The 56,789-nt window shown below is 66.5% G+C and carries 50 protein-coding genes (1 of these 50 only partly in view); 21 read left to right on the top strand and 29 right to left on the bottom strand.

Translation table 11 applies throughout. From position 1 onward, the window contains the following. Both ACKI1H_RS22015 and ACKI1H_RS22020 read left to right on the top strand, forming a co-directional pair. Positions 1-913: the 3' portion of an APC family permease gene (locus tag ACKI1H_RS22015; protein ID WP_440466313.1), read on the top strand. 593 nt of this gene lie to the left of the window's left edge; only the last 913 of its 1,506 coding nucleotides appear in the window; the start codon falls outside the window, past its left edge; its stop codon occupies positions 911-913. 99 nt (positions 914-1,012) lie between these two features. Further along, the gene (locus ACKI1H_RS22020) at positions 1,013-2,194 is read left to right on the top strand and encodes an iron-containing alcohol dehydrogenase (RefSeq protein ID WP_440466314.1); all 1,182 of its coding nucleotides are present in this window, start codon (positions 1,013-1,015) and stop codon (positions 2,192-2,194) included. A 4-nt stretch (positions 2,195-2,198) separates the two neighbouring features. On the opposite strand, the gene ACKI1H_RS22025 is transcribed toward ACKI1H_RS22020, so the two are convergent. Continuing rightward, positions 2,199-3,101 (bottom strand): LysR family transcriptional regulator, encoded by a 903-nt coding sequence (locus ACKI1H_RS22025; RefSeq protein WP_138520968.1) that lies wholly within the window; start codon positions 3,099-3,101, stop codon positions 2,199-2,201. Positions 3,102-3,231: 130 nt separating this feature from the next. On the opposite strand from ACKI1H_RS22025, the gene ACKI1H_RS22030 reads away from it, so the two are divergent. Then, entirely contained in the window at positions 3,232-3,717 is a 486-nt protein-coding gene (locus tag ACKI1H_RS22030) for a GFA family protein (protein WP_440466315.1), read from the top strand. Positions 3,718-3,720: 3 nt separating this feature from the next. Here the strand turns inward: ACKI1H_RS22030 and ACKI1H_RS22035 are convergent, their stop codons facing one another. Beyond that, positions 3,721-3,936 (bottom strand): DUF1127 domain-containing protein, encoded by a 216-nt coding sequence (locus tag ACKI1H_RS22035; protein WP_440466316.1) that lies wholly within the window; start codon positions 3,934-3,936, stop codon positions 3,721-3,723. 108 nt (positions 3,937-4,044) lie between these two features. On the opposite strand from ACKI1H_RS22035, the gene ACKI1H_RS22040 reads away from it, so the two are divergent. After that, a complete protein-coding gene (locus tag ACKI1H_RS22040) occupies positions 4,045-5,553 on the top strand; it encodes a winged helix-turn-helix domain-containing tetratricopeptide repeat protein (protein WP_440466317.1) in 1,509 nt (502 codons plus the stop codon). A 117-nt stretch (positions 5,554-5,670) separates the two neighbouring features. Continuing rightward, a complete protein-coding gene (locus ACKI1H_RS22045; protein WP_440466318.1) occupies positions 5,671-6,660 on the top strand; it encodes an AraC family transcriptional regulator in 990 nt (329 codons plus the stop codon). A gap of 228 nt (positions 6,661-6,888) precedes the next feature. Here ACKI1H_RS22045 and ACKI1H_RS22050 read toward each other — a convergent pair whose 3' ends face one another. From ACKI1H_RS22050 to ACKI1H_RS22060, 3 genes are all read right to left on the bottom strand, one after another. Continuing rightward, positions 6,889-8,826 carry a tyrosine-protein phosphatase gene (locus ACKI1H_RS22050; protein ID WP_440466319.1) on the bottom strand — a complete coding sequence of 646 codons (1,938 nt, stop codon included), beginning with the start codon at positions 8,824-8,826 and terminating at the stop codon, positions 6,889-6,891. Between the two features lie 129 nt (positions 8,827-8,955). Continuing rightward, positions 8,956-9,348, bottom strand: coding sequence for a GFA family protein (locus tag ACKI1H_RS22055; protein WP_138520973.1), 393 nt, complete (start codon positions 9,346-9,348; stop codon positions 8,956-8,958). Positions 9,349-9,405: 57 nt separating this feature from the next. After that, the gene (locus ACKI1H_RS22060) at positions 9,406-10,101 is read right to left on the bottom strand and encodes an alpha/beta fold hydrolase (protein ID WP_440466320.1); all 696 of its coding nucleotides are present in this window, start codon (positions 10,099-10,101) and stop codon (positions 9,406-9,408) included. Positions 10,102-10,300: 199 nt separating this feature from the next. Between ACKI1H_RS22060 and ACKI1H_RS22065 the strand changes: the two genes are divergently transcribed. After that, positions 10,301-11,515 (top strand): MFS transporter, encoded by a 1,215-nt coding sequence (locus tag ACKI1H_RS22065; RefSeq protein WP_138520975.1) that lies wholly within the window; start codon positions 10,301-10,303, stop codon positions 11,513-11,515. 193 nt (positions 11,516-11,708) lie between these two features. Next, positions 11,709-13,979 (top strand): TonB-dependent receptor, encoded by a 2,271-nt coding sequence (locus tag ACKI1H_RS22070; RefSeq protein WP_440466321.1) that lies wholly within the window; start codon positions 11,709-11,711, stop codon positions 13,977-13,979. A gap of 344 nt (positions 13,980-14,323) precedes the next feature. Here the strand turns inward: ACKI1H_RS22070 and ACKI1H_RS22075 are convergent, their stop codons facing one another. Both ACKI1H_RS22075 and ACKI1H_RS22080 read right to left on the bottom strand, forming a co-directional pair. Further along, entirely contained in the window at positions 14,324-15,700 is a 1,377-nt protein-coding gene (locus ACKI1H_RS22075; RefSeq protein ID WP_440466322.1) for an ATP-binding protein, read from the bottom strand. After that, the gene (locus ACKI1H_RS22080) at positions 15,700-16,422 is read right to left on the bottom strand and encodes a response regulator (RefSeq protein ID WP_440466323.1); all 723 of its coding nucleotides are present in this window, start codon (positions 16,420-16,422) and stop codon (positions 15,700-15,702) included. The genes ACKI1H_RS22075 and ACKI1H_RS22080 overlap by 1 nt, the downstream gene beginning before the upstream one ends. A 189-nt stretch (positions 16,423-16,611) precedes the next feature. Here ACKI1H_RS22080 and ACKI1H_RS22085 point away from each other — a divergent pair, with 189 nt between their 5' ends. From ACKI1H_RS22085 to ACKI1H_RS22095, 3 genes are read left to right on the top strand one after another with little or no spacing between them, the layout of a single operon-like run. Then, positions 16,612-17,757, top strand: coding sequence for an ABC transporter substrate-binding protein (locus ACKI1H_RS22085; RefSeq protein ID WP_440466324.1), 1,146 nt, complete (start codon positions 16,612-16,614; stop codon positions 17,755-17,757). After that, positions 17,754-18,818 (top strand): FecCD family ABC transporter permease, encoded by a 1,065-nt coding sequence (locus ACKI1H_RS22090; RefSeq protein ID WP_440466325.1) that lies wholly within the window; start codon positions 17,754-17,756, stop codon positions 18,816-18,818. Before ACKI1H_RS22085 ends, ACKI1H_RS22090 begins: the two co-directional genes overlap by 4 nt. Continuing rightward, entirely contained in the window at positions 18,815-19,594 is a 780-nt protein-coding gene (locus tag ACKI1H_RS22095; RefSeq protein ID WP_440466326.1) for an ABC transporter ATP-binding protein, read from the top strand. The genes ACKI1H_RS22090 and ACKI1H_RS22095 overlap by 4 nt, the downstream gene beginning before the upstream one ends. 4 nt (positions 19,595-19,598) lie before the next feature. Here ACKI1H_RS22095 and ACKI1H_RS22100 read toward each other — a convergent pair whose 3' ends face one another. Then, on the bottom strand, positions 19,599-20,090 hold the full coding sequence (locus ACKI1H_RS22100) for a DinB family protein (protein WP_138520982.1): 492 nt from the start codon (positions 20,088-20,090) through the stop codon (positions 19,599-19,601). Positions 20,091-20,207: 117 nt separating this feature from the next. On the opposite strand from ACKI1H_RS22100, the gene ACKI1H_RS22105 reads away from it, so the two are divergent. Then, positions 20,208-21,050 carry a LysR family transcriptional regulator gene (locus tag ACKI1H_RS22105; RefSeq protein WP_138520983.1) on the top strand — a complete coding sequence of 281 codons (843 nt, stop codon included), beginning with the start codon at positions 20,208-20,210 and terminating at the stop codon, positions 21,048-21,050. A gap of 3 nt (positions 21,051-21,053) precedes the next feature. Here the strand turns inward: ACKI1H_RS22105 and ACKI1H_RS22110 are convergent, their stop codons facing one another. The 3 genes from ACKI1H_RS22110 to ACKI1H_RS22120 form a co-directional block, all read right to left on the bottom strand. Beyond that, positions 21,054-21,179 (bottom strand): hypothetical protein, encoded by a 126-nt coding sequence (locus ACKI1H_RS22110; RefSeq protein WP_440466327.1) that lies wholly within the window; start codon positions 21,177-21,179, stop codon positions 21,054-21,056. A 100-nt stretch (positions 21,180-21,279) separates the two neighbouring features. Then, on the bottom strand, positions 21,280-22,203 hold the full coding sequence (locus ACKI1H_RS22115) for a 2-hydroxyacid dehydrogenase (RefSeq protein WP_440466328.1): 924 nt from the start codon (positions 22,201-22,203) through the stop codon (positions 21,280-21,282). Between the two features lie 109 nt (positions 22,204-22,312). Next, complete coding sequence (locus ACKI1H_RS22120) at positions 22,313-23,335, bottom strand: GlxA family transcriptional regulator (RefSeq protein WP_440466329.1); 1,023 nt, start codon at positions 23,333-23,335, stop codon at positions 22,313-22,315. Between the two features lie 340 nt (positions 23,336-23,675). On the opposite strand from ACKI1H_RS22120, the gene ACKI1H_RS22125 reads away from it, so the two are divergent. From ACKI1H_RS22125 to ACKI1H_RS22155, 7 genes are all read left to right on the top strand, one after another. Then, positions 23,676-24,536: an SDR family NAD(P)-dependent oxidoreductase gene (locus tag ACKI1H_RS22125; protein ID WP_440466330.1), complete on the top strand. Its 861-nt coding sequence runs from the start codon at positions 23,676-23,678 to the stop codon at positions 24,534-24,536. A 212-nt stretch (positions 24,537-24,748) separates the two neighbouring features. Further along, positions 24,749-25,657 carry an alpha/beta fold hydrolase gene (locus ACKI1H_RS22130; RefSeq protein ID WP_440466331.1) on the top strand — a complete coding sequence of 303 codons (909 nt, stop codon included), beginning with the start codon at positions 24,749-24,751 and terminating at the stop codon, positions 25,655-25,657. Between the two features lie 256 nt (positions 25,658-25,913). Further along, positions 25,914-26,501: a hypothetical protein gene (locus ACKI1H_RS22135; RefSeq protein ID WP_440466332.1), complete on the top strand. Its 588-nt coding sequence runs from the start codon at positions 25,914-25,916 to the stop codon at positions 26,499-26,501. After that, on the top strand, positions 26,498-26,893 hold the full coding sequence (locus ACKI1H_RS22140) for a hypothetical protein (RefSeq protein WP_138520988.1): 396 nt from the start codon (positions 26,498-26,500) through the stop codon (positions 26,891-26,893). Before ACKI1H_RS22135 ends, ACKI1H_RS22140 begins: the two co-directional genes overlap by 4 nt. A gap of 34 nt (positions 26,894-26,927) precedes the next feature. Next, on the top strand, positions 26,928-27,227 hold the full coding sequence (locus tag ACKI1H_RS22145; RefSeq protein WP_138520989.1) for a hypothetical protein: 300 nt from the start codon (positions 26,928-26,930) through the stop codon (positions 27,225-27,227). Between the two features lie 93 nt (positions 27,228-27,320). Further along, positions 27,321-27,839, top strand: coding sequence for a hypothetical protein (locus ACKI1H_RS22150; protein WP_440466333.1), 519 nt, complete (start codon positions 27,321-27,323; stop codon positions 27,837-27,839). 111 nt (positions 27,840-27,950) lie between these two features. Continuing rightward, entirely contained in the window at positions 27,951-28,427 is a 477-nt protein-coding gene (locus ACKI1H_RS22155; protein ID WP_440466334.1) for a hypothetical protein, read from the top strand. A 64-nt stretch (positions 28,428-28,491) separates the two neighbouring features. Here ACKI1H_RS22155 and ACKI1H_RS22160 read toward each other — a convergent pair whose 3' ends face one another. Further along, entirely contained in the window at positions 28,492-29,391 is a 900-nt protein-coding gene (locus ACKI1H_RS22160) for a LysR family transcriptional regulator (RefSeq protein ID WP_440466335.1), read from the bottom strand. Between the two features lie 105 nt (positions 29,392-29,496). Here ACKI1H_RS22160 and ACKI1H_RS22165 point away from each other — a divergent pair, with 105 nt between their 5' ends. After that, positions 29,497-30,459, top strand: a complete 963-nt coding sequence (locus ACKI1H_RS22165; protein WP_440466336.1) for a DMT family transporter — start codon at positions 29,497-29,499, stop codon at positions 30,457-30,459. Between the two features lie 90 nt (positions 30,460-30,549). Here the strand turns inward: ACKI1H_RS22165 and ACKI1H_RS22170 are convergent, their stop codons facing one another. From ACKI1H_RS22170 to ACKI1H_RS22215, 10 genes are all read right to left on the bottom strand, one after another. Next, the gene (locus tag ACKI1H_RS22170) at positions 30,550-32,037 is read right to left on the bottom strand and encodes a TolC family protein (RefSeq protein ID WP_440466337.1); all 1,488 of its coding nucleotides are present in this window, start codon (positions 32,035-32,037) and stop codon (positions 30,550-30,552) included. A 62-nt stretch (positions 32,038-32,099) separates the two neighbouring features. Then, the gene (locus ACKI1H_RS22175; RefSeq protein ID WP_440466338.1) at positions 32,100-39,323 is read right to left on the bottom strand and encodes a DUF4347 domain-containing protein; all 7,224 of its coding nucleotides are present in this window, start codon (positions 39,321-39,323) and stop codon (positions 32,100-32,102) included. A gap of 80 nt (positions 39,324-39,403) precedes the next feature. Then, positions 39,404-40,012 carry a phage tail protein gene (locus tag ACKI1H_RS22180; RefSeq protein WP_246084832.1) on the bottom strand — a complete coding sequence of 203 codons (609 nt, stop codon included), beginning with the start codon at positions 40,010-40,012 and terminating at the stop codon, positions 39,404-39,406. A 67-nt stretch (positions 40,013-40,079) separates the two neighbouring features. Next, entirely contained in the window at positions 40,080-40,388 is a 309-nt protein-coding gene (locus ACKI1H_RS22185; RefSeq protein ID WP_440466339.1) for a DUF6916 family protein, read from the bottom strand. Between the two features lie 11 nt (positions 40,389-40,399). Further along, the gene (locus ACKI1H_RS22190) at positions 40,400-40,912 is read right to left on the bottom strand and encodes an N-acetyltransferase family protein (protein WP_440466340.1); all 513 of its coding nucleotides are present in this window, start codon (positions 40,910-40,912) and stop codon (positions 40,400-40,402) included. A gap of 191 nt (positions 40,913-41,103) precedes the next feature. Further along, complete coding sequence (locus tag ACKI1H_RS22195; protein ID WP_440466341.1) at positions 41,104-42,057, bottom strand: sulfotransferase family protein; 954 nt, start codon at positions 42,055-42,057, stop codon at positions 41,104-41,106. After that, positions 42,057-42,866, bottom strand: coding sequence for an aspartyl/asparaginyl beta-hydroxylase domain-containing protein (locus tag ACKI1H_RS22200; protein ID WP_440466342.1), 810 nt, complete (start codon positions 42,864-42,866; stop codon positions 42,057-42,059). The genes ACKI1H_RS22195 and ACKI1H_RS22200 overlap by 1 nt, the downstream gene beginning before the upstream one ends. Further along, on the bottom strand, positions 42,856-44,949 hold the full coding sequence (locus ACKI1H_RS22205) for an HlyD family efflux transporter periplasmic adaptor subunit (RefSeq protein ID WP_440466343.1): 2,094 nt from the start codon (positions 44,947-44,949) through the stop codon (positions 42,856-42,858). The genes ACKI1H_RS22200 and ACKI1H_RS22205 overlap by 11 nt, the downstream gene beginning before the upstream one ends. Beyond that, on the bottom strand, positions 44,950-46,269 hold the full coding sequence (locus ACKI1H_RS22210; RefSeq protein WP_440466344.1) for an efflux RND transporter periplasmic adaptor subunit: 1,320 nt from the start codon (positions 46,267-46,269) through the stop codon (positions 44,950-44,952). Next, the gene (locus tag ACKI1H_RS22215; protein WP_138521000.1) at positions 46,266-47,045 is read right to left on the bottom strand and encodes an efflux RND transporter periplasmic adaptor subunit; all 780 of its coding nucleotides are present in this window, start codon (positions 47,043-47,045) and stop codon (positions 46,266-46,268) included. Before ACKI1H_RS22215 ends, ACKI1H_RS22210 begins: the two co-directional genes overlap by 4 nt. A 185-nt stretch (positions 47,046-47,230) precedes the next feature. On the opposite strand from ACKI1H_RS22215, the gene ACKI1H_RS22220 reads away from it, so the two are divergent. Further along, complete coding sequence (locus ACKI1H_RS22220; RefSeq protein ID WP_138521001.1) at positions 47,231-47,914, top strand: phytanoyl-CoA dioxygenase family protein; 684 nt, start codon at positions 47,231-47,233, stop codon at positions 47,912-47,914. Positions 47,915-47,990: 76 nt separating this feature from the next. Here the strand turns inward: ACKI1H_RS22220 and ACKI1H_RS22225 are convergent, their stop codons facing one another. Together ACKI1H_RS22225 and ACKI1H_RS22230 are read right to left on the bottom strand one after the other, a co-directional pair. Next, on the bottom strand, positions 47,991-48,749 hold the full coding sequence (locus tag ACKI1H_RS22225; protein ID WP_440466345.1) for a class I SAM-dependent methyltransferase: 759 nt from the start codon (positions 48,747-48,749) through the stop codon (positions 47,991-47,993). A gap of 124 nt (positions 48,750-48,873) precedes the next feature. After that, positions 48,874-49,623, bottom strand: a complete 750-nt coding sequence (locus ACKI1H_RS22230) for a glucose 1-dehydrogenase (protein WP_138521003.1) — start codon at positions 49,621-49,623, stop codon at positions 48,874-48,876. A gap of 175 nt (positions 49,624-49,798) precedes the next feature. On the opposite strand from ACKI1H_RS22230, the gene ACKI1H_RS22235 reads away from it, so the two are divergent. Beyond that, positions 49,799-50,704 (top strand): LysR family transcriptional regulator, encoded by a 906-nt coding sequence (locus ACKI1H_RS22235; RefSeq protein WP_440466346.1) that lies wholly within the window; start codon positions 49,799-49,801, stop codon positions 50,702-50,704. Positions 50,705-50,708: 4 nt separating this feature from the next. On the opposite strand, the gene ACKI1H_RS22240 is transcribed toward ACKI1H_RS22235, so the two are convergent. From ACKI1H_RS22240 to ACKI1H_RS22260, 5 genes are all read right to left on the bottom strand, one after another. Next, a complete protein-coding gene (locus tag ACKI1H_RS22240; protein ID WP_440466347.1) occupies positions 50,709-51,653 on the bottom strand; it encodes a Dyp-type peroxidase in 945 nt (314 codons plus the stop codon). 135 nt (positions 51,654-51,788) lie between these two features. Then, positions 51,789-52,406 (bottom strand): LysE family transporter, encoded by a 618-nt coding sequence (locus tag ACKI1H_RS22245; protein ID WP_440466348.1) that lies wholly within the window; start codon positions 52,404-52,406, stop codon positions 51,789-51,791. Positions 52,407-52,603: 197 nt separating this feature from the next. Continuing rightward, the gene (locus ACKI1H_RS22250; RefSeq protein ID WP_440466349.1) at positions 52,604-55,057 is read right to left on the bottom strand and encodes a TonB-dependent siderophore receptor; all 2,454 of its coding nucleotides are present in this window, start codon (positions 55,055-55,057) and stop codon (positions 52,604-52,606) included. 118 nt (positions 55,058-55,175) lie between these two features. Continuing rightward, complete coding sequence (locus ACKI1H_RS22255) at positions 55,176-56,129, bottom strand: FecR domain-containing protein (protein WP_440466350.1); 954 nt, start codon at positions 56,127-56,129, stop codon at positions 55,176-55,178. Then, positions 56,126-56,644, bottom strand: coding sequence for a sigma-70 family RNA polymerase sigma factor (locus tag ACKI1H_RS22260; protein WP_138521008.1), 519 nt, complete (start codon positions 56,642-56,644; stop codon positions 56,126-56,128). Before ACKI1H_RS22260 ends, ACKI1H_RS22255 begins: the two co-directional genes overlap by 4 nt. Positions 56,645-56,789 lie beyond the last annotated feature (145 nt).

Below are 56,789 nucleotides of genomic sequence, written 5' to 3' on the forward strand. Positions count from 1 at the left end.
CCGCAACCACTCCTTCGAGATGCTGTTCAGCAGCCTCAATGCCCTGGAAGTCTCCGGCGGCACCTACTGGAGCGGCTTCCTGACCGCACTGGCGGTGGGCGGCTGGGCCTTCCTCGGCTTCGACGCCTGCTCGCAGATTTCCGAGGAAACCACCGACGCCCGCGTCTCCACACCGCGCGCCATCCTGCGTTCGATGCTGGTGGTCGGGCTGACCGTGATGCTCACCGCCTTCGCCGTCACCCTGTCGTACAAGGACCCGGCTGCCGTGGTCAGCGGGCAGATCATCGATCCGGTGACACCGGCCGTGGTGGATGCCTTTGGCGCCTGGGCCGAGCAGCCGTTCGTGGCCATCGTGCTGGTCGCCTTCGTCGCCTGCGTCGTCTCGGTGCAGACCTACATCGGTCGCGCGATCTTCGGCATGGCCCGCGATGAAATCCTCCCCGGCTCTGCCCTGCTGCGCCGCGTCGACAAGCGCAAGGTGCCGATGGCGGCGATGGTCTGCAGCACCCTGCTGGCCAGCCTGGGCCTCGCGCTGGGGCTGAACGCCACCGCGGTCGGCACGCTGATCGCCTTCGGCAGCGGCGGCTTCTTCTTTGTCTTCCTGATCGTCGCCGCCAGCGCGCTGTACGCCCGCCTGACTGGCCGCTGGGACCCGGACAAAGGTGCGCTGAAGCTGGGCCGCAAGGGTCTGCTGGTCAACGTCATCGCCGTGGTCTGGCTGGTGTTCGAGGCGATCAACGTGGCCTGGCCACGGGAAATGCTCGCCCCGCCCGGCGCGCCCTGGTTCCAGGTCTGGGCGGTGGTCGTGGTGTTCTCCGCCCTCGCCCTGTTCGGCCTGGCCTACCTGTTCATCGCCAAGCCGCACCGCCGCATCGCCACCAGCCTGAGCTTCGCCGGCCGCGCCGTCGGCTGAGTCCCTGGCGCCCCGCGCGGCGCCCTTTTCCCTGCCCTCCCTTGGCTGGCTTCGTCGAAGCCGGCACGGGCGGGCCATGCCTGAAATCCGGAGCTTGTCATGTCCACCCTGAACTACTGGAACTACCCCACGGAAATCCTCTGCGGTGTCGGAGCCCTCGATCAACTGGCCGAACGCTGCCGCCTGGCCGGCATGCGCAAGCCGCTGCTGGTCACCGACCCCGGCATGCTCGAACTGCCGCCGCTGCACGAAGTACGCCGCCGCCTGGAAGCCGCCGGCATCGACTACGCGCTGTTCCACGGTTTTTCCAGCAATCCCGCACGGGAGGAAGTCACCGCCGGAGCCGGAGCTCTGGCCGAAGGCGGCCACGATTCGCTGATCGCCCTGGGCGGCGGCAGCGCGCTGGACGCGGCCAAGGGCATCGCCCTGCTCAGTCGCGATGCGAACGGCCTGCATAACTTCGAATGGTCGCAACTGATCGAGCGTTACCCGACCCTGGGCGACCATCCTGCCCTCGACCTGCCGCCACTGATTGCCATTCCCACCACCGCCGGGACCGGTTCCGAGCTGGGCCGCGAGGCGGTACTGACCGATACGGCGCGCGGCATCAAGATCGTCGTCGGCCATCGCGAGCTGCTGGCCCACTCGGTGATCCTCGACCCGGCGCTGACCGTCGGCCTGCCGAAGTCGCTCACCGCCGCCACCGGCATGGACGCCCTGACCCATCACCTGGAGTCGCTGTTCTCGCCGCTCTACCATCCGATGTCCGCTGGCGTCGCCATCGAAGGCGTGCGTCTGGTCAAGGAGCACCTGCAACGCGCCGTGCACAACGGCACCGACCTGGCCGCCCGCGAAGGCATGCTGGTGGCCTCCGCCAGCGCCGCCGTGGCATTCCAGAAGGGACTGGGCGGCGTGCATGCCCTGGCGCACCCGCTGGGCGCGAAACACCACAAGCACCATGGCCTGCTCAACGCGGTGCTGCTGCCGTACCTGCTGGTGGCCAATCGCAGCGCCATCGAAGCCGACGCCACGCGTCTCGCCCGTTACCTGGAGCTGCCGGAAGCGAGCTTCGACGGCCTGCTCGGCTGGGTGCTGGAACTGCGTTCGGCCGTGGGCATTCCCCATACGCTCAAGGAGCTGGGCCTCACTGGCGAGGATGCGCAATGGGTCGGCGAGCAGGCAGTGGCAGACATTTCGTCGTCCGAAACCAACGCCCTGCCGCTGCTGGCCGAAGACTACTCGCGCATCTACCTCAACGCGGTCAACGGCGTGCTCGCCTGAGGCATCAAGCCGGGAGGCCGTGCACGCTCAGCAGGTCTTCGATGAAGGCACGGGCGGCCTCGCTGCGGGGCCGCCCGGCATAGGTGATCATGCTGTGGGTCACCTCGTAGCAGAGCTTTTCCGGTAGCAGCGGTTTCATTCGCCCGCGCTCGACCCAGATGTTCGCGTAGTGGGTCGGCAGGTAGCCCAGGTGCGTGCCGGCCAGCACCGAATGCGCCACCGCCTCCATGTGATGCGCGGTGGCACTGCTGCGTTCGGGGCGGAACGGCAGTTCCTGGTCCGCCGGCAGGAAGCCATGGCGCACCCAGTTGTAGTCGGCGATCTGCTTGAGCGTCGGCTTGCGCGCCGTGAACAGGGGGTGGCGCTCGCCGCAGAACACGCCGATCTCCTCGGTGTACAGCGGCAGGTAATCCAGGGTCGGCCGGGTCCGGCTGAAGTAGGAGATCGCCAGGTCCAGCTGGCCGTCGATCACCGCCAGCTCAAGCTCCGTGGGCGAGTTCACGTAGAGGTTCAGCTGCACGTCCTGCTCGCGCCCGTGGAAGGCCGCCAGGGTCTCGTCGAAGCGCGCCTGCGGCAGGGTCGTGACGTTGTCCGCCAGCCCCAGGTACAGCTCACCGACCAGTTGACCGGACAGCGCCTGGGCCTGGTCACGGAACAGGCCGATGGCATCGAACATCGCCTGGGATGCTTCGAGAATCCGCTGCCCTTTCGCCGTCAGGCGGAAGCCGCCCTTGCCGCGCTCGCACAACCGATAGCCCAGGCGCTTTTCCAGGCTGCCGATGTGCATGCTGATGTTCGACTGGCTCATGTTCAGCTCAGCCTGCGCCGCGGTGAAGCCGCCGCACTTCACCACGGAGGCGAAGATACGCAGCAGGCGCAGATCGAGGTCGGTGAAATTCCTGAGCATGGGCAGAGTCCGGCGCTGGGCGGGCGGCTAGTCTACTGCACAGGGGACGGCCAGTCCCACGGGGGCGATCCGATGGAATCCCCGGCGCGCCCGCGAGCCCCTGTTCAGGTATCCCTGAGGGAGAGAAGCCATGCTGCTCGAAGGTTCCTGCCACTGCGGCGCCGTGCACTTCAGCCTGCACAGCGCTCATCCCTACCCCTACCAGCGCTGCTACTGCTCGATCTGCCGCAAGACCCAGGGCGGTGGTGGCTACGCGATCAACCTCGGGGGTGATGCCGCCAGCCTCAAGGTACGCGGGCGCAAGCACATCAGCATCTACCACGCGAAGATCCGCGAGGAAGGCCAGCGCACCCGCACCAGCGGCGCCGAACGGCATTTCTGCAGCCAGTGCGGCAGCGGACTGTGGCTCTACGATTCACGCTGGCCGGAGCTGATCCACCCCTTCGCTTCGGCCATCGACACGCCCTTGCCAGTGCCGCCCGAACACACCCATCTGCTGTTGCGGTCGAAGGCCGACTGGGTCGAGGTGCAAGCCGGTCCGCACGACCTGCAATTCTACGACTACCCGCAGGAGTCCATCGCCCAGTGGCATCAGCGTCTCGACCTGGAGCGGTGAGCTTCAGGCGCGCCAGAACGGCTTGGCGATCTCCAGCGCCACCTGGCGGCGCGTCAGGCCAATGTCGTCGATCAGGTACGGATGGGCCCTGGCCAGGGTGGCGAGCTGGCGACGAACCCGCGTTCGCATCTGCCAGAGGCTCAACAGCTCCAGCAACGCCAGTGGGCTGAACGGCCGGGTGGAAGCTTTCGACAGCAGCAGGCGGGGAGTATCGTTCATGGCAGCCTCCGTTCGACTCGTGTCCCATGGGGCCGAGCATGGCGGTCGCCTGGAGCGCCGTCCTCAAGCGGCGCCAAACACTTCCAAAAACTTGCAAAGGGGGGCGTCATGCAGCAACCGCGTCTGGCTTTCGGCCCCTTCGTGCTCGACGGCCCCGCCGGCCTCCTCAAGCGCGATGAGCGGCCCGTCGCCATCGGTTTTCGCGCGCTGAACCTGCTGCTGACCCTGCTGGAGCGGCCGGGCGAAATCCGCACCAAGGCCGAGCTGATGGATGCCACCTGGCCGGGGCTGGTGGTCGAGGAAGGCAACCTCACCGTACAGATCGCGCAACTGCGCAAGGTGCTCGGCGAAGCGCCGGAAGGTGGTTCGTGGATCACCACCGTGCCCCGTGTCGGCTACCGCTTCAGCGCTGCCGTGCAACGCCTGGAAGAAGCGCCGCGCACCTTGCCGGCCCTGCCGGATGAACCCTCGATCGCCGTGCTGCCCTTCGTCAACCTTGGCGACGATCCGCAGCAGGCCCTCTTCGCCGACGGCCTCACCGAAGACCTGACCACCGAGCTATCGCGCGTCGGCGGGCTTTTCGTCATCGCCCGCACCTCGGCCTTCGCCTACAAGGGCAAGGCCATGGACGTGCGCGAGATCGCTCGCGAACTGGGCGTGCGCTATCTGCTCGAAGGCAGCGCCCGGCGTACCGATGCGCGCGTGCGGATCAACGCCCAGCTGGTGGACGCCAGCACTGGCGAACACGTCTGGGCCGAGCGTTTCGAGAGTCGACAGGAAGATATCTTCGACCTGCAGGACCAGGTCACCGGACAGATCATCCAGGCCCTGCTCGGCCACCTGCGCACACCGCTGCCGCGCAACCGGCCGAAGAGTCTGGAGGCCTATGAACTCTGCGTGCGCGCCCGCCAGTTGATGGACGATTCGCCACTGGCCGCGCGCGAAGCGCACCTGATGCTGAGCCGCGCCATCGCCCTCGACCCGCAGTACGCCGAGGCGCGGCGCTGGCTGGCGATGAACCACTGGATGGGCTGGATACACAGCGGCGGCCCGACCCCGCTGGAGCGCGAAACCGCCCTGGCACAGGCGCGCGAAGCGGTAAGCATCGACCCGAACGATTCGGGCTGCCGCTGGAGCCTGGCGTACCTGCTGACCTATGAGCGCCAGTACAGCGAAGCCGACGCGCAGTTCCAGCGGGCAATCGAACTGGACCCCAACGACGCCGACGCCTGGACGGCGCTGTCCGACGTCAGGGTGCTGGCCGGGCGCATCGACGAAGGCCTGGAGCACATCCGCCGGGCCTTTCGCCTCAACCCCTTCCCCGCCGGCTGGTACTACCTGACGCTGGGCCAGGCGCAGTACGCGGCGCGCGATTACCAGGGCGCGCTCCAGACCCTGCGCCGCGACGAAACCTACCGCAGCAGCTCGCGGCGCTTCCTCGCCGCCAGCCTCGCGCAGCTGGGCCGGCTGGATGAAGCCCGCGCGGAAACCGAGTTTTTCCTGGTCGGCAATCCGGACTTCACCATCCGTCACTGGGTCGCGACCGAACCGCTGCGCGATACCGCCGTGCGCGAACACTTCGTCGAAGGCTTCCGCAAGGCGGGACTACCCGACTGACCCTCCGAGCCGGGCCATCACAAGGCTGTCATCCGGCATCGCTAGAGTGCACGGCCACCGTCCGCCCATACGCTCCCGGCGAGCGGAACGACGCCCGCCGCTGCCAGAAGAAGACCGATGAACGCAGATACAGGCCACACCCGCCGACCGTTCCTGATCCGCTCGGACAACATGACCGCCGACGATTTCGGCGAGCTCTACTCACGGATGTTCGGCAACCTGTACTCAGGGATGCCTCGGCCCGAAAAGCCCATCGCCATCGGCGGAGTCTACGGCCGCTACGAGGGCGTGAGCTTCCGCCGCCTGAATTTCCGTGGCGACCTGCTGACCGAGATGCCTGCCCTGGATGATGAGATCACCTTCATCTTCCCCAGCGCCGGGCGGGTCGTCTTCAACCAGTGCAGCGACAGCGTCGGCCTGCCCAGCGTTGGGCTGGCCATGGAGAAGACTTCGGTGCGTTCGGTCGGCTTCATCGACGGCCACGCGCACCACGGTCTGTCGGTGCGTCGCTCGCTGTTCGCCCGTCGCCTGGCCACCCTGCTGGGCCGGCCGATCACCCACAAGGTGCGTTTCCAGCCACGGGTGGACCTGAGCAACGAGGCCTTCCAGGGCATCAAGGCCATCGTCGCCATGGCCACCGGCAACGAGTTCGACCTGCTGATCAGTTCCAGCGCGCTGATGCCGGCGCGCCTGCAGGAAATGCTGGTGGACTCGGTGCTGGAAATCTGGCCGCACAACTACAGCGATGCGCTCAAGCGCCCCACCCCGCAGATCGCCCCACGCCATGTGAAGCTGGCCATGGACTATATCCAGGAGCATCCGGACGCGATGGTCAGCGGCAGCGAGCTGGCCGAGCTGACCAACGTCAGCCTGCGCGCCCTGCAGGAAGGATTCCGCCGCTTCGTCGGCAGCTCCATCGTCGCCTACCAGCGCGAAGTGCGCCTGCAGCGCGCCTATGACGCTCTGCAGCAGGACAGCGCGCAGTCGGTCAGCGAGATCTCCCTGGCCCTGGGCTTCAGCAACGTCGGGCGCTTCTGCCAGTACTTCCAGAGTGCCTACGGCATGAGTCCTGCGGACCTGCGCAAGAGCCTGCCGGTGCCTGCGTAGGGCGCATAACCCGGAACGGGTTATCCGCCGCAGCGGCGGATAACGCTGGGGGCGTTATTCGCCCTTCGTACTCGGCCCGCTTCGCGAGCAAGCTCGCTCCTACCAGACAGCTCCCAAGCATCCAGCACCTACGCAACCCGCTATTTTCGCGCCACCACGGCCTGCGCTCTGAAAGCAAACGGCCCGGCGCGCGGAACGCGGCGGGCCGTTTGCCCATGGCGACGCCGATCAGAACTGGTAGCTGGCCTTCAGGCTACCGCTGGCACCATGGCTGCCGCTGCCACCTAGCGCGCCAACCTCGGCACCGATGCTGAAGTCGCCCTGGCTGGCGGTCAGGCTGAACGCACCGCTGAACTGATCGCGGTTGTCAAAGGCGGCACGCTGGGAGATGTCCAACCCCAGCAACTGGCCTTCGCTATCGACCTTGTAGTCGCCCAGTGCATGGTCGTAACCGACTTCCAGCGCCGGCACCATCTGCCAGCCGCCGCCCAGTTCTGCTGCGGCGAACGAGGCCTTGAGGTTGGCGTAGGCACTGCGGCGGTTCTCGCTGATGTCGTCGACGTCCAGCGCCAGCTCGCTGCCTTTCTCCTGGAAGCCATCCAGGTCCAGGTGGCTGTAGCGCAGGCCGATGCTCGGTTCCAGGGTGACGGTGGACACTGCCGTGCGATAGCCCAGCGCGAGGCTTCCACCGCTGAGACTGCCGTTGGTGTCGCCCTTGGCCTTGCCCAGGCCGCCGCCGATGTCGCGCTTGCTGTCGTAGTCGAGCCAGCCGTAGCTGAGGTCAGCGTCGAAGAAAAGTCCCTGCTCCAGGCTGTCGAGGGCGAAGCGCGCACCGCCACGGACGAAGGTCAGGTCGGTATCCACGTCACCCCCGGCGCCGCCGACGCTGCCCTTGCTGTAGCCGAAGCCGGCATTGCCGCTGAGCTGGTCGGAGAAGCGCTGGGTCACGCCGATCATCATGCCCTGGGTGTGTTCATTGCTGCTTTGCGCATTGGAGGTGGCGGAGTTGCCTTGGTAGCCGGCCAGCGCGGTGGTCCACAGGCGGGTCTGCCCGGCCTTCAGGTCGACGCCGCTGGCATAGGGGGCGGCGGCCTTGTCGATCAGCGCGTCCTGGCGCAGCAGGTAGCTGGCCGCGTCGGCATGCACCTGGCCACCGACGATGGACTCGACGCCGCCGAGGGTGCCCGCGTCGATGGCCGATTGCAGGTAGTAGTTGTAGGCGGTGTAGTCGCCGGAGAGGCTGCTGTTCTGCAACTGGGTCAGCAGCTGGGCACCGGCGGCGGCGTTGCCGGAAAGCCCGGCGGTACCCGGCAAGGAGCTGTAGTAGACCATCTTGCCGCGCAGCACGTAGATGGTTTCCTGGGACAGGCCGAGGCCTTCCTTCAGGTAGTTGTCCATCGTGCCGTACTCGGCAGCCACCTCGTCCAGCCCGGCCTGCAGGTAACTCGCCTGCACGCCCAGCAGTGGCTCGTAGATCGCAGCCATGCTGGCCGGCAGCATCGCCAGGGTCGCCTTGACCCGCGCCGCCGTGTAGTCGTTGGTGGCCAGGTAGTTTTCCATGATGGTGGCGCTGTCCACCCCGGCGATGCTCAGCAGCACGGCGGCTGTCCAACCGGTGCGGTCCTTGCCGGCAGTGCAGTGGAACAGCGCGGCGCCGTCGGCGGCGGCCAACTCGTTGAACAGCGTGGTGAACTGGCCGCGCATGCCGGCGTCGCTGACGAAGGCACGGTTGGTCTCCTCCATCATCTCCACGGCCTGGGCGGCGCTGGTGAAGGAGATGTTGGTGACGTTGGCGCCGGAGGTGGTGCTGCCGATGATATCGATGTTCTGGTAGGCCGCCCCGGCCGGCAGGGTGTCCGGCGTACCGGCGATTTCACTGGGGGTGCGCAGATCATAGACATTGCTGATACCCAGGCTGTTCAGCACCGCCAGGTCCGTGCCCTTGGGGGTCAGCGCGTTGGAGCGGTAGAACACGCCGGAGCGCATCACACCGTCGTTGGACGTGGTATAGGCGGTAGTGGTGCCGGCGAGGTCGCGGAAGTTGTCGATGCCGGTCAGCCGCGGGGTGTCCAGCGTATAGGTCTCGGCAGCGTAGGCCGAGGCGATGGACAGGCTGAGCAGGGACAGGCCGATGGTGGAAGCGGAAAGCAGGGCGCGATGAAACACGATGTAGCCTCTTTGAGCTTGTTGGCGGGGGCTACTATTGAGGGCGTTCCAGACCCGAATGTGACAGTTCGGCGCCCAGCGCAAATGGGCGCGCGATCTGTCCGTGGGCTGCGTTTTCTGTCCGTGCGGCTAGTCTTCGCGGCGTCCACCGGACTCACGGTCGCGTTCGTAGCGATGCACCGTGGGAAAGGCTGGCAGCCAGGCCTCGCGCCGGCAGGTCCACAATTCGTAGGTCGGCTGTAACCGATCCTGCTCATCCAGCGCGCCCAGGTTTACCTCGACCTCGTCGGTACTGCGGCCAAACACCGAGGAACCACAGCGCGGACAGAAGCAGCGCCCGGCGTACTCGCGGGCATCACCTTCGATGCGCACGGCGCTCGCCGGGAAGATCGCCGACGCATGGAACAGCGCGCCATGGTGCTTGCGGCAGTCCAGGCAATGGCAGATGCCGACCCGATAGGGCCGGCCCGTGGCTTCGATCCGCAGGCTCCCGCACAGGCAACCGCCGGTGACTGTTTCCATGCTGCATTCCTCGGAAGTCAGGTGGCCCTGACACCCTAGCAGCTCATCGAGCTAGGCTCAGTTCTGCAGACCAACGCATGCCAGCAGCGAGGCACGCCATTGCGGATTGTCCAGCAGCTGCGGCAGCAATCCCTTGTGCCCGGCGCCCGGCACCACCAGCAACTCGCGCTGGCTGGCCCGGCCGGCGGCGGCATGCAGGCGCTCGGGAATTTCCAGGGGAATCACACTGTCCTGCTCGCCGGCGATCACCAGCAGCCGGCCACGAAAGCGCCCGAGAATGTCCCAGGCGTCGCTATCGATCCAGCTGCGCGGGCGGCGGATGATGGTCGAGAAGTCGGGACCGAAAGGCACTTCATGGGCCTCGGGGGTATAGATGCCGGGGACGATGAGGATCAGTGCCTGCACGTCCAGTTCCTCGCTCAGCCGCAAGGCGTTGTAGGCGCCCATGCTGATGCCGGCCAATGCAGTGGGACGCACGCCGGCATGCTCGATCACCGAGCGCGCCTGCTGGCTTCGCCGCTGCAAGGAGGATTCGGCGAACACCCCGCCGGTGCTGCCGTGGCCGACGCAGTCCAGCGCGGTAGAACCGACGCCACGCTGCCACAGCGACTGGCGCAGGCCGTTCCACACCGAGCGATTGCTCGCGCCGCCACCGTGGATGCCGAACAGGTGCAAGGGCGAAGCGCCCGTCAGGGTATCGGCATGCAGCTCACGGCCCTCGAAGGGCACACGCAGGGTGACGGCGGGTGACATGGCAACGGTCTGTTCCGGATAAAGACGGGGCCGCGAGCATAGCCGATCGGCGACTCGGCCGGCCGATTTGGCCGTTTCGCGATATTCGTCGTCCGGATCGCGTGAGACAGCCAGGGCTCGCCCGCCTAGCATAGGCCTCCCAATACGTAGAACCCGGCGCGCCCTGCCCGCGCGCCACACCTTGCTGCCCCGGAGTCCCATGTCTACCACCGCTTCCCCCCTGGCCACGCCGTCCGTGGCCAGCCAGGCCAGCCCGCTGGTCATGCGCGTGATCGGCGCGTGCGCCCTCGCCCACCTGACCAACGACCTGATCCAGGCCGTGCTGCCGTCGATCTACCCGGTGCTCAAGGCCAACTACGGCCTGAGCTTCACCCAGGTCGGCCTGATCACCCTGACCTTCCAGCTCACCGCTTCGCTGCTGCAGCCCTGGGTCGGCTACCACACCGACCGCCATCCCAAGCCCTGGCTCGCGCCGCTGGGTAGCGTCTGCACGCTGATCGGCATCCTCATGCTGGCCTTCGTCGGCAGCTTCCACGCCATCCTGCTGGCCTCGGCGCTGGTGGGCATCGGCTCCTCGACCTTCCACCCGGAAACCTCGCGCATCGCGCGCCTGGCCTCCGGCGGGCGCTATGGGTTGGCGCAGTCCACCTTCCAGGTCGGCGGCAATGCCGGCAGCGCCTTCGGTCCGCTCCTGGCAGCGGCCATCATCATTCCGTACGGCCAGGGCAACGTGGCCTACTTCGGCCTGTTCGCGGTGTTCCTCGTCGGCGTGCTCTGGGGCCTGAGCCGCTGGTACAGCCACCACCTCAACCTGTTCAAGCTCAAGGCCGGCGGCGTCGCCACCCACGGGCTGTCCAAGGGCCGGGTGACCGCCTCCCTGGTGGTACTGGCGCTGCTGGTGTTCTCCAAGTACTTCTACATGGCGAGCTTCACCAGCTACTACACCTTCTACTTGATCGAGAAGTTCGACCTCTCGGTGGCCAGCTCGCAGCTCTACCTGTTCGGCTTCCTCGGCGCGGTGGCCGCCGGCACCTTCTTCGGCGGCCCGGTAGGCGACCGCATCGGCCGCAAGGCGGTGATCTGGTTCTCCATCCTCGGCGTCGCACCCTTTACCCTGGCGCTGCCCTACGTCGACCTGTTCTGGACCAGCGTGCTGAGCCTGGTGATCGGCTTCATCCTCGCCTCGGCCTTCTCCGCCATCGTGGTCTACGCCCAGGAGCTGGTGCCGGGTAACGTCGGCATGATCGCCGGGGTGTTCTTCGGCCTGATGTTCGGCTTCGGCGGTATCGGCGCGGCCTTCCTCGGCCACCTGGCCGACATCCACGGCATCGAGTACGTCTACACGCTGTGCTCGTTCCTGCCGCTGATGGGCTGCATCACCATCCTGCTGCCGTCCACCAAAAAGAAAGCGTAACCGCCCTGCCGCCGGCCCCGGAGCCGGCGGCGGACCCTCCGCCCGGCCGTTCGTGCCTGGGCAAATGTAATGGATTGTTGTAAAGCGCCCTGAGCGTCGTCGGCGATACATTTACGCCGCCTGGGCCACGGGCCATCACTGTTAGCCTTTCCGCAATGCAAATAACTCGCATTTGCCGGAGAGCTTTCCGTCCATGTCGTCCCGCTTGAACCTCACCCCCGCCACCCGTTCCGAGCCATCCCTGACCCTCGCCCCTGTCGTCGGCCTCGCCACCTTCATGGCGATCCCGCTGAGCGCCTGGGCAGATCAACCGCCCACTGCCGATGACCAGGACGCCCTGGCCCTGCCCGACAGCACCGTGCAGGCCACCCGGGAGTCCCCCTACAAGGTCGACCACGCCAGTTCGGCGAAGTACAGCGAACCGCTGCGCGATACCCCGCAGAGCGTTACCGTGCTCTCCGAGACGCTGCTCAAGGAGCAGAACGCCCAGAGCCTGAAGGACGCCCTGCGCAACGTGCCGGGCATCACCTTCAACTCCGGCGAGGGCGGCGGTGGCGTGGGCGACAGCCTGACCATCCGCGGCTTCAACGCCGACGGAAACATCTACCGCGATGGCGTACGCGACCCGGCCAAGTACTCCCGCGACGACTTCTTCAACACCAAGGGCGTGGAGGTCTTCAAGGGCTCCAGCACCGCGGCCTGGGGCGTCGGTGCCGTTGGCGGCGCGGTCAACCTGGTGACCAAGACCCCGCAGCTGGACGATTTCAACCTGCTCAGCGGTAGCGTCGGCACGGCGAACTTCAAGCGCGGCACGCTGGACGTCAACCACCGCATCGACGGGCTCGGCGAAGGTGCAGCGTTCCGCGTCAACGTGCTGGGCGCCAACACCGGCACCGACGGCCGCGACTGGATCGGCGACGAACGCTACGGCTTCGCCCCCTCCCTGGCACTGGGCCTGGGCACCGACACCCGCGTCACCCTGGCCTACGAATACCTGCATGACAGCGCCACGCCCGACTACGGCATCCCCACGGTCAATGGCAGCAACGGCAGCTCGCCGCACCGCGCCGGCGGCGCCAGCTGGAGCAGCTACTGGGGCTGGCGCAACCTCGACTACGAGAACAACGAATCGCACCGCGTGAACCTGAAGTTCGCCCACGACTTCAACGACGCCCTGAGCCTGGACAGCCGCTTCACCTGGTTCCACCTGGACCATGACTTCTTCGTCACCACTCCCGGCGGCGACCCGAACGCCGGCGCGCCCGGCATCCAGGCCGGCAAGGGCATCTACCGGCGCAACATCAACACACCGCTGCGCGAGCAGACCAACGACACCTACAGCAACCAGACCAACCTGACCTGGCGCCTCGACACCTTCGGCATCGGCCATACCCTGGTCGGCGGCTTCGACCTGAGCAAGCAGACGCTGGACTCGAAGACCGGTGCGCTCACCGCCGCCAGTCGGACCACCATGGGCAACCTGCCGGTAGCCAGCAACGACTGGTCGAAGTACCCCTATGCGCTGGACACCTACACTTCCGCCAAGCAGTCGGTGGAGCAGGTCGACAAGGCGTTCTACCTGCTCGACACCCTGAAGTTCGACGAGCACTGGCAGCTGCACCTGGCCGCCCGCCAGGACCATTTCGACACCCGCGTACTGAATAGCCAAACCCGCGCCAGCCAGAGCGCTGCCTGGGTCGACAAGGGCAGCTCCTCGCAGAACGAGAAGCTCACCAGCGTGCATACCGCGCTGACCTACAAGCCGGTGGAGAACGGCAGCCTCTACGTCAGCTACGCCAACGCCAAGCAACCTTCGGGTGTGCTGGCCGTGGCGCAGACCGGCAGCATCGCCTCGACCAAGGGCGACCGCGGCAAGACCTACGAAGTGGGCAGCAAGTGGGAATTCCTCGACGGCCAGCTGGCCCTCAACGGCGACGTGTTCGAGACCAAGCGCCAGCTGACCTACATCGATGACGAGGAGCTTTCCGCCTACACCGGCGGCGAGGAGCGCGTGCGCGGCATCGAGCTGTCCGCCAGCGGCAACATCACTCGCAACTGGTCGCTGTACGCCGCCTACGTGCACCAGAACAGCAAGCTGCTGAAGCCCTACAACGGCTCGGACAAGGGAGTGCAACTGGCCAACACCCCGCAGAACGCCCTGAGCCTGTGGAGCACCTGGCAGTTGCCGGACGACCTGGCGCTGAGCTACGGCGTGCGCTACGTGGACGACGTGAAGATCTACCCCGGCCTGGGCTCGACCATGACCCGCGCCGGCCAGAGCACCGTGCCCGGCTACGTGGTGCATGACGCCATGCTCAGCTGGCAGGCGACCCAGGACGTGCAGCTGCGGCTGAACGTCAACAACCTGTTCGACAAGCACTACTGGAGCCAATACAACGGCCGCGGTTACGGCGTGCCGGGCGCGAGCCGCGGTGCCGTGCTGAGTGCGGATTATTCGTTCTGACCCACCAGCCGCCCCGCTCGGCTCTTCGTAGGAGCGAGCTTGCTCGCGAACAGCCTGGCGACCTGCCGTGCAGGTTCGCGAGCAAGCTCGCTCCTACAGGTGAAGGCCGGAACATTCACGACGCCGAAAAAGCCGCCAACACGCCTTTCAACCGCGAACCTGTCCGCCATCAGGACTCCCTCCCCGGAAACCCGGTGGGCAGGTTCGCGACCCCATCCCGATCAAGCGGCAGACCGCAGGGCGTATAACGCTCGGCGTTATACGCCGTTTCAGCAGGCCGCCATTGAGCGCCGCCCCACCCCGCAGCGGCATAATCGGCGTACAACCGCGAACGGTTGTACGCCCTACGCGCCGCGATCGAACACCAGCGTCGCTTCCAGCCCACCTCCCTCGCGATTACGCAGCTCCAGCCGGCCATGGTGAGCCGCGGCGATGGTCTGGGCGATGCTCAATCCCAATCCATAGCCGCCGGTGGAGCGGTTGCGCGATTGTTCCAGGCGATAGAAAGGCTCGGTCACCCGCACCAGTTGCTCTGGTGCAATCCCCGGCCCGCGATCCAGCACACGGATGCACAGAGCCTGCGTACTGTCCTCAACCTCGACTTCGGCGCCACCGGCATAACGGATGGCATTCTCCAGCAGGTTGAGCAGCGCCCGCTGCAGACTCAGCGGGTATCCGGCCAGCGGTTGCAGCGCGCGACCGGACAGCGAAACCTGCTCGCCGTGCTCCTCGAAATCCGCTTGCAGGCTCTGCAGCAGCGCATTCACGTCGAGGTTCTGGCGCGCCTCGTCCAGGTCGCTGCCACTGATGAAATCCAGGGTGGCGGTGACCATGCCTTCCATGTCGTCGAGGTCCTTGCGCATCTTCTGTCGCGCAGTCTCGTCGTCGAGCATCTCGGTGCGCAGGCGCAGCCGGGTGATCGGTGAACGCAGGTCGTGGGACACCGCAGCCAGAAAGCGCATGCGTTCGCCAAGACTGTGGATCAGCCGCTGCTGCATGGCGTTGAAGGCGCGGGCCGCGCGGCGTACTTCCAGCGGACCTTCTTCAACCAGCGGCGGGCGCTGGATGTCCTGGCCCAGTGCTTCGGCGGCACGCGCCAGCTTGTCCAGCGGGCCGATGGCCAGGCGTACCGCCAGCAACGCCAGGAGCACGACGACGATGATCCGCAGCAGGTACAGGCGCAACAGGTAGTCCAGCGCCACGTCGAGGGTCGACTGGCTGCTCCAGCCCTGACCTTCGATCATCGCGATGCGCAGCCAGCGGCCATCGTCCAGCGGCGCTTCCAGCAGCAGGTGTGCCTTGGCGCCATTGCCGGTGAACAGCCCACTAAGTCGGCTGCGCTCTTCGGCACCATCCTGTAGCTCGACGCGCAGCAGACGCAGGCCTTGAGCGTCGCCACCCTGATCGTGAACGGCGCGACGCAGCAGGCGCTCGGCCGCCGGGTCGAAGGAGCCATCCGGCTCATCCGCCGAATCCACCAGGCGCGCCTCGAACCCCGGCCGGTCAAGCGCCTCCAGCGCCTGCTGGAGATCACCTGGCTGGCGCTGGTGCAGGTGTTGCAGGTCGGTCAGCCGTGCAGCCGCCAGACGCAGGGGAATCTCCAGCGCCTGGGTGTGACGCACGTCGTACCAGATGCTGCCGGTGAGTACCTGGGCGGCGATCATTCCGCCCACCAGGATCACCACCAGCCGCCCGAACAGCGTGCGCGGCCACAGACGCATCAGGCGCTGACCACGTCTTCGGCAGTGAGCATATAGCCCTGGTTGCGCACGGTGCGGATCAGCCTCGGCGACTTCGGGTCATCTTCCAGGTGCTGGCGCAAGCGGCTGACGCAGACGTCGACGGCACGGTCGAACGGCAGGCGCTCCTTGTCGAACACCTGGCGCAGCAGGAAGTCCCGGCTCAGCGGCCGATTGGGATGCTGCAGCAGCAGGCGCAACAGGCGGAAGTCCGAGCCGGCCAGCGCAATGCTCAGGCCGGCCGGCGAGCGCAGGTGGCGGGCGCGGGTGTCCAGTTCCCAGCCGGCGAAGCGCAGGATCGCCGCCTCGTCCACCTGGGCGCGCTGCGGGAAGCTCTGCACACGACGCAACACCACCTTGATCCGCGCCAGCAGCTCGCGCGGGTCGAAGGGCTTGGGCAGATAGTCGTCAGCGCCCATCTCCAGGCCGATGATGCGGTCGATCAGCGTACCGCGCGCGGTGAGCATGATCACCGGCACGTCGCTGCGCGCGCGCAGGTCGCGGCACAGGGTCAGGCCGTCCTCGCCGGGCAGCATCAGGTCGAGCACCACCAGGTCCACCGGCTGTACTTCGAGCTGGCGTTGCATCTCACGGCCATCGGCGGCGGCGGACACCTGGTAGCCCATGCCCTTGAGGTAATCGGCCAACAGCTGGCGGATCTCGGGGTCGTCGTCGACGACGAGGATGTGGTCTGGCCTGGACATCGGGGAGCTCGCGGTGGGTCGCTATCGTTCCGGCTGTCGGCGCGGGCTGCACGGCGCAAATGTAATGGAATGTTGTGGCGCGGGATTTCACGCCGACCCAATACAAAGCCGTCCAGATCGTCCGCAGCAGCAGCGGTAGAGTGGTTTTGCAAATGCGATTAATTCTACTTCATGCCCAGGTCGTTCCGCATGCCCTTCCTGTCGTCTAGCGCTTCCCGTTCCCGTCTGAGCCGTTCCCTTGCCACCCTCGCCCTGCTCTGCCTCGGCTGGTTCGGCCTCGCCCTGCCCGCCCAGGCTCTCACCGTCACCGACGTGCTCGGGCGCAAGGTCGAGATCAGCGGCAACGCCCAGCGCGTGGTGCTGGGCGAAGGCCGGCTGTTCTTCGCCCTGGCCCTGCTCGACCGCGACAACCCGTTCCAGCGTGTGGTCGGCTGGCAGAACGATGTGCGCCTGCTCGACCCGCACACCTTCGACGTCTACGCCCAGCGCTTCCCCCAGGTGAAGCAGATCCCGCTGATCGGCCAGGCCTCGGAGCAGAGCGTCAGCGCCGAGCAGATCCTTGCGCTGAAGCCGGACCTCGCCGTCTTCAGCATTGCCGGCGAAGGCCCGACCCAGCACAGCCCGATCGCCGACATCCTCGCCGCCGCCGGCGTGCCAGTGGTGTTCGTCGACTTCCGCGTGCATCCCATCGAGGGCGTGCGCACCAGCCTTACCGCGCTGGGCGCGGCGCTCGGGCGCCAGGCCGAGGCGGACCAGTACCTGAAGTTCTACGACGCCCACCTGCAGCGCATTCGCGATGGCGTAGCCGGCCTGGATGACGCGCACAAGCCCAGCGTGTTCCTCGAACTGCTGGCCGGCGTCTGGCAGGCGCCGGGCCACACCACCGGCAAGAGCGGGCTGGGCAGCGTGATCGACACCGTCGGTGGACGCAACATCGCGGCCGGCGTAGTACCCGGTGCGCTGGGCGACATCAGCGTGGAGTATGCGCTGTCGGCAAAACCGGATATCTACATCGCCACCGGCAACCGCCAGCCGGGGCTGATCCTGGGCGCCGGCGTCAGCCAGCAGCAGGCCCGCGAGAGCCTGGGCAAAGTCCTGCAACGCCCCGAGTTCGCCAGCCTCGACGCCATCCGCAATGGCAAGGCCCATGGCCTCTGGCACGACTTCTACAACTCGCCGTTCAACATCCTCGCCATCGAGGCCATGGCCCGCTGGGTCCATCCGGAACGCTTCCAGGACCTGGACCCGGCGAAAACCCAGGCGCAGATCAACCAGGACTTCCTGCGCATCGGGCTGGACGGCACCTACTGGATCGACGCTGGCCAGCCTGAATGAACGTTGCCGTCGACAAGATCGACCTGCAGCTGGCGCGCCGTGAGCGCCAGCTGCAACTGCGCCGCCGTGGCGCGGTGCTGGTCGTGCTGCTTGCCCTGCTGCTGGGCTCCCTGGCCTGGGACCTGCTCAGCGGGCCGTCCGGGCTGACACCTGCCGAGCTGTTTCATGGCCTGCTGCACCCGGCGCAGCTGGAACCAAGCCAGCGGGTAATCATCTGGAACGTGCGCCTGCCCTACGCGGTGATGGCGCTGCTGGTGGGTGGCGCGCTGGCACTGGCCGGCGCGGAAATGCAGACCATCCTCGACAACCCGCTGGCCAGCCCCTTCACCCTCGGCGTGTCGTCTTCGGCCGCCCTCGGCGCCTCCCTGGCGATCTTCTTCCACCTGGGCAACGCCTGGCTCTCGGCCAACGCCGCCGTGTCACTGGCGGCCTTCATCTTCGCCTGTCTGTCACTGGTGCTGCTGCAACTGCTCTCGCGCCTGCGCGGCGGCGGCGTGGAAAGCCTGGTGCTGTTCGGCATCGCCCTGGTGTTCAGCTGCAACGCGGCGGTGGCGCTGCTGCAGATGATGGCCAGCGAAGACGTGCTGCAACAGCTGGTGTTCTGGACCCTCGGCAGCCTCGCCCGCGCCGACTGGCACAAGGCCGGTGCGCTGGCGCTGGTACTTGCGCTCTGCCTGCCCTTCTCCCAGGCCGCCGCCTCGAGGCTCACCGTGCTGCGCATGGGCGAGGACCGCGCCCGTAGCCTGGGCGTGGACGTGCGTCGCCTGCGTCGCTTCGCCCTGCTGCGCATCTGCCTGCTGTCGGCGTGCGCGGTGGCCTTCGTCGGTACCATCGGCTTCATCGGCCTGGTCGGCCCGCATATCGCGCGGCTGTTGATCGGCGAGGACCAGCGCTTCTACCTGCCGGCCAGCGCCCTGGTCGGTGCGCTGCTGCTGTCGCTGTCGTCGGTGGCCAGCAAGCTGTTGATGCCGGGGCTGATCGTCCCGGTGGGGATCGTCACCGCGCTGGTCGGCGTGCCGGTATTCGTCGTGCTGGTGTGCCGGGGAGGACGTAACGCATGAGCCTACTCGCGAAGGACCTGACGGTCGCCTACCGCCGTCACACGGTCGTCCACGGCGTGACCTTGCCGGAGCTGAAACGCGGCACCCTCACCGCCCTGATCGGCCCCAACGGCGCGGGCAAGTCGACACTGTTGCGCGGCCTCGCCGGGCTGGAGCGTGTGCGTGGGGAACTCAGCCTCGACGGCCACTCACTGACCGCGCTGTCCGTCGGCGAGCGCAGCCGGCGCATCGCCTACATGCCACAGCACTTGCCCGGCGGCATCGCCCTGAGCGTACTCGACGCCCTGCTCGCCAGCCTGCGGGTCAACCCGTTCGATGACACCTTGCGCCGCGCCGACCCTCTAGCGGCGGCCCTTGAAGCGCTGCGTCGGGTCGGCATCCTGCACCTGCGCGATCAGCGCCTGGACCGCCTCTCCGGCGGCCAGCGGCAGATGGTCAGCCTGGCCCAGCTGCTGGCGCAACGCCCGCAGGTGTTGCTACTGGACGAGCCCACCAGCGCGCTGGACCTGAACTACCAGCTGCGGGTCATGCAGTGCGTGCAGGAGGAGGTGCGTCAGCACGGCCTGATCGCCATCGCCGTACTCCACGATATCGGCCTCGCCGCGCGCTACGCTGATCAGCTGGCGGTGCTGCACCAGGGCCGGCAGGTGGCAGCGGGCACCGCCGAGTCGATCCTCACGCCGCCGCTGTTCAGCCAGGTCTATGGTGTACAGGCGCGGGTGGAGCGCTGCTCGCGGCAGACACTGCAGATCATCATCGACGAGGTAGCCTGCTGAGCCTTCAGCCCTCGCGGCGCTCCGGCTGGGTAGCGTGTACGAACACCGTGTAGGTGTCCGCCGGGTGCGCCACGCCGGCCTGGTCCAGCGCGCGGGCGATGGAACCGCGGTGGTAGGTAGCGTGGTTGAGGATGTGGAAGAACATCTCTTCGCGGGTCAGGCTACCGCTGCGACCATCCGTGAAGCGGAAGCGGATGACCTCCCGCGCACAGTCCGGGGTCAGCGCGGCCAACTGCTCGACGTACCACTGGCCGGAAGTCAGCAGGCGTTCGCGCAGTTCGTCGTAGCCGGGTACTGCCTGGGTATTGGTGGCCGGGTGCGGGTCCGTCTCGCCGCTCAGGCGCGCGCGGAACAGGTCCTCGACGATGGCCATGTGGTTGAGCTGCTGGAGCGCAAAAGCGTGCTCCTCGGGAAAGCGCTCGCGGTCGATCCGGGCGATGGCGTCCAGCGCCCGGCGGTCCGACCAGCATTTGTAGGCGAAGGCCTGGGTCAGCATCGCAACTCCTTGGTCAGCGGCCGTTGAAGTGGAAGGCGGCACTCTAGCGCATCCGGGGCTTGGGTTGTTTCGGTCCTGCTGCCAGACTGGCAACAGCCCCAAGGACGATTCGCTGCCATGAAAAACCCCGATATAGAAGCCATCCGCGCCTTCCTGCTGGTCGCCGACCTGAAGAGTTTCACCCGCGCTGCCGAAGTCACCGGTGCCACCCAGGCAGCCATCAGCCTGAAGATCAAGCGCCTGGAAGAATCCCTCGGCCGCCCGCTGCTGGAACGCACGCCGCGCCGCGTCACCCTGTCGGCCCACGGCTCGGTATTCCTCCCCAGCGCGCGCCGCCTGCTGGCGAGCTACGACGAGACGCTGCGCTGCTTCGATTCACCGCGCCGCACCCTGCGTATCGGCGTGAGCCATCACATCCTCGGCGCGGACCTGAGCCATTGGCTGCGACGTCTGGCGCTGGCCGATCCGGAAGTAATCGTGGCCTTCAGCCTCGGCACCTCGCGGCAGATGCTGGAGAGCTACGAGGAAGGCGCACTGGATATCGCGCTGATCCTTCGCCACGACAACCGCCGCCAGGATGGCGAGGTGATCGGCAGCGAACGCTTCGGCTGGATGGCCGCCGAGTCCTTCGAGCTGGAAGAAGGTGCGATGCTGCCCCTGGCGATCCAGCCGGCGCCCTGCGGTATGCGCAGCATGGTTGAAACCGCGCTGCAGACGCAGAGTCGCCGCTGGAGCGAGGCCTTCGTCGGCTCGGGGATCCTCGCCATCGGCGCGGCGGTGTCTGCCGGTATCGGCATCGGCGCCATGGTCGAACGCATGGCACCGGCAGGCTGCCTGGATGTACGGGAGCGCTTCGGCTTGCCGGAGCTACCGCCCCGCGACGTGGTGCTCTACAGCGCCCATCGCGACGCCCAGACCCGCGCCCTGATCGACACATTGAGCCAGGCCATCGCCGCTTGAGCCTCAGTGCAGGAGCACACCCACGCGCGCCAGGAACAACGCCAGCGCGACGATCAGCGAACCGCACAGGGCGACGGCGGCAAAGTGGGTGAAAGCGAAATCGCGGGGTTCGATCGGGTCGCGGTCCATGAACAGCACTTCCTGGGCGGCAATTGGGAGCCGCCAGTATCGAAAGTGCCGTTCGGGACAAACAGCGCGCGCCGGCTATTTCAGTGATAAGCGAAACGCTTCAGTAGCCCGCCTGACGATCCACGGTATGCAGCAGCTCGTCGCCTGCGAGGTCGCGCAGGATATTCTTCGCCACCACCGCCGCACCGCCTTCCACTTGCATGGTGCTGGCGATGTGCGGGGTAACCCAGACGCGTGGATGCGACCACAGCGGATGCCCCTCCGGCAATGGCTCCTGCTGGAAGACGTCAAGGATTGCCGCGCTGACCTGCCCCGCGTCCAGTGCCGCGACCAGATCGGCTTCCACCACGTGCTCGCCCCGGCCGACATTGATCAGCCCGGCGCCCTTGGGCAATTGCGTCAGGGTTTCGTGGTTGAGGATGCCGCGCGTACTGTCGGTCAGCGGTAGCAGGTTGACCAGGATGTCGCACTGGGACAGGAAGCTCCCGAGTTCGTCGGGACCGGTGTAGGTCTTCACCCCGTCGATGTTCCGCTCCGAGCGGTTCCAGCCCAGCAGCTGGAATTTCAGGTGCCGCAGCTGGGCCAGGCAGGCCTGGCCCAGCTGGCCAAGGCCCATCACGCCGACACGGCTGGACGATGCCGGAAGGATGCTCAGCGACTCCCAGACCTGACTGGCCTGGGCCACACGGTAAGCCGGCATCTCGCGGTGCAGCGCCAGCGCGGACATCACCACGAACTCGGCCATGATGTCCGCCAGGGAGTCATCGACCATCCGCACCAGCGCGACCGACTCGGGGATTCTGGAGAGGTCGAACTGATCCACTCCGGCGCCCGCCGCGAACAAGACGCGCAGGCTCGTGTAGCGCTCGGTATCGGCGACGGCCTTCCAGGTCAGCAGGTAGGTGACCCGCGCCGGGTCGACCGCCTCGAAGCCTTCGACGAACTCCAGGTCCGGCACCTGGGCGGCCAGCAGGGTTCGCCACGTATCGGCATGTTCGGGCTCGGCGTTGTAAAGAAAGATCACGTCCTGTTCCTCACTCTTGTTCTCTGCACGTCCGGCCAGTTAACCAGCCGGCCAGCGCGAGGCATACCACTGGCGAAGTACTGCGGGCCCGCAGACCGACCCGCCCCGCTCACTTGGCCGAGCGGACGCAGCCGAAGCGTACTTCCTTCGATGGCGAGTGGCCGAAGAACGAGGTGTAGCACTTGCTGAAATGGCTGGGCGACACGAAACCGCAAGCCAGCGCCACCTCCACCAGCGACAGGTCGGAATGCTGCAGCAGGCGTCGGCTCTCGGTGATGCGCAGCTCCAGGTAATAGCGCACCGGCGAAGTGCCCAGTTGTTCCTGGAACAGCCTCTCCAGCTGACGCTTGGAGCGCCCCACGCACTCGGAGAGCTGGTCCGTGCTCAGCGGTTCCTCGATGTTCGCGCTCATCAGGTTGAGCACATCGCGCAGCGGCTGGGTCATCTTCTCGTGCAGCGCCGGGCGGGTGCGGCGGTAGCGCGACTCCTCGAAGGCAAGGATGTCGACAATGCCCTCCACCAGTTCGCGGCCGTGCAGGTTGTGAATCCACTCCAGCACCAGGTTGAAGGCACCGGTCGGGCTGCCGGCGGTGAGGCGATTGCGGTCGAGGATGTAGCTCTCGGCAGTTACCACGCTGTGCTGCGCAACCTCTGCCAGTGCAGCGCGATTCTCCGGGTGTATCGCGCACTTGCGGCCGTCCAGCAGCCCGGCCTTGCCGAGGAACCAGGCGCCGTTCCACAGGCCGGCCAGGGCGATGCCGCGTTCGTCGGCAAGCTGCAGCAGGCGGCTGAGGCCCGGCAGATCCTTGAGCGGCGTGCGCAGGCCACCGCAGACCACCAGCAGGTCCATGTCCAGGTGCTTGCCTTCCAGCGCCGCCGCCGGGCAGATGACCAGCCCCAGGTCGCTGGTTACGGACTCGCCGTCGAGGCTGAACGTCCGCGTGGCGAAAGCGCCTTCGCGGATCAGGTTGGCCGTGACCAAGGTGTCCAGCGCCTGGGTGAAGGCCGGTAGCGAGAAGTTCTCCAGCAGTACGAAACCGACTTTGCGCTGGCGCTGCGGCTCGCCTTTGCGGTCATCGACAAAGCGCAGGTTCTGCCCCTGCATGGACTCACTGAATTGCCTTCTTTCCACCGCTGCCTGCCTCTGGGAATATTTCTTGGCTGGCGCTGCGGCTCGGGCAAGCAACTGCGCGATAACCCGGTTCGGAGCCGACCCTGCCTCTTGTGCATCGGGATTATACAAGCGCTCCCACGCCCGACCATGTCTTCCTTGTGCCGGTGCCTCGCTTGCAACAGCTCAATCCTCCGCGCCACGCTTCGCACTCCGGTTGCAGGACTTCGCCAAAGCCTGTCCTGCCAATTCCATCCTGCGCCGCTGCCTGGCTGCAGGGCCAGCGCTTTGGCCGGCGCGGCCATGGGGCGAGTGACACGGCGCACACTAGACTGCAGCGACTCAACAGAAGGAGTGGCACATGGATTTCAATCACCAAGTGGTCTGGATCACCGGGGCTTCCTCCGGTATTGGCGAGGCCCTGGCCCGCCTGCTTCTGCAACAGGGCGCGCGTGTCATTCTTTCCGGCCGGCGTGAAGCCGCGCTGCAAGCCGTCGCCGAGCAGGCGCCGCAGCGCGCCCTGGTACTGCCTTTCGAAAGTACCGACTACGCCGCGCTGCCAAGCGTGGTGGAGCAGGCCTGGGCCTGGCAGGGGCATGTCGACTGCCTGATCAACAACGCCGGTGTGAGCCAGCGCAGCCTGGCCCTGGATACTCGCTTCGAGGTCTACCGTGAGCTGATGGAGGTCGACTACCTCGCGCCAGTGGCCCTGACCCAACTGCTGCTGCCGCGCCTGGTCGCTCGGGGTAAAGGCCAGTTGGCGGTGGTCAGCTCGGTAGCCGGCAAGGTCGGCGCTCCGTTGCGTACCGGCTACTGCGGGGCCAAGCATGCCGTGATCGGCTACTTCGAAGCCTTGCGCGCCGAGGTGGAACAGGCCCATGGCATTGGTGTCAGCGTAATCCTGCCCGGCTCGGTGCGCACCGGTGTAGCGGTCAACGCATTGGGTGGCGACGGTGCCCGTCGCGGCCGCTCCGACGTGAATATCGATAACGGCATGCCCGCCGAGGAAGCTGCCCGGCGCATCGTCGAAGGGCTGGCAGCTGGCGTGCGCAGTATCGAAGTGGCCGAGGGAACCGAAAAGATCGCCTTGCACCTGCGCAGCGTCGATCCGGAGCGACTGTTCACCCTCACCGCCGCCGAAGGCGCACGTCTGGCCCAGGAGCGAACCCTCAACGGCCATGCCGATATCGATCCGGGAGCCGTGCAGCGACTCGACAGCTGAGACTCGGTGCCGGAATGGAAAAAGCCCAGGTTTGCACCGGGGCTTTTTCTTCAGTGGCGTCCGGCAAGCGCTGAACGCCCCGCCATGCGACGAGACGCAGCGCCCCCTTTCCAGCAGCAGTACCAGGTCCGGCAGGCAAAGGTCAGAAACAGCCCCGTGTGGTCATAGCAAACCGGGCTACGCTCCTCCAGTCGACCCCTGGAGAGTTCACCATGATCCGCTCCCTGCTGACTGCATCCCTGCTGGTGATCCTGAGTATTCCGGCCCAGGCCGGCGTCGTGGCTTTCCCCTCCTCCTTCCGGACCCAGAACATTGCCGTAGACGGCACGACGATCCACGTGCGCGTCGGCGGCAGTGGGCCGGCGGTGGTGCTTCTGCATGGCTTCGGCGATACCGGCGACATGTGGGCGCCGCTGGCCAAGGACCTGGCCAAGGACCACACCGTCGTGGTGCCGGACCTGCGCGGCATGGGCCTGTCATCGATTCCCGCCAGCGGTTACGACAAGAAGACCCAGGCAGGCGATGTCCGCGCCGTGCTGGATTCGCTGGGCATCGAGCATTCCGTCGTGATCGGGCATGACATCGGCACCATGGTGGCTTACGCCTATGCGGCGCGTTATCCGCAGCAGACCGAGCGACTGGTGGTGATGGACGCTCCGGTGCCCGGCATCCCGCCGTGGAATGACATCGTCCGCTCGCCGATGCTCTGGCACTTCGACTTCGGCGGCGCCGACATGGAGCGGCTGGTGTCCGGACGCGAACGCATCTACCTGGATCGATTCTGGAACGAGTTCGCCGGCGACCCGCACAAGGTCGACGAGGCTACCCGGCAGCATTACGCCAAACTCTATGCGCGCCCCGGCGCGATGCACGCGGCCTTCTCGCAGTTCCGCAGCATTCGCCAGGATGCACTGGACAACGAGGTGTCGAACAAGACACGGCTGACGATGCCGGTGCTTGCCGTCGGGGGGGAAAAGTCTTTCGGCGCCAATGAAGCCATCGTCATGCGCAATGCCGCCGACAACGTCACCGAAGTGGTGGTGCCCGGTGCGGGTCACTGGCTGATGGAAGAGGCGCCGGCGCAGACGATCCAGGCCATTCGAACCTTCATTTCGCCTTGACGCCGGCCCTTCAAGCAACCGGTGTTGGCCGCCTTGAAGTGCGGCTTTCGCCGTGGTCTGCGCAGGGGCGCAAAGGCCGCGCCCTCAACCGGGAGCCTTCACTTCCGGGTCGTTTCAACACGACAACTTCACTGCCGTCTGTCACAGAATTCCTACACTTCGGTTGACCGTCAAAACCTGCGCCACTAGATTCCTACCCTTCTTTCGCCGGGGGGCGCTGCGCTCCGGCGATCACAACGGCAAAGGAATGTCCGTCATGCTCAAGCCCCTCAGGCCCTGGCTGCCTGCCCTGCTGCTTTGCAGCCCGCTCGCCGCGCAAGCGGAAGGTCCCTCTGGCGATTTCTGGCTGATTCACCAACAGGGCAGCCTCTACAAGAACGAAATCTTCGTCGTCGATGGCGACCCCGCCAACATCTACGATCGCAAGAACGGCGTGCGCTCGCTGGGCGTCTATCAGTTCTACGAGGAAGGCGCCAAACCGACCTTCACCGCCTATGACGTCGAGGTCGACTGCGCGAAGAACCGCGTGCGCCTCAACGGCGCACAGAACTACGACAAGTTCTACAACGATATCCGTCCGAAGAAGGTTTCCAAGGAGTGGCAGAAGAAGCCCGAGGCCTGGATCGCCCAGAGCCGCGACTTCCTCTGCAAGCCGGACGCGCACGTCGAGCAGAAGATGTACCCGCTGGGCAAGATGCCGATGACGCAGCTGGTCTCGGCCGCCCCTGGCCTGTTCCAACTGCAGAACCGCGAGCACGCCAAGAACCTGATCCTGCAGATGGTCGACAAGGGCTTCGAGCAGATGCCCGTCAAGAACGCACCGGCCAAGGAGGGCGTGCAATGAAAGGACTACTGGCACTGGGGATGATCGCCATCCTGCTCGGCGGCTGCTCCGCCATTCCCACCCTGCCCGAGGCGCAGGCGCGCAGTTACTGGAAGGGCCGTCCGGCTGGCGACGCCATCGACCACTTCGGGGCACCCAGCGATATCGGTCTGGCGCCGGAGAATGACTGGGTCGTGCTGATCTACCGCCGCGACACTTCCTATGTCTCGCGTGAAGCGCTCGGCACCTACACCGGCCCGCAGAACGGCCAGCTGGTGCATACCGAATACTGGGGCGATGTGGTGCACTCGGCCAGCTGCGAAATCCGCGTGGCCATCAACCGCGCCCGGCAGGTGGACTACCTGCTGACCCGCGGCAATTGCGGCGGCATCTCGCTGAAGCCGGAAGCCTGAGCACAGGCTTCCTCATCAAGGAGGAGACGAAACCATGGCAAACATGGGCTACCTGGCAAAAGCCGTATTTCCGTTACTCGGCCTCGCGGCCATCAGTTCGCAGGCCTCCGCCGAAGAGGTCAAGGTGACGGAGCTGCTGCGCAGCGGCTATGAAGTGAAGGCCGCCTACGTGGCGCCAGGACGAGTCACCCAGATCCACTTTCTGATCCTGCAGAAAGGCACGTCGGTCTACCAGTGCGGGACCTACGAAAGCGGCGCGCCGCTGCAGCGCTACTACGACTACTCCAATACCTACTCCTGCTCGCAGGTCGGGGACTGGGTGCCAAAGAACTGAGCGATTCCCGCCCAAGGGCACTGATCACTGCGACGGTCAGCATCCAGTGTGCTGGCCGGGCCGCTCGCTCAATACCGTCAAGGACGACCTTCCATGAAACTGCCCCTGCTGGCCGCCAGCCTGCTGTTTGCCTGCACCCTCGCCCACGCCGCCGACCAGCCGACCGTTCCCAAGCCCCTGGAGGAACAGGTCAGCCGCCTGGTGGAGCTGTACAAGGACAGCTTCGCCACCGGCTACCCCGAAGCCACCCATGTGCAGACCTTGAAGACTGGCCAGAACAGCGAGATCACCCTGGCGGTGTTCACCATCGAAGGCTTCGACATGGGCAACAACTACAGCCAGTACCTGGCCGTGTTTTCCTCCACGCCGAACGAAGAAGGCCAGGAGCATTACAGCCTGCTCGATGCGATGCAGATCGGCGGCGGTGGCTGGCGCTCGATCGAGAAGCTGGACGCCCGGCTGGTTGCCGATCCGTCGGGCAGGCGTACCCTGATCGACATCCCGGTGATGGAGAACACCGATGACGATTCGCCGAACTTCCCCAGCCGCGCCGGCGTGATCCACCTGGCCCTGGAAGGTTCGCAGACGCCCCGGCTGGTGGAGCAGAACTGAGGCCGAGCATCTGAAGTACCAGGCCCGATACCAAGTCGATAACAAGCCGCTCTAAATTTCTCTCCCCGGCAGCCGCCATTGCGGATACCCATCCTCAACGGAAGCCTGTCCATGACTACCATCAGCGCTGTCAGCGCCACCAACGTTCGCTATACCACCGCCTCGACTTCGACCACCTCCACCGTCTCCGTGAGCAGCGAAGACAGCACCACCAGCGATGCCACTGGCACCTCTCAGGCCACTGCCAGCTCGTCGGCGCAGTCCGCGAACGGAGCAGCCGGTGGCGGTGCTGCTGGCGCGAGCGGCAGCTCCGACAGCAGTTCAGACACCACCCTGGACAAGCTCAAGCAGGCCATGGAACAGGCGCAGAAGGAGCTGGAAGAAGCCGAGCAGGAACTGGCCAAGGCCAGCCAGGGCGGCGGCCAGACCGAGGAAGAGCAGCAGGCCCAGCAGATCGCCGCACAAGCCGCGCAGGCACGAGTTTCGTCCGCTTCAGCAGCGGTGGCGGCGGCTACCGCCGCCTACTCCGAAGCCCTGACCGAGTCGGGCAGCAGCACCAGCGGCACCTCGGTGAACACCTCCGCGTGAAGCCATCCGGCCAGCTTTCGGCGCTGCCAAGGCTGGCCGTTCCTCACTCCTTCCTCATCCCGCTTCAGCGAGCGGCGGCCCCTTCGTTCATCAGGTAGGTCACCAGCTGCCGTGCATGGGACGACAGCGCATCCCAGTCAGCGACGCAGATGCGTAGCTCACGAGTGGCCCAGGCGTCGGCGAGCGCCACCACCACGGCCGGCAGTTCCTGCGCCATACGTGTGGCGGCCGCCTCCGGGAGCATGGCCACGCCCACCCGTTGGGCGACCAGCTGGGCAATGGCATCGAAGCTCGGTGCGCGCACCCGCACCTTGAGCGGCATGGCATTGCGCACCGCCATGGCCTCGACAAAGCGCTGCATGGCGCGTTCGGCCGGCAGGCAGACGAAGGGAAAACTCAGCGCATCGCGCAAGCTCGGCAGGTGCTGGCTGGCCAACGGATGGTCCTGCGGGACCAGCAGCACCAGCTTGTCGTTACGAAACGGCAGCGACAGCAAGCCAGCAGTGGGCAGGTTACCGTCGTAGACGCCAATGTCGATCTGCCCTTCCTGCACGGCACGCAGCACATCCTTGCTGTTCTGCTCGGTCAGTTGCAGGTCCACTTCCGGGTAATCCGCCAGGAACGGCCCCAGCGCAGTGGGCAGGAAAGTGCTGTTGGCCACCGTGGAAGCCGCCAGGCGCAGGGTGATGCGCCGCTCTCCGCTCAGCTCCTGCAAGGTATCCCTGAGCTGCCGGGCCTCCTTCAGTACGCGCTGGGCGGCTTCGAGCACCAGGCGGCCGGTCGGCGTGAGGGTCATGCCGTCACTGTGCCGGGCGAACAGGGAGAGCCCGCAGCGCTCCTCGAACAGACGCAGGCGATTGCTCGCAGCCGAAACAGCCACGGGCACCGACGCCGCCGCCTTGCTCAGGCTGCCGGTGCTGGCGATGGCCGCGATCAGTCGCAGATCGGCGAGATCGAAATGCATGAAGCGTTCTCCAAATACGAAAGCCATGTTCGCCAAGTTGCGATTCTAGCGGGGCGGCCTTCTCTCTAGAATAAAGCCTTTCTTCTGCCTTGCACCTGTGCCGCCATGAATAGCCTGACCTCTCTGTACCAGCGCAGCCTGCGCAACGGCGTATTCTTCGCCGTGCTGTCCGCCACTGGCTTCAGCCTCAAGGCTGTCTTCGTGAAGCTCTCCTACGCTACCGCACCGGTGGATGCGGTGACCGTGCTGGCGATCCGCATGGGCCTGGCGCTGCCGCTGTTCCTCTGGCTGATCTGGCTGAGCCGGAGCCCGGAGCAGGCCCGCCTGACGCTGGCCGATGGCTTGCGCATCCTGCTGCTCGGGTTGTTCGGCTATTACCTGTCCAGCCTGTTCGACTTCTATGGCCTGCAGTACATCAGCGCCGGGCTGGAACGGCTGATCCTGTTCACCTACCCGACCCTGGTGCTGCTCCTGCAGATGGCCGTGAACCGCGAACGTCCCGACTCCCGCACGCTGGCGGCCATGGGCTTGTGCTACCTGGGCCTGGGCATCGCGCTGGTGCACGACATCCGCGTGGAAGGCGCCGATGGGCAGATCCTGCTGGGCGCCCTCTGGGTCTTCGCCAGCGCCGTGACCTATGCCCTCTACTACATGGGCACGGCCGCCGTGGTGCGGCGCGTGGGCTCGATGCGACTGGCGGGACTGGCCGGCGGTGCGTCGTCAGTGATGGTGCTGATCCACTACGCGGTGAGCGGCAATGTGCAGCAACTGGCAACCTTGCCCGGCGCTGTATGGGTCCACGGCTCGCTGATGGCGCTGATCTCCACCGTGCTGCCGATCTACTGGATGGCCCTGGCGATCCAGCGCATGGGTGCCACCCACGCGGCCGCCTTTGGCAACCTGGGCCCGGTACTGACCGTGTTCGCTTCCTGGGCTCTGCTGGGCGAGGCAATCACGGTGTACCAGATTGCCGGACTGGCACTGGTGCTGTTCGGGGTATCGCGGTTGTCCGGGGCCAAGGCGGCTGCGCCGAAGCAGCAAGCCGGGGATTGCAAGGCCACCGGCTGAGCACATGTGCTCAGATGCCCCGTCAGCTCACCGCGGACGAAACGCACTCGACGTGCCAGTAGCGTCTCGGCACTGGCACGTCGGGAGCGACTACTGCACGTTGCCGCTGTCGAGCTGACGCTCTTTCTCAGCTAGACCGTTGGCCAGCGTGGCCAGCTTGGTATCGGGGGCATTGCTGGGCAGCGGGTCGACACCGGCCGAGGCGAACACCTGGCCGTAGCTGTTGCGCAGTTCTGCATAGGCCAGGTCGCGGCGCAGATCGGCCTGCAACGCATTGAGCTCGCCCTGGATCAATTCCAGGTCGCCGATCCCCTGCGCCTGACGACGGTTGCGCAGCTGGCCGACGATCTGGTTGTCCAGGCTGGCCAGTTCCTGGGTGGTGACGAACTGGCGGCGTGCCTCGTTGTAGTTGGCGTTAGCCACGTAGAGCTGAGCCAGGATCGCCATCGACATGGCCTGCCGACGCGCGACGTTGACGTTTTCGCCAGCCTTCGCGACGTCGATGGCCGCCGGAGCAGACAACACGTTGAACAGATTCCAGGTGACCTTGACGCCATAGTCGGCCCAACGATTGTTGACCAGGAAGCTGTTGGAGTCGTAATGCCCGCCGGCGGAGAACTCCAGGCCCGGCAGCAGGCGCAGCATGGCCTTGCGGGTTTCTGCGGCGCTGATGCGCGCCTGGTAGTCCTGTTCGCGCAGTTCGGGGCGGCTGGCCAGTGCCTGCTGCTCCAGCTGTTCGATCCCCACCTTGAGGTCCGGTACGTCGTAGCCCTCCGGCGCCGCGAGGGTCAGCTCGGTACCCAGCGGCAGGTTGATCAGGGTGGCCAGTTCGGTCTTGGCCAGGGACAACGCGCGGCGCTGCTCTTCCAGCTGGCGGCTGGCTTCGATCAGTGCGCGCTGGTAACCCAGCGCCTGGACCGGGTCGCCGATGCGCTGCTGGCTCATCTGCTGGCTGTCCTTGCGCGCGCTGTCGACGCGGGCCATCAGACTGTCGATGCGATCGAGCAGGCGCTGCGCGGCCACGGCTCGCCAGTAGGCCGAGCGCACGTCCTGGATGATGGTCTGCACCACCTTGCGCCGACGCTCCTGGACGATCAGGCGCTGGTCGGCCTGCTGCTTGGCGCTGACATAGCTGACGCCGAAGTCGAGCACGTTCCACACCATGGTCAGGTCAGCGACGTCGCGGTCGCGGTCCTGCGAGGTGGACGGTTCCAGCGACTGGGTGTTGGTCAGCACGCTCTGGCTGCTGGAGGCGCTCTGATTGTTGCGCCCGGCGTAACCCGCCTCGAGCGCCATGCGCGGCAGCATGTCGAAGGTCGCGAGGTCTAGCTGCCGGCGCGACAGCGCCTCCTCCATCACCTTCAGGCGCGACTCGAGGTTGTACTTCACCGCACGGGCCATGGCGTCGTGCAGGGTGAGCGGGCCGCTGAGCGGCTCCTGGTCCTTGAACATCGCCTGCAGGTCGTCGCGGGCGCGTTGCTCGCTGACACTGCGGTCGATCGGTTGCGTGGTCACTGCACAGCCGCTGACGGCTAGCGCCAACAGGCTGATCCCCAGCAAGGTCGTGTGTTTTTTCATCCCTGGCCGTCCCCCTCGTTACGGCTTTCTCTTTTGCTTGTTCTGCTTGCCAATGGTGGTAATCAGGTTGCGTCGCGGCCCTGGGCAACCTGCCCCAGCGCCCAGGCCAGCTCACGCAGCGGTTGTTGTTCGGATTCGTGGATCTGTTGCAGTTGCTGGGCCATGCTGGGCGCGCCGAAGACGCCGCGGATGCCCTGGTCGATATCGCCGCCGCGGCGGTCGAAGGCTTTCAACGGCTGGCTCTGATCGGAGCCGTCACGGCTGAAAACGCTCGACAGCGTGCTGCTGCCGAACACCCCACCATCACCGCCGCCGAAGCCGAGGAAGCCGCGGCCACTGCCGTCACCGAAGGCCGAATCGCCGAACACCTGGGCGATGAAGCTCTGCGACGGCGCGCCGTTCTGGATGAAGATATTCCCCAGGGGCGGCAGGCCGCCCACGCCTTCGGGTTGGAACAGCGACGGCGGAATCACCGGCGAGCTGTTCTGCGGTAGCACGGCCACCGGTACGTTGGGCTGAATGGCGACCTGAGACGGAGTCGGCGGCACGCTCGGGTCGGTGATACGGAACTGCGGGTCGCCATCGGACAGCGAGCCGATCACATAACTGTCGCCACGCAGGCCGTTGCTCAGCGCATTCCCGGCCGCGTCGCGGATGTCGCCCGGATTGACCGAAAGCCCCAGGCTGCCCTGCCCGCTCACGCCGCCGACGGTCACGCGGTAGATCCGCGCGTCGAGCTGCACCACCGAGACGATGCTGCCGCTGGCGGAGTTGCTGGTTACCAGCGAGAAATCGCCGGCATCCACGCCGCTGACATCTTCATCGAAGGTCACCAGGAAGTTCAGCGTGTCGGCGCCGGTCGGCGACGGGTCCAGCCGCACCGCGCCGGTAGCCGTGGGTGCGCGCGTGTCCACCAGTACTCCATGGCTGTCACCGACCCCGTTCAGCGACGGGATCAGCGCATTGCCGGTGGCGTCCCGCAGCGAGCCGCCGTTGGCGGAAAGGCCGCTGACCTGGATGCCGTCGGCGTCGTTGTCGCCGGCCTGGACGGTATAGCGGAACACCAGGCTGGTGCTGCCCGAGCCGCCGGCATAATCGGCGTAGACGGTGCGCCCGCCCAGGTCGATGGCCAGTCGCGGCGTGCCGTCAACCACCACGGCCTCGCTGGTCTGCACCACGAATTCCAGAGTGTCGCCGACGCTGTGCAGGCCGCCCGGCGGCACGCTGACGGCGGTGACGGTGGGCGCATCGCGGTCGATGGCGTAGACAGCGCCGGTCAGCCCGCCGGCAATGGGATTGCCCGCGGCATCGACGATGCCGGTCGCGCTGCCGTTGAGATCAAGGCCCAGCGTGCCGGTCCCGGAGATACCGCTGACGGTGACCTGATAGGTGTGTGCGTCGATCTGCTGCAGGTCGCTCAGGCTGCCCGACGCCGTGCCGGTGCTGACCAGGGCGAAGTCGCTCAGGTCCACCCCGCTCACGCCTTCGCTGAAGGTCACGGTGTAACGCACGCTGCCGGCGTTGGAGGGCGACGGGTCGAGGCTGACGATGGCGCTGGGGGTCGGCGCCAGGGTGTCGACGATCACGCCACTGGTGCCGCCGACGTTGTTGAGGCCCAGGTCCAGGGCATTGCCGGCTGCATCGCGCAGGGTCGCGCCATTGGTCGAGAGGCCACCCACGCGGATGCCGTCGGCATCGTTATCCCCTGCCCTCACGGTGTACTGGAAGACCAGCGTGGAGCTTCCGGAGCCGGCGACGAAATTGGCGAACACCGTGGTGCCGCCGATATCCAGGGCGAGTTGCGGCACGCCGTTGACCAGTACCGCTTCGCTGGTATTGACCACGAAGGTCAGGGTGTCCCCGGCGTTGTAGGGGACGCCGGCCGGGACGCTGACACTGCTCACCGTGGGCGCCAGGGCATCGACCCGCACCCCGGAGGTGACGCTCACGTTATTGAGGGTGGCGTTGATGTTGTTGCCGACGGCGTCACGCAGGGTACTGCCATTGGCCTGGATGGACGAACCGAGGAGGATGCCGTCGGCATCCGAATGACCGCTGGCGACCACCAGGCGGAACACCAGGGCGTTGCTGCCACTGCCACTGAGGTACTGGGCAAACACGGTGCCGCCGTTGTCGAGGGTCACAGCGATACGCGGGATGCCGCCGGTGGTATCGACGAAAACGCCTTCACTGAAGTTGACGGTGAAGTCGAGGTTCTGCCCCGCCACGTAGGTGCCGTTGGCCGGCACGCTGACAGAGTTGATCACCGGTGCCACGCCATCGATCACCAGCGCGGCATTGGCGCCCAGGCTGTTCGCGGCTCCCGCCGCCGGCAGCGTGAGGACGGCCTGGAGGCCCAGGCTGGCAGCGCTGATCGAGGAGCCGTTGAGCGACAGCGCGCTGCTGCTGACATAGTCGAGGTCGGCGCTCCGGTCCCCGGCCTGCACCACATAGGAGAAGACCAGCGTGGAGGTGCCGCTGCCGCTTACGTAGACCGCATTACGGTCGATGAGCCCGGTTTCCAGCAGCAGGGTCGGCGTCCCGCCACTGACGACCACCGCCTGATCGAAGGTGACGATAATGCTGACGCTGTCTCCGACCTTGTAGCCGCCATCGGGGGTGGCACTGTTGACGCCGACAATGGTCGGGTTGGGCTGGCGAACGTCGATGCTGATGAAATCGGTATCGGTCCTGGCACCGCCGGAACCGCTGAGCCCCTGGTCATTGGTGGTGATCTGCAGCGAGGCCGCACCGTAATAGCCGGAGGTAGGGCTGAACGTCATGCCCGCCAGCGCGTTGTTGATGTCAGCCTGGTTACCCACGAAGGTCATGGTGGCATCGCCGGTGCCGCTGCCAACCAGGAAGCTCAGGCCCGAGAAACTGCCCAGGCTCAGCAGCCCGTTGGTCACGGTGAGGGTTACCTGCAGGACGCCACCACCGGCGTCCACATCGCTGATGGAAATCGCATTGCTATTGCCGGCACCGAACACCAGCGTGCCGTCCTGAAGCACGCTCTGGTTGCCCGGCACCTGGTTCACCGGCGCATCGTTGACGGCGCTGACGGACAGGGTGACGGTCGTGCTGGCGGTCTGGTTGCCTCCGCTACCGCTCTGCCCGCCATCATCGATCCGCAGCGACAGCACCACGTTGCTAGTCGCGTTGGCGGCAGTGGTGTAGCGCACCATGCCGCTGGCAACGAAGGCATTGATATCGGCAAGCGTCCCGGACAGGCCAAGGGTGCCGCTGCCCGAGCCCGACACGGTGACCCCGGAGGCACTGAGGGCGCTGAGGGAACCGGCGCCGAGCGGCACGCTGAACTCCACGTTGACAGTGCCGGAGCCGGCGTCGATATCGCTGAAGCTGATGCCGGTCAGCGCCTGCGAGACATCCTCGGTCACGGCGATGCTGCCCGGTGCGCTGATGTTCGGTGCATCGTTCACCGCCGTCACGCTGAGCAGCAGCGTGTCGCTGTCGCTGCGGGGGGCGCCGCCGGACTGGCCGTTGTCGTTGATGCTGGCGGTCAGGATGACGTCGGCCGTGGCGTTGGCGGCAGTCAGGAAGGTGACCCGGGCGCTGGCAATGAAGAGGTTGATGTTATCGATCGCGCCGGTCAGCGTCATTGCGCTGGAAGTGCCGCCGATGGTGACGCCGATACCGGAGATCGCGCTCAGGCTGCCGCTGCCGACCGAGAGCGTAACGGTGACGCTGCCGGACCCTGCGTCCACGTCCGAGAAGCTGATCCCGGTAATGGCGGTGGGCGTATCCTCGACCACCGTCAGCCCGCCCGGCACCGTGACCACAGGCGCGTCGTTGGTCGCCGTGACGGTCACCGTGCGAGTGGCCGCACTGCTGTCGGCGGCGCCGTCGTTGACCACGAAGGTGACGGTGCGAGTGCTGGTGACCGGGGTATCCGAGCTGTTGGAATAGGTGACGCTACGCAGTGCCGCCTGCCATTGCGCGGCGGTGGCTCCGGCGGCGGAAGTCAGGAACATGGTGCCGGTGGTGCTGTCGTAGCTGCCGACAATGTCGCCCATGGTGGCCGGATTGCTGGTGAAAGCGAGCGTATCCTCGACACTGCGGAAATTGCCGTCGATCTGCACCCTGGCGCTCTGCAGCAAAGGCGAGTCGGTGTCGATCACCGTGAGTCCGCTGTCGATCACCACCGGAGTCGAAGCGACGCCATCGCCTTCGACGAACGCGGCGCTGCCACCGCTGGTGGTGACCAGCGGCGCATCGTTGACCGCTGTGACGGTGATCGAGGCAGTGTCGCTGCCGATGGAGTATGGCGTGCTGCCACCAGCGCCGGATGCATTGGCCTTGGTGCCTTGCAGGCCGGCTGTGATGCCAGTCTGGTCCCAGGCGCTGTAGGTGATGCTTGCACTGGTGCCATTGATACCGTCCGGCACGAAGCGCACGCGGTCGCTGCTGCGCAGCAGCAGCGCCGAATTGAAGGAAACCGCTCCGACGTTCTGCCAGCTGGCACCGCCATTCACGCTGAATTGCCAGGTGCCGTTGCCGGCGTCCAGGCCGGTGATGGCAATGCCTGTCAGCGCCCCGCTGTCGACGTCGCTGACGCCGCCGAGGAAGCTGGAGACGGCCTGGCCGACGTTGTTGACGTCGGAATCGGTCAGCCCGGTGAGCGTGGGCGCCGTCGGCGTCAGTACGGGCGCATCGTTTTCGCTGCTGACGATGATCGCCGCCTGGCCCGTTCCGCTGGAGAACGCGGTACTGCCGCCGTTGGTGCTGGTATCGCTCAGGTGGCGCACACCATTGGTGGAGGCAGTGCCGGAACTCCCGTCCCAGCCCCGGAACGACAGCGTCGCCGTCTCACCATTCTGCCCGTTGGGCACATAGCGCAACTGGGTAGTCGCCGACAGCGTGAGGGCGCTGGTGGCGCTGACACTGCCAAACTGGGTCCAGGTCGCGCCATCAGTGGAATACTGCCAGTCGCCACTACCGGTGCTGGCGATGATGGCAATGCCGCTGTTCGGGCCATCGGCGTCGGTGTAGGTCATGCCGCCCAGCAGGGTGGACACGGTGACTGCACTCGAGGTGGCGTCTTCGCTGGTGCCGGCCCATGCGTAGGGTCCGCCGGACAATGTCGGAGCGTCGTTCACGGCGGTCACCATTACCTGCGCGGTGGCCATGTTGGAAGTGGCGCCCTCGGCGTCGATCACGGTGAAGTTGACCTGGCGGGTCATGTCGGTGCCGCCGACGGTGGGGTCGTCCGAAGAAGACGAATAGGTCACCGAACGCAGCACGGCCTGCAGCGAGGCCAGCGAGCCGCTGCCGCTGATCTGCAGCACGCCGGTGCCGCTGTTGTAGGTCGACGAGAAGCCGCCAGAAAGGTTCGCCGACAGCATGTCACCCAAGCGAAAATCGCTGATGGTGACCGTGGCACCCTGGAAGGTCGTGCTGTCGGCATCGGCCACCACCAGGCCACCCACCAGTACGGCGGCGCTGCCGCCCTCGGTGTAGCTGGTCGTGTTGTTGGCGGGGCTCAGCGTCGGCGCATCGTTGACCGCGGATATGGCGACGGTCACCTGGCTGTTGGTAACACTGCTGCTGTCACCATCGTTCACGCCGATGGTGATGGTCCGGGCTTGCAGGCTGGGATTGCTACTGCTGTTGCTGTAGGTGAGGTTCGCCAACAACGCGGACACGGCTGCCGGATTGGCTGCCGAATTGAGCGTGATAGTCAGGTCAGTGGTACCGCTGCCGCCGCTGAAGGTGCCAATGACGGTGCCGCCATAAGTCACATTGCTGCCACTGACACCAATCAGCCCTGCCCCCGCCCCCTGGTTGCGGATGGACAGCAAATCCTCGCCCGCCACGCGGTTGGTCGTGATGGAAGCGACCACCGTACCCCCGGCGAAGTCGGCCGAGTCGGCATCGGTCACCTGGGCATTGCCGCCAGCATCGAGCAGCACGGCACCCGCCTTCTCGACGAAGGTGACGGAATCGCCGTTGAGGTTGTTCACCGTAGGCGCCACATTAGGCGGCACAGCCACACCCACCGTAATGTCATCCAGATAGACCGACACATCAGCCGCGCCGTCCTGACGGACGATGCGCACTTCATCGATGAACTGCCATGCTGTACCCGAAACCGTCACCAGCGTACCGCCCGTGCCGTAATCGCCAGCGGTGAAATTCTGCGTGGCACCGGAAACCGCAACACCGTCGCGGTAGCCCACCAGACGATAGGCGCCGGAGTCGGACAGACCGCGCTCGACCATCAGGGAGGTGAGCGCGAACTCCTCGCCCGAAGTGGCCTTGAACACTGCGGCTGCCTGGGTACCAGTGCTACCGCCCTGGTAGGTGCCGTTGAGAAAGACAGCATGGTCGTTGGAGCCATTGGCGAGACTGGAGTCCTCGACCATTTGGGTCACGTCGACGTAGCTGTCCTGGCCGGTATCCTGGGTACCCTGGGCATTGAGCAGGGTGAAGGTCCAGTTGTTGATGATCCGTGACTGCCCCGGCGTGCCGAAGCTGCGCCCGCCGTTATCGGTGACAACTCCATCGAAGTTTTCGCTGGAAGGGGCGGCCAGCAACGCGTCGTAGTCGCTCAACGCCAGAGCCGAAGCCTCTATGCCCCCGACGTGTTGCTCCAGCACCCAGTCACCACCCTGACTTGCGGCGCCGGTCATGTCATCGGAAGCAGCAACATCAGCGCCGGTCGCGCTAGCCAGCGACTGAATGAAGTCGCGGCCAGCCCCTTGGGCGCCGATACTGCAACCGTAGAGCAGGATATCGCCCTGCTCGCCCAGCGCCTGCCCGATTCGGGTCAGCGCATCTCGGTGAGAAGCCAAAGAAGACGCATCGAGCCACTCTCCGCCCAACTCGATCTTGCCAACGTCCCCATGGCTGAGAATGTGGATGCTGCCCACGTCGCTGCGCCCTTGCAGGTAGTCGGCGATCTGCTGCAGACCGTCCTTGCCGCTCTGCAACACCACCACCTCGGTACCTGGCTTCAACCCAGTGATCAACTGCTGGTAGTTCTTCACGTGAGCGTCGACGAACACCACTTCCTGGCGGTGATCCGAGGTGCCGGCGGGCACGGCGGAAAGTGCGTCCTGGCTGCCCTCGTGGGCGCTGTTGTCCTGCGCCGGGTGGGCCTGGGTGTCCTTCGCGGCGGTGTCGGCGGTCGGCTTGGCGTCAGCCGCCTCGGCCACGGTGGCGGCCACGGCGCCGTCGAACAGCATGCGCGGTTCCAGCGCCATCGCCAGGGCCGGCTTTGCCGCTGCCTTGACCGCTACTGCACGCTTCGCCTTGTTCCACCACATGACCCACCTCCACTGCTCTTGGTCGGGAGCGGGGATGCCCCGCTCCGCTGTTTGCTGCTGTTACGGTCGAAAACGAGCGATCAGTTGCGCGACGGGAAGACCCCTTCCAGCGCGATGATGAAATTGACGCCCAGGTAGGGGTTGCGCAGCGAGAAAGGCTGGCTTCCGCCGGCAATGCTGGCAGTCCCGTTCGGTACGCTGCCGCTGCAGGTGATGCTGAACGGCTGCAAGGTGGTATCCGCCGCCGTGGTGGAGTACAGCGTGCCCGGCCGCCCGCTGGCGGCGATCGGGCCGAGTACGGTGGTCGCACCCGGGGCTGCCTGGGTCGTGGTGCTAGCCGAAGCGGCCGGGATCGCGGCCTGGCCGGTGGCGGTCAGCGGCGAGCTGAAGGTCACGGTGTGCGTATGCTGCGGCATCTGGTTGAGAGTCAGCGTGGTGCTCTCGACACCCCCGACCTGGCCCAGAACGACCAGCCCGGTACCGGGGCCTTGCCCTTGGCCGACGGGGCTGCGGCCGCGCAGGTCGGGCAGGCCGAACGTAGTCTGACCATCGCCGCCGTAGGTCGTGCCCAGCAGGGAGAACAGCGCGGTGTTCTGCGCGATCGCCATGAGTTGCCCCTGGCAGAATGCGTAGCCGCGCGGCGCGAAGTTGCCACCGAACATCTTGATCTCACCGATAAAGGGTTCCACGTATTGCCTCTCCTTGATGCCAATCGCTGGATATGGCGGCCAGGTTCGCAGCCGCCGGAATGGGTCGCTACGCTGCCTTGCGAGAATGGAAGACAGCCTGGAGCACCGCACGGCGGTCGGCGGCGGGCTGCACCGGGGTCAACAGCAGCAGCCAGCCCTCCTCGTCCGGTGGCGACAGGCGGTACAGCGCCTGGGGCAGATCCCACTGCTCGGGCAAGGCGAACGCCGCGCTGAAGCTCTCGTACTCGCTGTTCATCGGATTGCCGCTGAGCACCTCGATCAGCTCGACATCCAGGGCCTGGTCCGGGGCGATCCACAACTGGAAGCGGGAGCCTTGTGCCTGCTGCAGGCCTTGCTGGGTGGGCATCGGATACATGAGGGTTTCCTTCACGACAGGGCGGCGGGCGCGATGGCCTGCGGCATGGCGCCGGGCAGTCGGCGCAGCTTGAGATAGACGCCGTTTTCGCCGACCACGGCGAAACCCAGGCGGGCATACAGGCGCTGGGCCGGGTTGTAGTTCTCCACGTGCAGGCCGACGCTCAGGCCCTGGGCATCGGCGCGTTCGAGCAACTGGCCGAGCACTCGGGTGCCAATCCCCAGGCCGCAATGGCTGGGCAGCAGGACAAGGTCGATGATCTGCAGGTGGGCTGCGCCCCAATAGAGGTAGACGCGGCCGACGGACTGGGCGTCCGCCTCGATCACCAGGTATTCGGCGTCGGGAAACTGCGCCCGGTAGTAGTGATGCTGGGCGTCGAACTGCTGGGTGAGGAAGGCATCGATGGCGGCCGGCTCCCAGGCTACCTGGGCCAGCTCAGCGGAACGGGTGCTCGCATAAAGGGCGCGCAGGAACGCCAGATCGGCGTCCACGGCGGGACGGAACCTCAACGCGAGTGAAGTCATGGTGCTGTGAGTCCTTTCATACGGCAGCTGGGGAAGCTACCTACACCCTTTTGTTATTGAATCGCGCACGCAATTTCCGGCAAGACTACCTGATACTGAAGGCAATTCGCCACCGGATTTCAGCGCCAACTGTCGCTCTTTTTGCAGGTTTCTTCTTGAAAACGCATTCCGTACGCATGCCCGTCTCCACCTCACGCCAGGCGCAAGGCTTCCAGGGTTTCGTAGGGCTCCCTCGCCCAACGCTCCACCGCCGCTCGCGCCGTCTCGTCCGCCTCCGCACGCTTGCGCTCGCCGTCGGGACTGAAGGGCATACCCGGCTGCTTGGCATCCGTCCCGGCCACCGCCTGCAGGCGAGGTCGGTCGGCCTCGTCCACCCGCAAGAGGGGCGCCAGCCGCTGCCAGGCCGCGCCAGGCAATTCGCTGTAGTTCACCGGCAGAGCTCCCCACTCCCGACAGAGGCTCAAGCCGCCTTGTAGTATCTCCCCAATCCGTTGCGCCATCCTGTCCATCCCGGCCAGCGACCCGGGCGGTTCAGGCGTTGACGCTCCCAACAGCCCCGGCACCATATGCATGCCGGGCTGGCGCAGGTGCGAGACGAGGATTTCCAGCGGATCGCGGTAGACGAAGAGGCTCGGCGTGGCGGGATACAACTGGTGAAGGCGGGAAGCCTGGTGCACATTCCAGGCATCGAGTTTAACCACCAGGGCCTGCTCGGCCCCTCGGCGGCGCTGGCCATAAGCGTTGAGCAGGCCGCGCAAGCCTTCGCTACGGACCGAATCCGGCAGTTCCTCGCGCAGCAGCGTATCCAGTGCCGGCGCCTCGGACAGGACGATGTTGCGCACATCGCTGGCGAGCAACTGCGCCAGCAGGGTCGAGCCGCAGCGCGAGGCATGGTGGATGAACAGGCCGGGCGCCACACCAGGGCTCGCCTCGCGCCATTGGCTCAAGGCACCCAGCGAGCTGTCCCGACGCATCGCCTGGTTGAACGGCAGGCGCAGGGCGCGCCGCACGCTGTCACTGAAGAACGGCTCGCCCAACGGCGTATCGCCGAACCAGCACCAGTCGACGCGCCAGTCGTCGCCGTCGGCGAACACCCGGATCGGCAGCCAGCCGCGCCAGTCATCGCGCTCTTCCATGACGTCCATCAGTAGCTCCGTTGATCCAGCCACGCCTGCCTTCCCCGGCGCATGGCCGCGCGGACATCATCATCCTGGAAACACAGCCCCAGGCCTGCGCCAAGGGTGACGGCGCGCTCACAGAAGTCGCGGGGATCCTGCAGGTCACGCAGCGCTGCGGCGAGGTCCGCGCGGCTCGCCACCTGGCGACGGAACTCGGCAAAGGCCAGGGTCGAGCTGGCCGGCCGCGACGCTGGGGTGTCCGCCAGCCCTGTGGCGATCTGGCGACGCAACCAGTCATTGCGACGGGCATCGATCACCAGGTGTACCCGCGCCCGTTCGCCGACATTTTCCACGCGATGCGGTCGCGCCAGGTCAAGGAACCAGCATTCGCCCGGCGCCATCGGCACCACCTGCCCTTCAAGCAGGAACTCGACGCCCGGCCCGCTGAGGATGGGCACATGCAGGCGCACGTCGCCCTCGGGATCGCCGAGATCGGGATCGCAGTGCTCACGGATGCGGCTGCCCGCCTCCAGGCGCAACAACCGTGCGCAACGGATAGGCATATCGATGGACTGCAGCAACTCCTGCCAGAGCAGGCCATGCCAGCGCGTCGCGCTGGGCGGCCGCGTGTCACTGCCCTGCCCCGCCGACAACGCATGGGGTGCTTCTTGCGGGGCCAGCAGGCTGACGCCGCTCCAGCCGCCGGTATGGTAGGCGGTATTGAAATGCGTAACCCAGGCACCGGCCGGCAGCGCCGCCACGGCGGCCTCGAGGGCCGGGGTCGCAAAGCGCAGCGGCAGGCGTGCACAGGCCGGCAGACGGGACTCAGAAACCACTTTCGCGTACTCCCAGGGCCGCCAGCCGTCGCCAGATGGTGCTGAGCGGCGACTCGCCGCGCGCCGCCAGCACCACCTCGCCGCGCACCGGCTGTACCAGCTCCATGGGCTGGTCGGCACTCAAGCGCACGGCATATTGGCCCTGCACCGGCAGAGCCCGGCCCTCGCTGTCACGCTGCACGGCAATGGCGCCCTGGCGATCAGAGGCCAGGGCCTCCAGGTCCAGGTGCGAAGTGCCGGTGGCATCCACCGACTCCAGGCGCACCGGGAGTGCCGGGCGCGCCGGATCATCGGCGACGAAGCGCCCCTGGGCACCGGGTTCGACGCGCCATACCGCCTGTTCGGCGACATAGCCGCGCAGCCGCACGCCCGGTTCTACTACCCGGGCCAGTGCCTGGCGCGGGGACAACCAGAGGCCGGGAACCAGTTCCGGCAGCAGGTCGCGCACCACCCCGGTGTGGGGCGCACGGATGTCCAGGCGTTCGCGTTGCGCGGCCAAGCCACGGTACTCGGCCACGGCTTCGGCCAGGCGCTGCTCCAGCACGCCGATGTCGGCGGCGGTCTCGCTGCGACCGGCCTGGCGCCGCAACTGCAATTGCGTGATGTCGATTTCCCGGCGGGTGATACGCAGCCGCGCATCGAGGTCCGGCGACTCCAGTTCCAGCAGCAGGTCTCCGGCGGCGACACTCTGTCCGTCGCTCACCGCCACTCGCTTGAGCCGCGCCGCGACCGGAGCGTGAAGCGCCGAGGCGCGGGTGGCTTCCAGCACGGCGGGGATTTCCACACTGCCGCGCCAGGGCACCAGCAGCACCAGCAGGACCAGCGCAAGACCGGCGCCAATCAGCCCCAGCCGCGCGGGCTGCGCCTGGCCACGGCGCTGCCACCACTCGCGCCATTCCCGCCAGATCGGCAGGCCGATGAACCACACCAGTTCCACCAGCATCAGGAAGATGCCCAGGACCTTGAAGAACAGGTGGTAGACCGTCAGTGCGATCCCCAGGAACAGCGCCGCACGCCACAGCCAGGAGCCATAACCCCACAGCAGCAGACGCCGGCGCATCCCGTCGGGCCAGGGCTCGGGCATCGGGTCGCCGTAGCCGAACAACGCCTCGCGCAGGCGCCAGCGGCACAGGGCGAAGGCGCGCCCCTGGAGGTTCTCGACGCCCAGCAGGTCGCTGAGCAGGAAGTAACCGTCGAAGCGCATGAAGGGGTTGAGGTTGACCAGCAAGGTGGTGACCCAGGTCGCGCTGGCCAGCATGAAGGCCGAGGTGCGCAACGGGCCGTCCGGCAGCAGCGACCAGGCCAGCAGCGCCACGCAGGCCAGCGTCAGTTCCGCCAGTACGCCCCCGGCGCCGATCAGCAGGCGCGAACGTCGGTCATTGACGCGCCAGGCATCGCTGACGTCGGTGTAGAACAGCGGCAGCATCACCATGAAGGCCACGCCCATGCTCTGCACCCGACATCCGGCGCGCTTGGCCATGAAGGCGTGACCGAACTCGTGGCACAGCTTGGCGAACAGCAGCGCGACGCCAAAGGCCAGCGCACCGCCGAAGCTGAACAGGTGCGGAAAGGTCGCCAGGAAGCGGTCCCAGTCCCGCGCCACCAGCAGCAGGCCCAGGCCGAGGGTCAAGGGCAGGCCGACTCGCAGCAGCAGCCGGCCATGGCGGGCCAGCCAGGGCCAGGCGCGATTGAGGAAGGCATCCGGCCGCCACAACGGAATCCGGAAGAACAGGTACTGGTGCAGCAGGGACTTCCACAGCCCATGGCGCTGCAGCGCGGCCTTCTGCCGGTAGCTGCCGCGCTGCTCGCCGTCGGCCGGGCTGATCAGGTCCTGCTGGCGGAGGAACATCAGCAGTTGCTGCAACTCCTCCTCGCCCAGCCGCGCCCCGCCCTCGGCATTGGCCGCCTGCAGCACGCGCTGCGGCTCACCCAGCGCCCAGTGGCGCAGCAGGCGCATCGCCGCCACGCCGAGCTTGAAGTAGCGCCCGCGCAAGGGATCGGCCAGCGTCCATTGCGGCGAACCATCCAGCGCCGGCGCGCCCGGTGACAGCTGCAGATCGGCGCGCAGCGCCGGCAGCACCATTTAGAAACCCACCGTCTGGCGCAGCGCGGCCAGGGGGCGGCGCAGCACATAAAGCAGGATCGGCGCCCGTTCGCCGTAGAGCTTGGCAGTGCCACGCAGGCCGATCCTGGGCGGCGCCGTGTCGAAACGCGCATCCAGGCGGTAGGCCAGCTGCCCGCCGGCGACCGGCTGGGCCTCATAGGCGCTACGTGCCAGGCGAGCGGCGTGGCGATTGAGCGGATCGCTGTCGAGGAACAACTGCACCTCCGCCTCCGGCGCCAGGCGAATGGCATTGGCCACCGCCAGGTCGATGCGCAGCTCGGCCTGGCGGGGATCGGCCAGCTCCATCAGGCGCTCGCCGGTCTGCACGGGTTTGCCGGTCCAGCGTTCGGCATCGGCGAAGACGGCGATGCCATCGCGCGGCGCCCGCACTTCAGCGCGGGCCAGCAGGTCGCGGGCATAGTCGCGCTCGGCGCGTTTCTGCTCCACCCGCGCGGCCAGCAGGTCGACCTTGGCGCCTGATTCGGCGTCGGAGAAAGCGCGCTGGGAATTGGCCTTGAGTTCAGCCTCGGCTACGCCCAGGGAACGTTCGGCCACGTCGGCCTGGGCCTGCAGCGTGGTGGCGTCGAAACGCACCAGCAGCTCGCCGGCCTTGACCGTCTGGTTGGGCTTGACCAGCACCTGCTGGATCACGCCGTCCAGCGGCGCGGAGATCACCTGGCCATCCAGGGGAACCACCTCGGCGGGCGCCAGCACCGACTGGCGCACCGGCAGCAGCAACAGCACCAGCAGCGCAGCACCGATGGCCAGCAGACGCCGCCGTGGCCAGCGCAGGCGCCAGGGCTTGCGCGGCTGCAGGGCCTGCCAGGCGTGGGCATAGGCATCGCCCAGTTGCACCAGCAAGGCCTGTTCGGCGTCGTTCCAGGGCTGTTCGCGCGCCAGCCAGAGGCCGCCGAACGGCGCACCCTGACGGTCCGCCAGCGGCAGCCAGAACACTTCGCCAACGGACAGCGCCTGCCAGTCGGCCTGCTGCTGCGCCCCCAGGGTCTGGAAATCCACCCGCTGGGGCTTGGCCAGGGCTTGCTGCTTCTGCAACTGAGCGCAGGCCTGTTCGACAAACGCCACGAAGGGTGCGTTGGGCTCGACGACACTGATCCCCGTGAGTGCCTGCACCTTGCCGGCGATCAGCAGCGCGGCATGACGATAGCCGAACAGCGCCTGGCCATCGTTGACCAGGTGATAGGCCAACTGCTCGACCGTCTGCGCCGCGCGAGCCTGGCGTTCGAGTGCAAGAAATTGCGCAAAAACCCGCTCGGCCAGACCGACCTGCGGCGCGTTCATGGCGTCTCCGCGAAGCGCGCGGTGCCACTCATGCCTGCCAGCAGGCCCTTGGCGTCGACCGGCAGCGAAGCGATCAGCGGCAGCATCTGGCTGCCCTCGTCGATCCGTGCGCCCAGGCGTTTGACTTCCACCTGTAGCGGCTGGCCGGTTTCATCGGGCACGAAGGTGAAGGACTGCCCCACCTTCAGCCGGGACACCCAGCGCGAAGGCACCAGCAGGCGGATTTCCAGGCTGCGGTTGTCAACGATTTCCAGCAATGGCGCGCCACCAGAAACGCTCTCGAAGGGTTGCGCCTTGCGCTGCACGATCTCGCCATCGTAGGGCGCGGTCAGCGCACAACGGCGCACCTGCACCTGGTAGACCTGCGCCTGGGCCTGGGCCTCGGAAAGCTTGGCCTCGGCCAGTGCGACCTCGAAGCGCCCCACGGAATTGAGCGCGGCCAGCTGGCGGTTGTGCCCCAGTTGCTCGTTGGCCGCCCGAGTGGCGGCTTGTGCGGCGTTCAGTTGAGCCTGGTAGGCGGCACAGTCGAAACGCACCAGCACATCGCCCTTGCGGAAGGATTGCCCTTCGGCGAATGGCATTTCCACAATGCGCCCGGCCAACTCACTGGACAGCATCGCCTGGTCGCGCGCCCGCAGAATGCCGCGGACATCGCCGGCACCACTGGATGCAGGCGGGCTCGACAACAGCAAGTCGTCCTGGCCAGGCTCCACCGCCTGGGCGGCCCCCGACACACACAACGACAAACCCAAACCCAGCCAAATCCCTTTATGCATAGCGGTCTCCCCCGGAAGATCGCGGGAGTCTACGGCACTCCGCAAGCGCCGGATATTGGCCGCAGCAGAAATCCTCCGTACGCTTGACGGCCAGCCTGCACCGGCGAAAAACCACCGGCGAGCCGCAGACGCTCTAGATTGGACCTTGAGCAGTTTTCGTGGTCATCACGAAGGGGGAGGAAACCATGCCGGATCGGACCTTGCTACACCAGGAAGGCTATGCGTTGCTGCGCCAGGCGATCCCGGCCGCGCTGCTGCAGGAGCTGCGTGCAGCTTTCGACGCCAACGTCCTCCCCTCGGATCAATGGCCAGTGCCACGCGGGATGGACTGGCGCCACGCGCAGATGGATCTGGAGCCCGCCGTGCAGACTGTGTGCCGTCTGCCGCAACTGCTGTCGGCAGCGGGCACGCTGATCGGCGAGCGCTTCTTCATCGCCCAGGCCGAAGGGCGCGAACCGATGCCCGGCGGTGGCCATCAGCAACTGCACCGAGATCTGTCGGACCTTCGTCCGGGCGACATGGTCAGCGCCCTCGCCTTCCTCGATGACTTCTCATCAGACAATGGGGCCACTCGCGTCGTCCCCGGAAGCCATCGGCCCACCCCTGGCGAGCCGCCCTTCGACCCCCTCGACGAGTCCCCTACCCTGCAACTGAACGGCCAGGCCGGCGACATCCTGGTGTTCGACGTCGATCTGGTGCACGCCGGTAGCCTGAACATCAACGGCGCACGCCGCCGCACGATCCTGATCAGCTACCGAGCCGAGCCACTCTACGCAGCGCATCTGCAAACGCTGGCGCTACGTAACGTGCGGATGAGCACGGATGAACGTTTCGACCCACCGGACGCCGAACTTTTCGCGACGGGATGACGCTTACACAGCGATTGATTCCGTTGCTATGACTGGAGACCCACCCGCGCGTGACCAGGGGCAAGCATCCAGGCATTCAAACCCGTCCGATCCTCATGTTGATAGGCCAGCTGACCAGATGCCTTGTGGCAGGGTCGCCCCAGTGCCCGGCCATGTCGGCGGCGAAGTCGTGCAGCAGGTCTTCGCGCCCGGCCTCGCGGGCGCTGCGCACCGCCGACCAGGTGGAGACGTAGCCGAGGAATTCCTCGAGGTTCCACTCCAGGCGGATGGCGATATCCGGCCCCGGAAACTCGGCGAAGGGGAAATCGAGGGTGGCGTAGCCGCTGTCCACCAGCTTGCGCTCAGCCGGCCAGTAGGGGCCGATCTCCTGCCAGTAGAACTGCTCGAAGCGCTCGCCCAGCGCACCATCCAGCCGCAGCACGCCATAGCTGATCAGTGCCAGGATCGCGTTGGGCCCGGCGACTCGTCGCACCTCGGCATAGAACCTCGGCAGGTCGAACCAGTGCGCGGCCTGCGCGGCGGTAACCAGGCTGGCGCTGTGGTCGAGCAGCGGAAGGTCTTCTGCTGGCGCGCAGGCATAGTTGACGTTTTGTTGCGGTGCCGTGTGGGCGATCTGGTCCGCGCTGGGATCGAAGCCGACCACCGCATCGAAGTGCTCGGCCAGTAGCCGGGTCAGCTGGCCGTTACCACAGCCGACGTCGACAGCCAGCAATCGGTCGGGAGCCAACGAAGCGAGGTAGGAGGCGAGCTCCGTCGGGTACTCGGGGCGAAAACGTGCATACGCCTGGCCACCCTGGTCGAACCAGTTGCGCAGGTTGCTGGATGGATAGCTCATGGCCGGCGGTTCCTATCCTGAAGACGTGCTTTACGCGAATGTAATGCGCAAGCCGGCTCAACGGCCAGAGCCATGCAGGCAGGCCGGCCGGCCAGGGTTGTGCCCTGCCCGGCCCGCTGCGTGGTCAGACCTGAGCCATGCCGCCATCGACGAACAGTTCGACGCCGTTGATGAAGCTGGCCGAGTCCGACGCCAGGAAGACCACCGCCTTGCCGATCTCCCGCGGCTCGCCCAGGCGGCCCAGCGGCACCTGGCTGGCCAGCGCGTCGAACAGGCCCTGGCGTGCTTCCTCGGGCACCAGGTCGCCTAGGCCGGGCGTGCGCACCGGGCCGGGGCTGACGACATTGACGCGGATGCCACGGTCTTTCAGGTCCAGCGCCCAGGAGCGGGCGAAGTTGCGCACGGCAGCCTTGCTCGCGCTGTAGACGCTGAAGTTGGCAGTGCCCTGGATCGAGGTGGTGGACGAGGTCAGGATCACCGACGCGCCCTCGCTCAGCAGTGGCAGTGCCTTCTGCACAGTGAACAGCACGCCGCGCACGTTGGTGCCGAAGATACGGTCGAAGTGTTCTTCGGTGATCGCGCCCAACGGCAGCATGTCGCCGCCACCGGCGTTGGCGAAGAGGATGTCCAGGCGACCGGCGGTCTTCGCGATCTGCGCATACACCGCATCGAGATCGGCGAGCACCGAGGCGTCGGCGCGGATGGCCGTGGCGGCCGGGCCGATGGCTTCCACGGCGGCATCCAGTTCGGCCTGGCGGCGGCCGGTGATGAACACTCGGGCGCCTTGGGCGGCGAGTTCCTGTGCGGCGCCGAGGCCGATGCCGGTGCTGCCGCCGGTGACCAGTGCAACTTTACCAGTGAGGGACCTGTTCATGATGAGCTCCTGAGCTTTCCGAGTTGAGGGTTCTGCCTCCTGGCCGGTATCTGGCGCGGCTTTGCGGTGAGGCATGGCGCTACTCTAGGGCCCGCCGATTAGCTGAAAAAGCGCATACAATGGAATGACTATCCATGTTCATGGATAATCAGGCGGTCCCGTCAAAGGAGTTCCCATGGATCAGCTCCAGGCCATCCGCGCCTTCGCTCGCGTGGTGGAAGCCGGCAACTTCACCCGCGCCGCCGACTCGCTGGACATGCCCAACGCTACCCTGAGCAAGCTGGTGCAGGAGCTGGAGGCGCACCTGGGCGTGCGCCTGCTGCAGCGCACCACGCGGCGCGTCACGGTGACGCCGGAAGGCCAGGACTATTACGCCAAGGCCAGCCGGGTGCTGCGTGACCTGGAAGACATCGATTCATCCTTCAACATCGCCCGCAGCAAGCCACGCGGCCACCTGCGCATCGACGTGGGCGGCTCGACCGCACGGGACGTACTGTTGCCTCTGCTGCCCGACTTCCTCGCGCGCTATCCGGATATCCGCATCGATCTGGGCGTGTCCGATCGCTCGGTGGACCTGATCGGCGACAACGTCGACTGTGTGATTCGCGGCGGTGCACTAGACGCCTCGTCGCTGGTGGCCCGTGGCATCGGCCATGCGACCATGGTCACCTGCGCCTCTTCGGAGTACCTGCGCCACAACGGTATCCCCGCCTACCCGGAGGAGTTGCGCAACGGCCACCGGCTGGTCAGCTACCTGTCGCCGCGGAATGGCCGGGCGGTGCCCTTCCGCTTCGAGCGCGACGGTGAGCGCAGCGAGCTGAAGATCGAGCACCGCATCGGCGTCAACGAGAGCAACGCGCACCTGGCCGCCTGCGTGGCCGGCCTGGGCATCATCCAGACGTTCTCCTACGCCGCCGGCGCCGCCCTGCGCGAGGGTTCACTGGTGGAGATTCTTGCGGACTGGCGTCCGGCGCCCTACCCCTTCCACGTCGTCTATCCGCACAACCGCTACGTGACGCACCGCCTGCGGGTATTCATCGACTGGCTGGTGGAGTGTTTCCCGAGCAAGGTTGCCGGGTAAGTACTCAGGGCTGCTTGTCGGCCAGCGCTTCGAGCAGATCGGCCGATGGCACGAAGAACAGGCTACCGGTTACCGCCTTGCTGTAGTCCAGCAGACGGTCGTAGTTGCCGGCCGGGCGGCCGACGAACATGTTCTCCAGCATTTCCTCCACCGGTGCCGGCGAGCGCGCGTAACCGATGAAGTAGGTGCCGAATTCCCCCGCGCCGGGCCTGCCGAATGGCATGTTATCGCGCAGGATCTTCACCTCCTGGCCGTCCTTCTCCAGGGTGGTCAGCGAACTGTGCGAGCAGCTCGGCTTCACGTCGTCGCCCAATTCGATATCGGCCAGCTTGGTGCGCCCGATGATGCGTTCCTGGGCCTCGGTGGAGAGCTGGTTCCAGCCGGCCATGTCGTGCAGGTATTTCTGCACCAGCACGTAGCTGCCTCCGGCGAATTCCGCGTCCTCGTCGCCGATCAGGGTGAAGTGCGGCACCTCGCGGCCTTCCGGATTCTCGGTACCGTCGACGAAGCCGATGATGCTGCGCATGTCGAAGTAGCGGAAACCCTGCACCTCATCGACCACCGTGACCGCATCGCCCAGGCGCGCGACCAGTTGCGATGCCAGTTCGAAGCAGAGGTCCATCTGCTCGGCGCGGATGTGCAGCAGCAGGTCCCCCGGTGTGGAAACCGCGACGCGCTCGCCGCTGCCGATCTCGCGGAAGGCATGCAGGGAAGCCGGGCGCGGAGCGCCGAACAGCGCGTCCCATGCCGCCGAGCCAAAGCCCACCACGCAGGAGAGGCTGCCCGTCGGTACACGCTTGCCCACTGAGCGCACCAGGGCGGAAACATCCTCGCAGAGCGAACGCACAGGGCTCCAGTCCTTGCCCGGCGTCAGGGTGGCGACGAGGAAGATCGCGCTGCGGGTGACCGGGCTGTCGACCGACTGGGGGACCGGGGATTCGTTGAGCATGGTTTCCATTCGCTGCCATCGAGATTGGGGGGATGAGGTTATCAAAGCAGGTCGCCGACAGCCGTGACAACGCTGGCGGCGAAAAAAGGGCCGGATCAGACCGGCCCTTCGGGAAGCGGAGGCCGCGTCGCGGATCTAGCGCATCGCCGCCAGCTTGATGCCGAAACCGAGCAGGCAGGCACCGGCCAGGCGCTCCAGCAGATTGGCCACGCGCGGATTGGCGCGCATGCGCTCGGCCAGCTTGTGGGTCAGCAGCACGGCTACCAGCCCATAGAGGAAGGTGACCACCGCCACGGTCGCCGCCATGAAGGCGAAGGTCACCAGCCCCTGGTGCTTCACCGGGTCGATGAACAGCGGCAGGAAGGCCATGTAGAACACGATGGCCTTGGGGTTGAGCAAGGTGATCAGCATGGTCTGGCGCAGGTAGTGGCCGCTGTCCATGCGACTCTGCCGCGGTGCGCCACCGGGCTTGCTCAGCAGCATGCGCAGGCCCAGCCACGCCAGGTAGGCCGCCCCCAGCCACTGCACCGCGTGGAAGGCCGTTGGGTAGGTGGCGAGCAGCGTCGCCACACCCGCCACCGCCATCCACAGCAATACCTGGTCGCCCAGGATCACTCCGCAGGTGGCGGCCAGCCCGGCACGAATACCGCCCTTGCCCGTCGCGGTAATGAGCGCGAAGTTGCCGGGGCCGGGGATGGCCAGGAGCACCACGAAGGCAATCAGGAAGGCGCCGTAATCGGTCACGCCGAACATGGGGGATCTCCTCTGGGCAGGACGAGGCAGTCAGAACGACGGGAGTCTATCACCCATGACTGTCCGAGGTGCGGCCCTTCGTGGCCTCACCCGGAGGGTCCATCGTCGGGGCGAGCCCAGGGTCGGAGAAGCCCGCAGGCCACCCGCAGGAAAGGGAGCCATGAAAGCGCCCTACCTCAACGGGCTCGTCGCGTCGGTCAGAAGTTGTAGCTCACTGCTGCGGTGACGTTGCGCGAAGCGCCGTAGAACCCCGAACCGCCGCTGTAGAGGCTCATGAGGTACTTGCGGTTTGTGACGTTATTGAGGTTCAGCGAGGTGCTCCAATGCTTGTCGATGTCATAGCTGGCCATCAGGTCCACCAGGGCGTAGGCGTTCTGGCGGATACGGCTGTCATCGTCGAGCTGGATCGCACTCTGCCAGCTCACGCGGGTGCCGACCTTGGCCTGGGGCAGGCCCGGCAGCTGGTAGGTCAGGCTGCTGCGCACGCTGTGGGTGGGCACGTACTGGCGCGCCTCGTGGCCGTCCGGGTCCTCGATGTGCACGTAGGTATAGCCACCCTGCAATTGCAGGCCCGGCGCCAACTGGCCGCTGGCTTCCAGTTCGACGCCACGACTCTTGAAGTCTTCGCCTTGGTAGATGTACTGGCTGCCAAGCATGTCGCCGGTGGCTTCGGCGACGTTTTCCTGCTCGGTCTTGAACAGCGCGGCGGAGACGCTCAACTGATCATCCAGCAGGCTGCCCTTGATGCCGGTTTCGTAGCTGTGGCCCTCCAGCGGGTCGAGCACCTTGCCCTGCGCGTCGATCACGTACTGCGGGTTGAAGATCTTGGTGTAGCTAGCGTACAGCGAGTACTGGTCGTTGAGGTCGTAGACCACGCCGGTGTAAGGCGTCACCTTGCCGTGGATGCGCACGTCGCGTGCCGAGCCGTAGTCGCTGCCATCACTGTCGACACTGAGCATGCGCGCGCCAACGATCCAGTGCAGCCGATCGGTGAAGTTGAAGCGGGTACCGGCATAGACACTCTTCTGGCGGTCGGTGAAGTCGGCAAACTCGTTGCTGTCGTTGGTGTAGGTCAGGCTCGGCTTGGGCACGTGGCCGCCGAGGGTCTGCTCGAGGTCGGCGGGCATCATCTCGTCCTCGCTGTTGTACCAGCCGCGGTCGTGGTGGCGCGAGCGGCCGTAGTCCACCCCCAGCGTCAGGTCGTGCTGGCGACCGCCCAGGCTGAACGGGCCGCTGACCTGCGCCTCGCCCAGCAACTGCTTCTCGCTGGAATGGCTGTGGCTGGGGTCGGCCATCCACGGGGTGTCTTCGTCGTAAGCCATCAGGTAGTACATGTTGGCCTGCTGGTTCTGCTCCACGGCGGTGACGTTGAGCTTGCCCTTCCAGCCATCGCCAAAATCGTGGGTCAGTTCGGCGAAGGCGCGTTGGGTATGCACGTCCCAGTAGCTCCAGTCCTGGCCGATGTTCGAGCCACGACGGCTGTAGTGGATCGGTTCGCCGTTGTAATCGGTCAGCGGCAGGCCGCCCCAGCTGCTGCCGTTGGAGTTGCTCTTGTTGTCGGAGAAGCCGACGGTCAGGGTATCCGCGTCGGTCAGGTCGAAAGCGAGCATGCCACTGAGTACGTTCTGCTCATGGGAGTAGCGGTCCAGGTAAGAGTCGCCCACTTCGTTCGCGTAGATGAAACGCCCGCGCACGTTGCCGCTATCGGTCAGCGGGCCGGAAACGTCGAGGTCGACCCGGCGCGTATCCCACGAGCCGGCCGAGACCTTCACCTGGGCGTAGGGCTGGTAGGTCGGACGCTTGCGGATGAAGTTGACCGTGGCGGAAGGGTTGCCGGTGCCGCTCATCAGGCCGTTGGCGCCGTGGAGGATGTCGACCTGCTCGTACTCGGCCATGTCCAGGTCGCCGCTGAGCAGGCCGGCGCTGAACGGCGAGCCGATGCCGTCGTACTCGAAGTTGTTGATGTCGAAGCCGCGCGAGGTGAAGTTGGTGCGGTCGGTCTCGTACTGCTCGACAGTCACTGACGGCGCGCTGCGCAGGGCATCCTTCACGCTGTTGAGGTTGAAGTCGTCGAGCTGCTCGCGGGACAGGGTCGTGACCCCTTGCGGCGTCTCGCGCGGGGTCAGGCCCAGGCGCGTGGTGCTGGTATCGGCGAGCTGCTGGTAGCCGGTGGGCGAGCCGGCGCTGCCGGCATCTGCCTGGATGACGGTCTCAGGCATCGCCAGGGTATCGCGGTGCTTGCCCACGACCGTGTCGGCCGGCAGTTCCAGCGCGCCAGTGCTGATGTCCTGCAGCGCATAGATACCCTCTCCGCGCTCCACCAGTTGGTAACCGGTGCCTTGCAGCAGCCGGGCGAAACCTTGCTCGACGGTGAAGCGGCCCTTGATCCCGTCGCTGTTGCGGCCGGCCAGCCTGGCCGGATCGAACACCACCTGAACGCCGGCGTTGGCGGCGAAACGGGCCAGCACATCGCTCAGTGTTCCCGCGCCGATGGCGTAATCGCGCGCAGCTTCTGCGGCACTCACCTGCATAGGCACCAGCGGTAGCACGGCCAGGCCGGCACAGGCCAACGGTACCGAGCGGATCGCCGCCGCGAGAATCAGAAGAGGAAAACGACGATTGCCCGATTGCGCTCGGTAGTTCGATGCCATGCTCATTGCCATCCTTCAGGCCGCGCGATGCGCGGGTAGCTCACCCCTCCCAACGAGGCGTGTTCTCCCCTTTCCCGGACGAGAAGGAAAAAGTGCTCAGCGTGCGGGAAAATAATTTTCAGAGGGCCGCAACGCTCACCCAGTAGCGACTCACGCGGGACACCCGAACCGGCAACGTGCGCTCCAGAGCAGTCAGCGCCAGGTCGGTATCGACCAGCGACAGCGCCCCGGAGACTCGCAGATCAGCCACCTGCGGATCGCAACGCAACACACCATGGCGATAGCGTGACAGCTCCGCCAGTACGTCGACCAGGCGTAGATCGCGCGCCACCAGCATGCCCTGCTCCCAGAGCGCGGCACTGTCGTCCACCGCTGCAATGCGGCGCATGCCGTGGCTGTCGAACCAGGCCTGCTGGCCGGCCTCCAGAATCACCCGAGCACCGGACTGCGGACGGATTTCCACCCGCTGTTCGAACACCGCCACCTGGCACTGCTCCCCCAGTTGGCGGACGCTGAATCGGGTGCCCAGCGCCTCCACCCGGCCCTGAGCGACATCGACGAAGAACGGCCGACGCGGCGCCATCGAGTCGGCATGGGTAGTGATCAGCACCTCGCCGTTGCGAAGGTGCAGGCGGCGTTCATTCGGATCGAAACGGATATCCAGCGCGGAAGCGGTATTCAGCACCACACGGCTGCCGTCGCCCAGCGTCAGGGATTTACGCCCCCCCGTACCGGTGGAAGCATCGGCCATCCAGCCATCCCACGGTGCATGGCGCGCGGCCAGCCAGCCTGCCGGCCCAGCTACCAGCAAGGTGCCGAGCAAACGCACGGCGCGACGACGACTCATGCCCTTGAGGCCATCCAGCTGCCGCAGCGCCTGGCGCCCTACTTCGCCGGGCACCGCGTCGAAGGTACCGAACACCTGCTCGGCGCGGGACCAGGCCGCCCGGTGCGCCTCGCTCTGCCCGCGCCAGCGTTCGAAGGCTAGCCATTGGGCATCGCCGGCGGCTTCGAAGTGCAAGGTCACCACCCAGTCGGCGGCTTCCTCGAGCAGCTCCTCCGAGAGCTTCACCCTTCGCACGCCAGCATGCAGGCGACCAGCGCCTTCTGGATGTGCCGGCGCACGGTGATCAGCGCCATGCCGGTGCGCTCGGCTATATCCTTGAGCGTCAGCTCGTGGAACTGCGCCAGGAGGAACACCTCGCGTGTCTGTGCCGGCAGGCCATCGAGCATGGCATCGATACGCATCAGGGCATCGATAATCAGCCAGTGGGTCTCCGGCGACGGCACCAACGCTTCGGGCAGATGGGCGATGGCTTCGCGGTAGGCCCGCTCGACGTCCTGGCGACGCCAGAGGTCGATCACCAGGCCCTTGGCGACCTGCACCAGGTAACGCCGCGAGTCGTCCGGCTTAGGCGCCCGGCCGCTGGTGAGGATGCGCAAGTAGGTATCGTGGGCGATGTCCGCCGCATCCGGCGCGTTACCCAGACGCTGGCGCAACCAGCCGAACAGCCAGCCGTGATGGTCGCTGTACAGCTGCTGGAGGGCGACAGCCGGGGCGCGGAGAGGCAGGGCGGCAGAAGTCATGGGTGAATTTCCTTGGCACGAATGCCGGAAAATTGAAAATGAGAAAGCGTCTCATTTTATTTCAACCCATCAAGAAATCACAGTCCGCCACGGGTATCAGGTCAGACACATTCCCTCAGCCCAGCTTGCCAGCGGGAGCTCCCCG

Source organism: Pseudomonas sp. YH-1 (genome assembly GCF_051990045.1).
Taxonomy (GTDB): domain Bacteria; phylum Pseudomonadota; class Gammaproteobacteria; order Pseudomonadales; family Pseudomonadaceae; genus Pseudomonas; species Pseudomonas nicosulfuronedens.

Coding starts and splice junctions, on each gene's coding strand:
- ACKI1H_RS22020 (WP_440466314.1), top strand. CDS start 1,013: ATGTCCACCCTGAACTACTGGAACTACCCCACGGAAATCCTCTGCGGT.
- ACKI1H_RS22025 (WP_138520968.1), bottom strand. CDS start 3,101: ATGCTCAGGAATTTCACCGACCTCGATCTGCGCCTGCTGCGTATCTTC.
- ACKI1H_RS22030 (WP_440466315.1), top strand. CDS start 3,232: ATGCTGCTCGAAGGTTCCTGCCACTGCGGCGCCGTGCACTTCAGCCTG.
- ACKI1H_RS22035 (WP_440466316.1), bottom strand. CDS start 3,936: ATGAACGATACTCCCCGCCTGCTGCTGTCGAAAGCTTCCACCCGGCCG.
- ACKI1H_RS22040 (WP_440466317.1), top strand. CDS start 4,045: ATGCAGCAACCGCGTCTGGCTTTCGGCCCCTTCGTGCTCGACGGCCCC.
- ACKI1H_RS22045 (WP_440466318.1), top strand. CDS start 5,671: ATGAACGCAGATACAGGCCACACCCGCCGACCGTTCCTGATCCGCTCG.
- ACKI1H_RS22055 (WP_138520973.1), bottom strand. CDS start 9,348: ATGGAAACAGTCACCGGCGGTTGCCTGTGCGGGAGCCTGCGGATCGAA.
- ACKI1H_RS22060 (WP_440466320.1), bottom strand. CDS start 10,101: ATGTCACCCGCCGTCACCCTGCGTGTGCCCTTCGAGGGCCGTGAGCTG.
- ACKI1H_RS22065 (WP_138520975.1), top strand. CDS start 10,301: ATGTCTACCACCGCTTCCCCCCTGGCCACGCCGTCCGTGGCCAGCCAG.
- ACKI1H_RS22070 (WP_440466321.1), top strand. CDS start 11,709: ATGTCGTCCCGCTTGAACCTCACCCCCGCCACCCGTTCCGAGCCATCC.
- ACKI1H_RS22075 (WP_440466322.1), bottom strand. CDS start 15,700: ATGCGTCTGTGGCCGCGCACGCTGTTCGGGCGGCTGGTGGTGATCCTG.
- ACKI1H_RS22080 (WP_440466323.1), bottom strand. CDS start 16,422: ATGTCCAGGCCAGACCACATCCTCGTCGTCGACGACGACCCCGAGATC.
- ACKI1H_RS22085 (WP_440466324.1), top strand. CDS start 16,612: ATGCCCTTCCTGTCGTCTAGCGCTTCCCGTTCCCGTCTGAGCCGTTCC.
- ACKI1H_RS22090 (WP_440466325.1), top strand. CDS start 17,754: ATGAACGTTGCCGTCGACAAGATCGACCTGCAGCTGGCGCGCCGTGAG.
- ACKI1H_RS22095 (WP_440466326.1), top strand. CDS start 18,815: ATGAGCCTACTCGCGAAGGACCTGACGGTCGCCTACCGCCGTCACACG.
- ACKI1H_RS22100 (WP_138520982.1), bottom strand. CDS start 20,090: ATGCTGACCCAGGCCTTCGCCTACAAATGCTGGTCGGACCGCCGGGCG.
- ACKI1H_RS22105 (WP_138520983.1), top strand. CDS start 20,208: ATGAAAAACCCCGATATAGAAGCCATCCGCGCCTTCCTGCTGGTCGCC.
- ACKI1H_RS22110 (WP_440466327.1), bottom strand. CDS start 21,179: ATGGACCGCGACCCGATCGAACCCCGCGATTTCGCTTTCACCCACTTT.
- ACKI1H_RS22125 (WP_440466330.1), top strand. CDS start 23,676: ATGGATTTCAATCACCAAGTGGTCTGGATCACCGGGGCTTCCTCCGGT.
- ACKI1H_RS22130 (WP_440466331.1), top strand. CDS start 24,749: ATGATCCGCTCCCTGCTGACTGCATCCCTGCTGGTGATCCTGAGTATT.
- ACKI1H_RS22135 (WP_440466332.1), top strand. CDS start 25,914: ATGCTCAAGCCCCTCAGGCCCTGGCTGCCTGCCCTGCTGCTTTGCAGC.
- ACKI1H_RS22140 (WP_138520988.1), top strand. CDS start 26,498: ATGAAAGGACTACTGGCACTGGGGATGATCGCCATCCTGCTCGGCGGC.
- ACKI1H_RS22145 (WP_138520989.1), top strand. CDS start 26,928: ATGGCAAACATGGGCTACCTGGCAAAAGCCGTATTTCCGTTACTCGGC.
- ACKI1H_RS22150 (WP_440466333.1), top strand. CDS start 27,321: ATGAAACTGCCCCTGCTGGCCGCCAGCCTGCTGTTTGCCTGCACCCTC.
- ACKI1H_RS22155 (WP_440466334.1), top strand. CDS start 27,951: ATGACTACCATCAGCGCTGTCAGCGCCACCAACGTTCGCTATACCACC.
- ACKI1H_RS22160 (WP_440466335.1), bottom strand. CDS start 29,391: ATGCATTTCGATCTCGCCGATCTGCGACTGATCGCGGCCATCGCCAGC.
- ACKI1H_RS22165 (WP_440466336.1), top strand. CDS start 29,497: ATGAATAGCCTGACCTCTCTGTACCAGCGCAGCCTGCGCAACGGCGTA.
- ACKI1H_RS22170 (WP_440466337.1), bottom strand. CDS start 32,037: ATGAAAAAACACACGACCTTGCTGGGGATCAGCCTGTTGGCGCTAGCC.
- ACKI1H_RS22175 (WP_440466338.1), bottom strand. CDS start 39,323: ATGTGGTGGAACAAGGCGAAGCGTGCAGTAGCGGTCAAGGCAGCGGCA.
- ACKI1H_RS22185 (WP_440466339.1), bottom strand. CDS start 40,388: ATGTATCCGATGCCCACCCAGCAAGGCCTGCAGCAGGCACAAGGCTCC.
- ACKI1H_RS22190 (WP_440466340.1), bottom strand. CDS start 40,912: ATGACTTCACTCGCGTTGAGGTTCCGTCCCGCCGTGGACGCCGATCTG.
- ACKI1H_RS22195 (WP_440466341.1), bottom strand. CDS start 42,057: ATGGACGTCATGGAAGAGCGCGATGACTGGCGCGGCTGGCTGCCGATC.
- ACKI1H_RS22205 (WP_440466343.1), bottom strand. CDS start 44,949: ATGGTGCTGCCGGCGCTGCGCGCCGATCTGCAGCTGTCACCGGGCGCG.
- ACKI1H_RS22210 (WP_440466344.1), bottom strand. CDS start 46,269: ATGAACGCGCCGCAGGTCGGTCTGGCCGAGCGGGTTTTTGCGCAATTT.
- ACKI1H_RS22215 (WP_138521000.1), bottom strand. CDS start 47,045: ATGCATAAAGGGATTTGGCTGGGTTTGGGTTTGTCGTTGTGTGTGTCG.
- ACKI1H_RS22220 (WP_138521001.1), top strand. CDS start 47,231: ATGCCGGATCGGACCTTGCTACACCAGGAAGGCTATGCGTTGCTGCGC.
- ACKI1H_RS22225 (WP_440466345.1), bottom strand. CDS start 48,749: ATGAGCTATCCATCCAGCAACCTGCGCAACTGGTTCGACCAGGGTGGC.
- ACKI1H_RS22230 (WP_138521003.1), bottom strand. CDS start 49,623: ATGAACAGGTCCCTCACTGGTAAAGTTGCACTGGTCACCGGCGGCAGC.
- ACKI1H_RS22235 (WP_440466346.1), top strand. CDS start 49,799: ATGGATCAGCTCCAGGCCATCCGCGCCTTCGCTCGCGTGGTGGAAGCC.
- ACKI1H_RS22240 (WP_440466347.1), bottom strand. CDS start 51,653: ATGCTCAACGAATCCCCGGTCCCCCAGTCGGTCGACAGCCCGGTCACC.
- ACKI1H_RS22245 (WP_440466348.1), bottom strand. CDS start 52,406: ATGTTCGGCGTGACCGATTACGGCGCCTTCCTGATTGCCTTCGTGGTG.
- ACKI1H_RS22250 (WP_440466349.1), bottom strand. CDS start 55,057: ATGGCATCGAACTACCGAGCGCAATCGGGCAATCGTCGTTTTCCTCTT.
- ACKI1H_RS22260 (WP_138521008.1), bottom strand. CDS start 56,644: ATGACTTCTGCCGCCCTGCCTCTCCGCGCCCCGGCTGTCGCCCTCCAG.